Here is a 56307-nt window from a genome sequence, read left to right on the forward strand (position 1 = left end):
GCTGGCGTCCCCAGGGGGATTCGAACCCCCGTACTCACCGTGAAAGGGTGATGTCCTAGGCCTCTAGACGATGGGGACTGCGAACAACCAATTCTGCAACGTGGTGGAGGTAAGCGGGATCGAACCGCTGACCTCTTGCATGCCATGCAAGCGCTCTCCCAGCTGAGCTATACCCCCCGGGCGCAGAAATAATAAAAGCCGCTTGCGCGACTTTTGTTTTCACTACTTGTATCTATCCAGCATAAAGCCAAACATCAAACAAATCAGTACAAACAACGTCAACTACAACATCTACAACTTATTACAACCTTGGCGTCCCCAGGGGGATTCGAACCCCCGTACTCACCGTGAAAGGGTGATGTCCTAGGCCTCTAGACGATGGGGACTGCGAACAACCAATTCTGCAACGTGGTGGAGGTAAGCGGGATCGAACCGCTGACCTCTTGCATGCCATGCAAGCGCTCTCCCAGCTGAGCTATACCCCCGTTTGCTGCAGAAACAAGAGTATAGCAAAGAAGACGCGCTATGCAAATACCCTTTTGCAACTTTGCTCAGGATTCAATTCAAAATCAGAGAAATTTCGCCAGGCGCGCCACAATCGCCTCGCGGCCGAAGATCTGCAACACGGCGTCGATGGCCGGGGTTTGCAGCTGGCCGGTGACGATCAAACGCAGCGGCATGGCCATCTGCGGCATCTTCAGCGTGTTGGCGGCCAATACTTCCTTGATCATCGCGGCCAGCGCTTCCTTGCTCCACTCCACCGTGGCGCAACGCTCGGCGAACTGCGCCAGCGCCGGCTTGACGGCGTCGGTCAGGTGCTGGGCCATCAGCGCGGCGTCCGGCTGCGGCGCGCGGTAGAACAGCATGGCGGCGTCGGCCAGTTCGTTGACGGTGTTGACCCGCTCCTTCATCAGCGCCAGCACGGCCGGCAACGCGGGCGCGCCTTCGAACACGGCGCCGGCGGCCAGCATGCGCGGCTGGGCCAGCACGGCCAGGCGTTCGTTGTCGGCCTGCTTGATATAGTGGTTGTTGAGCCAGTTCAGTTTTTCGATGTTGAACTGCGCCGCCGAGTTGGACAGGTGGGTGCCGTCGAACCAGGCGCACACCTGCTCCATCGAGAACACTTCGTCGTCGCCGTGGCTCCAGCCCAGGCGCGCCAGGTAGTTCAGGATCGCTTCCGGCAGATAGCCTTGCGCCGGGTAGTCCATGACGTTGACCGCGTCCTTGCGCTTGGACATCTTCTGGCCGTCGGCGCCCAAGATCATCGGCAGGTGGCCGTACAGCGGCAGCGGCGCGCCGATGGCGCGCAGGATGTTGATCTGGCGCGGCGTGTTGTTGACATGGTCGTCGCCGCGCAGCACGTGGCTGATTTCCATGTCCCAGTCGTCGACCGCCACGCAGAAGTTATAGGTCGGCGTGCCGTCCGGACGGGCGATGACCAGGTCGTCCAATTCCTTGTTGCCGATGGTGATGGTGCCTTTGACGAAATCGTCCCAGCTCACTTCGCCGTCCAGCGGGTTCTTGAAGCGTACCACCGGCTTGCGGTCGGCCGGGATGGCCGGCAGGGTCTTGCCGGCCTCCGGACGCCAGGTGCCGTCGTAGCGCGGCTTTTCGCCGGCTTCGCGCATGCGCTCGCGCATCGCCTCGACCTCTTCCTGCGACGAGTAGCAATGGTAGGCGCTACCCGCCTCCAGCATCTGCGCCAGAACTTCGCGGTAGCGATCCATGCGCTGCATCTGGTAGAACGGGCCTTCGTCGTGGCTCAGGCCCAGCCATTCCATGCCTTCGATGATGGCTTGCACCGCTTCCGGGGTCGAACGCTCCAGGTCGGTGTCTTCGATGCGCAGCACGAAGGTGCCGCCGAAGTGACGGGCGTAGGCCCAGGAATACAGCGCCGTGCGGGCGCCGCCCAGGTGGAGGTAGCCGGTCGGGCTCGGTGCGAAACGGGTGCGGACTGGCTTGGCTGGTGCAATAGTCATCGAAGTAGGAGTGCTTATATGTAAAAGAAGCTATTTTACCGCGTCGGCGAAGGTGCGGCGATAGCGCTCTTCCGCATCGGACCGGGTGTTGATCTCAAACAGCAGCCCGCCCGGCGCCTCGCAGAAGAAGCGCGAGCCGCGCTCGTGATGGAAGACCTCGGTTTTCATCGTCACGCCCTCCCCCTTGAACCGGGCGTGCAAGGCGCGCACCTCGCCGGCGCTCGGCAGCTCGAAGCCAAGGTGGAAGTTGTGCGGCCAGACGGTGGTGCGGTCGCCGCAGTCTTCGATGACGATGTCGAAGCCGTCGCGCTTGAGGATGCTGATCGGGCCGGCCAGTTCGACCCGGCAGCCCAGCTGGCGCTCGAAGAAGGCGACGCTGGCGGCGACGTCGTTGGAAGGGAAACTCAGGTGATTCAGGCGCATGACGGACTCCGGTTGCGTGGGTTGGTAGAGACCACAGAATACGGAGTGCGCCAGGCGCCGGCTATTCGCTACAAGACATGCTGCCGGCAGCGAAAAGCCGATGTAAAAACAAGCACTTGCGACTTAGATCACGCAACGCGCCACGGCGCTATTCGCTTTCCGATCAAACTGACGCCAGCGACGTGAACAGCATCACCTGCGTAATCACCATGGCCAACGCCATCAGGTAGGCCACCACCAGCACCAGCCAGCGCGCGATCGTCGCCCACGGGGCGCCGCCGTAGACGTTATGCATCGCCCGGGCCAGATACAGGAACAGCACCAGCAATAGCGTCCTGGTCGCCCACAGCCAGGGCGTCATGTGCACCAGCGCCATGATGAAGAAGCCGAACGCATTGACGTGCAGCGCGAACAACAAGTACTCCCCATAGCGCCGGCCCGACGGCAGGTACAGCAGCTTGAGCAGCAAGGCAAACACCGGCACCATGAAGAAGATCACGTACGGCATGCGGGCGAAGAAGCCATGCGTCATGCGCTCGGCCTTTTGCTGGGCCGGCAAGGCATAGTAGCGGTCCAGCGATTGCTGGTAGGTCGGGAGTACGGTGCGCAGGGCGGACAGCGCGATGGACGGACGCTCGCTGCTGGGCAGCGACAGCCCGAAAGTGACGCGATTGCCCTCGGGCGACACTTCCACGCCGAAGTTGTAATAACCCAGCAGAAATTCGTAGCTGGTCACATTGGCCGGCCCCGCGGGAGGATGACTGAGGTCTTTCCGGCTGACATTCGCGCTGACCGTCGGCTTCTTCACCGTCTTCGCTGCCGCCTCATTCCCGCCTACCGAGAAACCGCTGAACTGCAACAGCGCAAACAGGATCACGCTCAAGGTCAGGAACAGCCGCAGCGGCTGCATGTAGTTGACGCGCTTGCCCGCCATATAGGCCTTGGTCAACGCTCCCGGACGCAGCAACAGCAAGCCCATCGTGCGCCACAGCTTGCCTTCGATGGCGACATAGTGGCCGATGAACTCGGCGACGAATTCGCCCATGCTGGGCGGATGCAATACGGATTCCTGGCCACACTGCGGGCAGAACTTGACACCCAGGCGGGCCTGGCAGCCTGGGCAGAATTCGGGGACGGTGTGATGGGCGGACAGTGCGGGAACCGCGTGCAGAGGGGACGACGTCAAGGCTGGCTCTCGGGCAAAGAAAACCCGCATGCTAACCCAAAGTGTTGCGTTTTTGAGTATCTTTTTTTGGAAAACTGCGTGCGGTGTGGGCCGCACGCAACCATGCGGCTTACTTGACGGTGATCTTGATGTCCTTGCTCATGCCCGGGCCGTAGGACTGGTGCAGGCCGTTGGCGAACTGCATCGACAGCACATAGGTGCCGGGCGCCAGCTTGACTTCGGTTTCGGTCTGGCCCTTGCCGAAGTGGATGTGGGTTTCGTCGGCCGGCACCACTTCGCCCGCCTTGACCGGCGCGGCGTTGATCAGCAGGTGGTGGTGGCCGGTGTTGGCCGTCATGTCGCCGGCCGGCTTGACGTCCATGCCGCTGACGGCGAACTTGACCTTCACCGGACTGGTGACGGTGGCGCCATCGGCCGGCTCGACGAACGAGACCGCTTGCTGGGCGAAGGCGCTGGCGCTCAGGGCCAGGAAGGCTGCGGCGGCTACAAGGTTTTTCATCATAAAGTGATCTCCGGTTTAGTCGTTTTTAATAACAATGCTGGGGAACTTGCTGGTCATATCCTTGGCCTTCTCCGAGACCTGTACTGCAATCTTGCGGGCGATGTCCTTGTAGATCGCGGCCACCTGGCCGTCCGGCTCGGCCACCACGGTCGGCTTGCCGGAATCGGCCTGCTCGCGGATGGACAGGGTCAGCGGCAAGGCGCCGAGGAACTCGACATTGAAATCCTTGCACATCTTGGCGCCGCCGCCGGCGCCGAAGATTTCTTCCGCATGGCCGCAGTTGGAGCAGATGTGGGTGCTCATGTTCTCGACGATGCCGAGGATGGGAATGCCGACCTTCTCGAACATCTTCAGGCCCTTGCGCGCGTCCAGCAGCGCGATGTCCTGCGGCGTGGTGACGATGACGGCGCCGGTGACCGGCACTTTCTGCGACAAGGTCAGCTGGATGTCGCCGGTGCCCGGCGGCATGTCGACGATCAGGTAGTCGAGGTCGCGCCAGTTGGTCTGCTCCAGCAGCTGCTGCAGCGCCTGGGTGACCATCGGGCCGCGCCACACCATCGGCTCGTCCTGGTCGATCAGGAAACCGATCGACGACACTTGCACGCCGTAGTTCTCCAGCGGCTCCATGGTCTTGCCATCCCTGGTTTCCGGACGGCCGGACACGCCCAGCATCATCGGCTGCGACGGGCCGTAGATGTCGGCGTCCAGCAGGCCGACCGAGGCGCCCTCGGCGGCCAGCGCCAGCGCCAGGTTGACGGCGGTGGTCGATTTGCCGACGCCGCCCTTGCCGGAAGCCACGGCGATGATGTTCTTCACGTTGGGCATCAGCTTGAGGCCGCGCTGCACCGTGTGCGAAATCACCTTGCTGTGCACGTTGACGCTGACGTTGCCGGCGCCCGGCAGCGCGCGCAGGGCGGCGCCGACGCTGGCGCGGATGGCGTCGAACTGGCTCTTGGCCGGATAACCCAGCTCGATATCGAGGGAGATATCGCCGCCCTCGACCTTCAAATTCTTCACGGCCTTGCCGGACACATAGTCTTTCGTTGTATTTGGGTCAACGATTTGGGACAGCGCGGCTTTGACGTCTTCTACTGTGATGCTCATGTAACTCTCTCCGTAAAATGTGCCCTCATTCTAGCGCATAGCGACAGAAAACCCCTCAGACGTGTGCAGTTGCGGCTTCCACTGTTAAAATGTTCTTTTTCCACCCACAAAGTGCATCAACCATGACCCGCAAGCTGTTCGTCACCACTGCCCTGCCCTACGCTAACGCCGCTTTCCATATTGGCCACATGATGGAATACATCCAGGCCGACATCTGGGTCCGGTTCCAGCGAATGCAGCGCGACGGCGACGCCCAGCGCGTGGTGCACTTTGTCGGCGCCGACGACACCCACGGCACGCCGATCATGATCGCCGCCGAAAAGGAAGGCATCACGCCGCAGGAATTCGTGGCCAAGATCGCGGCCGGCCGCGCCCAGTACCTGGACGGTTTTCATATCGCTTTTGACAACTGGTACTCGACCGATTCGCCGGAAAACGTCGAGCTGTCGCAGGGCATCTACCGCAAGCTGCGCGACAACGGCCTGATCCAGACCAAGATCGTGCCGCGCTTCTACGACCCGGTCAAAGGCATGTTCCTGGCGGACCGCAACATCAAGGGCGAGTGCCCGACCTGCCACGCCAAGGACCAGTACGGCGACAACTGCGAAGTGTGCGGCGCGGCCTACCAGCCGACCGAACTGATCAACCCGTTCTCGGTGTTCACCAACGCCACGCCCATCCTCAAGGATTCGGAGCAGTACTTCTTCAAGCTGTCCGACCCGCGCTGCTACCAGTTCCTCAAGGACTGGCTGAACACGCCCGGCCGCCTGCAGCCGGAAATGGTCAACAAGGTCAGCGAATGGCTGGGCGAAGCCGGCGAAAAGCTGGCCGACTGGGATATCTCGCGCGACGCGCCATATTTCGGCATCCCGATTCCCGACGCGCCGGGCAAGTTCTTCTACGTGTGGCTGGACGCGCCGGTCGGCTACCTGGCCAGCCTGAAGAACTACTGCGAGAAAAAGGGCATCGATTTCAACGCGCTGCTGAACGATCCGGGCACCGAGCAGATCCACTTCATCGGCAAGGACATCGTCTCCTTCCACCTGCTGTTCTGGCCGGCCATGCTGAACTTCGCCGATCACCCGGTGATCGACAAGCTCAAGGTCAACGTGCACGGCCACCTGACCGTCAACAATGAAAAAATGTCCAAGTCGCGCGGTACCGGCATCTCGCCGCTGCGCTACCTGAACCTGGGCATGAACCCGGAATGGCTGCGCTACTACATCGCCTTCAAGCTGAACTCCAAGGTCGAAGACCTGGACTTCACCGGCGACGACTTCGTGGCCCGCGTCAACAGCGACTTGATCGGCAAATACGTCAACATCGCCTCGCGCTGCGCCGGCTTCATCGCCAAGAAATTCGACGGCAAGCTGGCGTCGTCGCTGTCCGCGGGCGCGCAGGGCTGGATCAAGCGCGCGCTGATCACCGCCGACGGCGTCGAGCGCCAGGCCAGCATCGCCGCCAATTTCGAGGCGCGCGAGTTCGGCAAGGCGCTGCGCGAGATCATGGAGATCGCCGACATCACCAACCAGTACGTCGACGAGAACAAGCCGTGGATCCTGGCCAAGGACGAGGCCAAACTGGCCGAGTTGCACGACGTCTGCACCACCGCGCTGATCCTGTTCCGCCAGCTGACCATCCTGCTGTCGCCGGTGCTGCCGGGCGTGGCCGCCAATGTGTCCAAGTTCCTCAACGACGAGCAGCTGCTGTGGGCCGATACCGACGTCGCCAGCGGCGTGGTGTCGAGCGCGATGCTGGGCCGCACCATCGGCGCCTACGCGCATCTGATGACGCGCGTCGACGCCAAGATGATCGAAGACCTGTTCGACGCGCCGGCGCAGCAGGCCGCCGCGGCAGCCGCTCCGGCGGTCGCCGCCAAGCCGGCCAAACAGGCCGCCGCCGTGCCGGCCGCGCCGGCGCTGCCGATGCCGGAAGGCGTGGAAGAACTGGCGCCGCAGATCGGCATCGACGACTTCGTCAAGATCGACCTGCGCGTGGCCAGGATCGTCAACTGCGAACACGTCGACGGTTCGGACAAGCTGCTGCGCCTGACCCTGGATGTGGGCGAAGGCCGTTTGCGCAACGTCTTCTCCGGCATCAAGTCCATGTACCAGCCGGAAGAGCTGGTCGGCAAGCTGACCGTGATGGTCGCCAACCTGGCGCCGCGCAAGATGAAGTTCGGCGTGTCCGAAGGCATGGTGCTGGCCGGTTCGGCCAAGGACGAGAAAGCCAATCCAGGCATCTACATCCTCAACCCATGGCCGGGCGCTGAGCCAGGCATGCGTATCCGCTAAGGGCCGGACTATGAACATCGTGGTTCGGGAAGCAAGGAATGACGATGCCAGGCTGATTGCCGACCTCACGCGCGCCGCGTGGGCCGGCAAGGTCAGCGTCACTTCCAGCGGCCACCGCGAAACCGCCGTCCTCGTCGCAGAAAACCTGCGCGAGGGCGGCGGTTTTGTCTTGTTGGTCGATGAACAGCCGGTGGGTTCGGTGCGCTGGCTGCCGCTCGATGCGGAGCCGGACGTGTGGGAGATCTGCCGCATGGGTGTGCTGCCGCAGTACCGGGGTGGCAATCTGTCGCAGCATCTGCTGGAGGCGGTGATCCATCACGGCCTGGCGAGCGGCGTGGAGGAAGTGCGGCTGGCCGTGCGCAGCGACCAGCCCAAGCTGATCGACTTCTACACCGCCTTCGAATTCGAATTGGCTGAGGAGCTTGAATATTCGCACGCCAATCCGATGGAGCCGCCGCCGCTGGTGATGCGGCGCTCGCTCAAGTACTAATCGGCTACGCTGTGGCGTGCTGGATGTGCTTGAGCAGGGTTTTGATATCGGCTTCCACCTCCGGCGACACCTGGGTGAACATGCAGCCGACATGGAGCTGTTCGCCCAGCAGGAAGGAACGGACGGCGCGCGTGACCCGGATTTCCATTTCCGCGACGACGACCGATTCCGACTCCGATTCCGTTTCCAGTTCCAGCCGCACCTCCACCACCTTGCGGCCCTTGAGCAAACCCTTGGTCGCGTTCTTGGTGCCGCGCAGGCCCATACCGCCCAGCGCGAAATCGTAGATGGGCAACTCAAACATCTTGCCGTTCGCCTCGAACGCGGCCATGAACGTGACACCGAGCGGCGTCTCCACCCGCTCCGACGCGCGCCGGTTCAGCACCGCGCAGGTTTCCGGGAATGTCATCGGGATCAGCTGCGGCTGGCCGGGTAGCGAGTTCCAGTCCGGATCGGTCAGGCGAAATTGAATCTTCGCGTTGCTCATGACGGTGACAAAGGTGACTTTGCCAGGGCGGAGGGTTGAGCCTTCGTTTAATTCCATCACGAAATGCGGCTGCTCGGGATCGACAGACAGTATGCGCCCAAGCACCGGCTCGCGCACGCCGCTGGTGTACATCGAGATCGCTTCGCCACTCGCGGCAAGGGAAGTCAATGCATCGCCGATATCGTCCTCGGTCGTCATGTCATAGGTATTGGCGGCGGCGGGGATAGCGCCTATCGCGTCTTGTGGCCGTGGCGGTCCTTTGCGGATCGTGACGGCAGTGTGTTCAGTGAGTAGCATATCGCCACCTATATGTCGACGTTATTTGGGTCTTTTTATAACTTCATCATAGTTTGTGATTTGCTCCATGGCAACCTATTTTTTATAATTTGAAATATAGGAGTGGGAACAACCCACTCCCGCCACCTATTTTTACTTATAAATACCACAACCGATCACGACGTCCTCCACGCGCTCGACGTAGGTGCGCTTGCCGTCGACGGTGCCGGTGCTGGGATTGGGCCATTTGTAGTCGACCCAGCCCTTGCCTTCCTTGCCCATGCCCACCGCCAGGATGTCCTTGATCAGGAACTTGCCATCCGCATCCTTCATCTCCAGCACGTTCTTGCCGACCAGCTTGACGTTGGCGCCGTTGGCCAGTTCCACGCCGTCGCCGTTGGCGCCGAAGGCGAAGATGTATAGATCCTTCTGGATGAACTGCCCCTTGGGATTATTGAACTCCGCTAAGGCCTTCTCCTTGCCGTTCTTCTTCAGGAACTCGCTGGCTTTCTTGACCATCGCCACCGCCTCATCGGCCGTGCCCTTCTCCGCCGCGCTCGCGCCCAGCGCCGCAAACATCATCAGCCCAGCAAACATACCCGCGTATAGTTTTTTCATGACCGTTCCTTAGAAAATGTGACGAATGCCGAGATTGAGGCCGCGATTGCCGCTACCGCCTTCGATCGCGCTGCCGACCGTGTAGCCCGCGCCGTTCTTATTGCGGATGTAAGCATACACCCCGTACAGGTCCGTACGTTTGGACAGGTAGTGGCGATAACCGGCCGCCAGCTGCTGCGCATCCTGGTTGAAGCTGGTCTTGTCGTCCTTGCGGATATAGGAGGCCAGCCACGTGCCCATCCCCTGCGGCACCGTCACGCCCAGCAGCACCACGCTGCTGTCGATCGACGGCGTCGGCGCCACGGCGTAGCCGAACGGGTTGTTCAGATTGCGCGGCAAGGCGCTGTTCAAACCCTTGTCGACGCCATAGGCGAAATGCGCCTTGGCCAGGCCGAAGTCGTACAGCGCGGTCAGCACGGTGTTCTTGGCGCTGCGGGTGTTCTTCAACGTGGCGGTGTCGTTGTTGCGGTTGTGATGCGCCAGGCGCACCACCAGCGGGCCGCTGGTGTAGGCGAGCGCGCCGCCGAACTGGCGCTGCGCCGTGCTGTCGCCCGCCACCTCGCCGACGCCGTAGACCAGTTCCGCATTGAAGCCGTTGAGCATCGGCGACGCGTACTTGACCGCGTTGTCCATGCGGCTGGCGCTATTGCCGGTGGAGGCCATCAGGTTCTTGGTGTCGCCCGCCGTGCCGGAGCCGAAGGGATCGACCGCCGCCACCGCCAGGTACTGCGGCGTGTACTGGCGGCCCAGGGTCAGCGTGCCGGCGGTCTTGCTCTGCAAGCCGACGTAGGCCTGGCGGCCGAACAGCAAACCGCCCTGCCCCATCGCGCCGGTGTCGGCCTGGAAGCCGTTCTCCAGCAGGAAGACGGCGGACAGGCCGCCGCCCAGGTCCTCGCTGCCCTTGAAGCCCAGGCGCGAGCCCGACTCGACGCCGCTGGTCAGCTTGGTGCTGGAAGCGGCCGCGCCTACGCCGCCGCTTTCGCGCACCACCGCCACGTCGACGATGCCGTACACCGTCACATTCGATTGGGCCGCAGCCGTACCAGCCAATGCGCTCAGCGCCAGCGCTAGCATTGTTTTATTCATTTTATCCCCAGTTGTACAGGCTCTGAAATGAGCGGCGGAATATCGAGCCCTGGCTATCCCGCCGGCTTGCCTATTTTGCGCCGAAGCCGCCGCCTCCGGGCGTTTCGATGGCGAAAACGTCGCCTGCTTGCATCACTGCGGTGTGCGTGGCGCCGAACTCCTCGATCGTGCCGTCGCCGCGCTCGACCCAGTTGCGGCCCAGCGCCCCAGGCATCGCGCCTTCCAGTCCGAACGGCGCGATGCGGCGGTGCCCGGCCAGGATGTTGGCCGTCATCGATTCCAGGAAGCGGATGCGGCGCAAAGCGCCGTCGCCGCCCCGCTGCGCGCCCTCGCCGCCGCTGCCGCGCCGGATCGCGTGGGTTTCGACCAGCACCGGGAAGCGCCACTCCAGCACTTCCGGATCGGTCATGCGCGAGTTGGTCATGTGGGTCTGCACGGCGGCCGTGCCGTCGAAGCCCGGCCCCGCGCCGGACCCGCCGGCGATGGTTTCGTAGTACTGGTGCTCGGCGTTCCCGAAGGTGAAGTTGTTCATCGTGCCCTGCGAGGCCGACATCACGCCCAGCGCGCCATACAGCGCATCGGTGACGTACTGCGACACCTCCACGTTCCCCGCCACCACCGCCGCCGGATAGCGCGGGTTGAGCATCGAGCCTTCCGGGATGATCAGCTTGAGCGGCTTGAGCACGCCCTCGTTCATCGGGATGTCGCTGTCGATCAGCGTGCGGAACACATACAGCACGGCCGCCTTGCAGACCGACAGCGGCGCGTTGAAGTTGGTCGGCCGCTGTTCGCTGGTGCCGGTGAAGTCCACCGTGGCGCTGCGGCTGGCGTGGTCGATGGTCAGCTTCACCTTCAGCATCGCGCCGTCGTCCATCTCGTAGGCGAAGCTGGCGTCGCGCAGGCCGCCGATGGCCTTGCGCACCGCCGCCTCGGCGTTGTCCTGCACGTGCTGCATGTAGGCCAGCACCACGTCCTCGCCGTAGCAGGCGGTGGCCTTCAGCAGTTCGTTGGCGCCTGTCTCGCAGGCGCCCAGCTGGGCGATCAGGTCGGCGATGTTCTGGTCGATGTTGCGACTCGGCCAAGGGCCGGCGCCGAACAGTTCGCGCACCAGCGGCTCCAGGAACACGCCCTTGTCGACGATCTTGATGTTATCGAGCAGGACGCCCTCTTCCAGGATGCTGGTGCTGTTCGGTGGCATCGAGCCGGGCGTGATGCCGCCGACGTCGCCGTGGTGGCCGCGCGCGGCGACGTAGAACAACGGCTGGTCGCCGTCGCCGTACACCGGGCAGACGATGGTGATGTCCGGCAGGTGGGTGCCGCCGTTGTAAGGCACGTTGAGCACATAGGCGTCGCCCGGCGCCATCGCCGCCGCATGCTGGCGGATCACGCACAGCACGCTGTCGCTCATCGAACCCAGATGGACCGGGATGTGCGGCGCGTTAGCGATCAGGTTGCCCTCGCGGTCGAAGATGGCGCAGGAGAAGTCCAGCCGCTCCTTCATGTTGACCGAGTAGGCGGTGTTCTCCAGCGTGGTGCCCATCTGCTTGGCGATCGCCATGAACAGGTTGTTGAAGATCTCCAGGTGGATCGGGTGCACGTCGGTGGTCATCTTGTGGGCGCTGCCGGCGGCCACGCCGCGTTCCAGCAGCAGCGAGTGGTCGGGCAGGACGCGCGCGCTCCAGCCGGCGTCCACCACGGTGGTGGCGATCTCCTCGCGGATCAGCGCCGGACCGGCGACGCGGCTACCCACCGGCAGCTCGGCGCGCACGTGCAGCGCGATCGGCACGGTCTGGCCGTCGACGTAGCTGTAGACGCGGCCCGGCGAATCCGCGCCGCCGCCGGCCGGCACTTCGATGACGAAGTCGGCGCCGTCGCCCGCGCCGATCGCCTCGGCCGATACCGATTCGATCACCAGCGGCTGGCCTTCCATGACGAAGCCGAAACGGCCGCGATACAGTGCCGCAAAGGCCTCGCTCATCTCGGCCGTGCTGGCCAGCGGGATGACGAAGGCGGAATCGCTGTCCTGGTACTTCAGGCGGGCGCACAGTTCGACCCGGATATCTTCCTGCGCGACCTGCTGCTCCAGCAGTTCGGTGGCGGCGTCGCGCGCCAGCGCCACCAGTTGCGGACCCAGTTCGGCCAGCGTGGCGTCGCTGAGCGGCTGCTCGACCGCGCCTTCGCGCATGGCGCGGATGTCGGCCAGGCCCATGCCGAAGGCCGACAGTACGCCGGCGAACGGATGGATGACGATCTTGGTCATGCCCAGCACGTCGGCCACGCGGCAGGCATGCTGGCCGCCGGCGCCGCCGAAGCAGCACATGGCGTAGCGGCTGACGTCATAGCCGCGCTCCACCGAGATCGACTTGATCGCCTGCGCCATATTGTCGACCGCCACCGCCAGGAAGCCGTCGGCCACGGCGGACGGCGACAGCCGGGTACCGGTTTCGCGGGCGATCTTCTCGGACAGTTCGCCGAAGGCGCGCACCACCACGTCGCGGTCGAGCGGCTGGTCGCCGTTCGGGCCGAACACGCGCGGAAAGTGCTCCGGCTGGATACGGCCCAGCATCACGTTGCAGTCGGTGACGGTCAGCGGGCCGCCTTTGCGGTAGCTGGCCGGCCCCGGATTGGCGCCGGCCGATTCCGGCCCGACCTTGAAGCGGCCGTGCTCGAAGCTGCAGATCGAGCCGCCGCCCGCCGCCACGGTATGGATGTGCATCATCGGCGCGCGCACCCGCACGCCGGCCACCACGGTCTCGAACACGCGCTCGTAGGCGCCGTCGTAGTGGGCGACGTCGGTCGAGGTGCCGCCCATGTCGAAGCCGATCACCTGTTTCAGGCCGATCGCCTCGCAGCTCTTGACCGCGCCGACGATGCCGCCGGCGGGCCCGGACAGGATCGCATCCTTGCCCTGGAAGCGGCCGGCGTCGGTCAGACCGCCGTTGGACTGCATGAACATGATGCGCACATCGCCCGTGTCGGCCGACACCCGCGACACGTAGTCGCGCAGCACCGGCGACAGATAGGCGTCCACCACCGTGGTGTCGCCACGGCCGACGATCTTCATCAACGGGCTGACCTGGTGGCTGACGGAGATCTGCGTGAAACCGACCTCCTCGGCCAGCACCCGCAGCCGCTGCTCGTGCTGCGGATAGCGGTAAGCGTGCATCAACACGATGGCGATGGCGTCGATGCCCTTGGCGCGCATCGCGATGAACTGGCCGCGCAACACCTCTTCGTCCGGCGCTTGCAGCACTTCGCCGCGCGCGCCGATGCGCTCGTCGATCTCGATCACTTCCTCGTAGATCAAGTCCGGCAGCTCGATGCGCATGGCGAAGATGTCCGGCCGGTCCTGGTAGCCGATGCGCAACTGGTCGGCGAAGCCGCGCGTGATCGCCAGCGCGGTGCGCGCGCCCTTGCGCTCCAACAGCGCGTTGGTGGCGACGGTGGTGCCCATCTTGATCACTTCGATCTGATCGGCCGGCAGCGGATCGCCGGTCTTCAGTCCGAGCAGGTCGCGCATGCCTTGCGTGACGGCGTCGTCGTAGCGTTCCGGATATTCGGACAGCAGCTTGTGCGTGACCAGCTTGCCGTCCGGCCGGCGCGCGACGATGTCGGTGAAGGTGCCGCCGCGGTCGACCCAGAACTGCCAGCGAAGTTGTTGAGCGGGGATGTCGTTTTTCATGGTATTACCTCTACTGTCTGAATCAGGATTCAAGTTGTTTGCCGGCGGTTTCCGGCAGCGTCAGGGCGGCCAGGATCATCACGCCGTAGGCGGTGCCGGCGAACACGCCGATCGCCTCGCCCAGCGCCATCGACTGGCTGCTCAGGCCTATCATCAGCGGGAACAGCGAGCCGATGGCGCGGCCCATGTTGTAGCTGAAGCCCTGGCCCGAGCCGCGGATCGAGGTCGGGAACAACTCGGTCAGGAAGGCGCCCATGCCGCTGAACACGCCGGACACGCAGAAGCCCAGCGGGAAGCCGAGGAACAGCATCACGCCGTCGGTCACCGGCAAGCGGGTGTAGGCCAGGGCGATGCACAGCGAGCCGGTGGCGAACAGGATGAAGTTTTTCTTGCGGCCCAGGTAGTCGGTCAGGAAGGCGCTGACGATGTAGCCCACATACGAGCCGACGATCACCATCGCCAGGTAGCCGCCGGTGCCCAGCACCGTCAGGTGGCGCTCGGTCTTGAGGAAGGTCGGCAGCCAGGTGGTGATGGCGTAGTAGCCGCCCTGGGCGCCGGTGGTCAACAGCACGGCGCGCAGCGTGGTGCTCAGCATCTTGGGCGCGAAGATCTGGGCGAACGAGGCGCGGTCCTCCGGCGCCACCTTCTTCTGCTGCTCCACGAATACTTCCGGCTCGTCGACGAAGCGGCGGATGAAGATCACGAACAGCGCCGGCAGTATCCCCAGCAGGAACAGCGAGCGCCATGCCCACTCAGGCGGCAGCAGCGAGAACATCAGCGCATACAGCAGCGCCGACACGCCCCAGCCGATCGCCCATCCCGCCTGCACCATGCCGACCGCCTTGCCGCGGTCCTTGGCGCGTATCACCTCGCCGATCAGGATGGCGCCGGCGGTCCACTCGCCGCCCATGCCGAAGCCCATCAGGCCGCGCGCCAGCAACAGCTGGTTGAAGTTCTGCGCCAGGCCGCACAACACGGTGAAGAAGGCGAACCACAGGATGGTCAGTTGCAGCGTCTTGACGCGGCCGATGCGGTCCGACAGGATGCCGGCGATCCAGCCGCCGGCGGCGGAGGTCAGCAAGGTGACAGTGCCGATCAAGCCGGCGTCGCCCTTGGACAGGCCCCAGGTGGCGATCAGCGTCGGGATCACGAAGCTGAGGAACTGCGTGTCCATCGCGTCGAGCGCATAGCCGATCTTGCAGCTCCAGAAGGTGCGGCGCTCCTTGCCGGTCAAGGCGTGGAACCAGGAGAAGAATCCCTCCGGCTGGGTGGTTGATAGTGCTCTGGTATTCATGGTGGTCCCCTTTATTAGGCGTAGCACTCCCCTGCGGACGCGCTGTGCGGGTCCGTCGTGGGCGCTACTTTGGTTTTAAATCAGAACGCGGCTAACGATGCATTGAGTATGTCGGTCACCAGCATGTAGCCCGGCTGGTGGCTGATCGCCAGCGGCAGGCGCGCGTGGCGGATGGCTTCCTGCGGCGTGACGCCGCATGCCCAGAAGACCGGTATTTCGTCCGGCATGATCTCGACCGGATCGCCGTATTCGGGCCGCGCGATGTCGGCGATGCCGATCAGCGACGGGTCGCCCAGATGCACCGGCGCGCCGTGCACCGCTGGATAGCGACTGGTGATCTGGATCGCGCGGATGGCGTCGGCGGCCTTCATCGGCCGCATCGACACCACCATCTCGCCGCCGAACGGGCCGGCGCTCTGGTTGCGGATATTGGTGCGGTACATGGCGACGTTGCGGCGCTGCTCGATGTGGCGCAGCTTGATGCCGGCCTCGATCAGCATCTGCTCGAACGAGAAGGAGCAGCCGATCGCGAACACCACCAGGTCGTCGCGCCAGACGTCGTGCAGCGAGTGGGTTTGCGACGCCAGCTGGCCGCCGCGATAGACGTTGTAGCCGGGGATGTCGCTGCGCAGGTCCATGTCGGCGCCCAGGCGCGGCAGGTTCCATTGGCCAGGCTCGCCCACCGCCAGCAACGGGCAGGCGCGCGGATTGCGCTGGCAGAAACGCAGGAACTCGTCGGCATGCGCCTGCGGCAGGATCACCAGGTTGGCCTGGGCGTAGGCGCCGCAGTAGCCGGCGGTCGGCAGGCGGAATTCGCCGCTGCGTACTTTGTGACGTAATTCGAGTGGGGTCATGGCGCTGGTCTCGTTCATCAAATCGTGAATAACTTGCATGAGTTAAGAATAAACTTGAATAACCCTACACGCCATCTAGTTATTTTTGCTGTTGTTGTATAGTTTTTCTTACCACTCTGCGCTATCTTGGTGCGTCGGGTTAAGGTATTCTTGTTCTCCATGAACACCCGCTTCCTCGAGACCTTCGTCACCCTCGCCCAATTGCGCAGCTTCCGCGCCACCGCAAAGGCGATGCACGCCACGCCGGCCGCCATCTCGCTGCGCATCAAGACGCTGGAGGAGGAGCTGCAAACGGAATTGATCGACCGCGCCAGCAAGGAGTTCCGCCTCACCGCCAACGCCGAATACCTGCTGGCCCACGCCAAGGCGGTGGTCGACGCCACCCGCCGGCTGATGGCGGCGGCGCAGAAGGACAGCGCGATCCGCGGCCGCCTGCGCGTGGGCGTGATCGAATCGGTGGTGCACAGCTGGCTGGCGCAGTACATCCGCGAGTTGAACACCATGTACCCGGAGCTGGAGGTCGACCTGACGGTCGACATGAGCAATGTGCTGGAGCGGCGCCTGCGCGCGCGCGAGCTCGATCTGGTGATCCAGGTCGAGGGCGTCGAGAGCAGCGACATCGTCTCCGAGGCGCTGGCCGTGTATCCGCTGCACTGGATCGCCCGCAAGGGCCTGATCGACACCCGCAAGGAAGGCCTGAACCAGCGCCTGCTGGCCCTGCCCATCCTGACCTTCGGGCGCGGCACGGCGCCGCAACGCATGATCGAGGAGATCGTCAGCAAGATGGCCAACCTGGCGATGGTGCCGCTGGAGCAGACCCGCATCACCTGTTCGCCGTCGGTGGCGGCCATCGTCCAGCTGGTAAAGGATGGCTACGGCGTGGCCGCCATTCCCAGCCTGTTCGTGGTCGACTCGCTCAAGAACGGCGAGTTCATCGAACTGCCGGTGCAGCCGGAGCCGCCGGCCATCATCGTCTCGATGTGCTTCCACTCGAATGCCGAGATGCTGGTGCACGCGGCCGCCAACGCCGCCCGCCAGGCTTGCGCCGGCTACTGCGCGCAGATCGATCCCCGCTACATCAAGTCGCTGGGCTGATTCTTTTTCTCGCTGATTGCACAACAGTAAAAATACTGGGGTGCGCGTGCGCGCGCGGTTTTGAACTACTATTTTCCTGCAGCCGGCGCACCCACCAACGACAACGGAGACATATCATGGCTATCAACATCAAGCGATTGATGCGGCACGCGTTCGTCTGTACCTTCCTGCTGGCGGCGGCCTGCCTGGCGCAAGCGGCGACGGCCGGACCCGGCGCCTGGAGCACGCAGCAGACCTGGGCCGCCGACACCGTCAACGGCGGCAATCTCACCGGCTATTTCTACTGGCCCGCCACCCAACCCACGCTGGGCGGCAAGCGCGCGCTGGTGCTGGTGCTGCACGGCTGCCTGCAAACGGCCGGCGGCGACGTGATCAACAGCGCCGGCGACGGTGGCTTCAACTGGAAGCCGATGGCCGATCAATACGGCGCCGTGATCCTGGCGCCCAACGCCACCGGCAATGTCTACGGCAACCACTGTTGGGACTACGCCAACACCACCCACAACCGCAACGCCGCCGGCCACGACGCCATCCTGCTCGACCTGGTGAGCCGCTTCGTCAACGATCCGCAGTACGCCATCGATCCCAAGCAGGTGTATGTGACGGGCCTGTCGTCGGGCGGCGGCGAGACCATGGTGCTGGGCTGCCTGGCGCCGGACGTCTTCGCCGGCGTCGGCATCAACGCCGGGCCGCCGCCGGGCACCACCACCTTGCAGATCGGCGCGGTGCCTCCCGGTTACACCGCCACCACGGCCGGCAACCAGTGCAAGGCGATGGCGGGCGCCAACGCCGCCGCCTTCGCCACCCAGATCGCCGGCGCCATCTGGGGCACTTTCGATTTCACGGTGGCGCAGGGCTACGGCCCGATCGACACGGCCGGCATCCGCCTGGCCTACGGCGGCAGCTACAGCAAGGGCGGCGCGGTCGCGCTGGCCGGCGGCGGCAGCAACGTACCCTACACCGACAGCAACGGCAAGCTGCGCACGCACGAGATCACGGTGACCAAGATGGGCCACGCGTGGCCGGCCGGTAGCGGCGGCCAGAACGCCAATTATGTCGATGGCACCAGGGTCAACTACCCGGCCTTCGTCATGGATTTCTGGTTCAAGAATAATCTGCGCGCTTCGGCCGCGCCGGGGCCGGTGATGACTTCCTGCGGCACAACGGTGGTCAGCGGCAGCGGCGTCACCATCAGCGGCGCGGCCACGGCCAGCGGCGGCGTGGCCAGCTATGCGGTGCAGCTGAACGGTCCGACCGCGATCAACGATGCGGCCGCCGGCAGCGGCGCCAGCTTCAGCAAGAGCTACAACGTCGCCAGCGGCTACTACACCGGCAGCGTCAGCGCCACCGACACGCTGGGCCAGGCCTCGACCGGCTGCCCGCTGGCGCAATTCCTGGTCGGCAGCGCGCCGGTGCTGCCGCCGCCGACCGGCTTGAGCGCGGGCACGCCGACCGCCAGCGCCGTGGCGCTGGCCTGGAACGCCGTCAACGGCGCCACCGGCTACAACGTCTATCGCAACGGCGCCAAGCTGACCGGGTCGCCACTCAGCGTCACCAGCTACACCGCCGGCGGGCTGGCGGCCAGCACCAGCTACAGCTTCGCGGTGTCGGCGGTCGGCGCGTCGGGCGAGAGTGCGCTGTCGACGGCGATCAACGTCACCACCGCGTCGGCGTGGAGCTGCACCGCCGTCAGCGCCAGCAACTACGCCCATGTGCACGCAGGCCGAGCGCATGACAGCGGCGGCTACGCGCTGGCCAACGGCTCCAACCAGAACATGGGGCTGGACAACCTGTTCTTCACCACCGTGCTGGCGCAGACGGCGGCCGGCTATTACGTGATCGGCGCCTGCCCCTGAGGTGTTACAACGCCAGCACGACGGCTGCGCTGCCGGCGGCGGGGATGGTGGAACACATCAGCACCTGCCCCGCCGCGACCTCGGCGCCGCAGGTGCGCGTGTATTCGACGGTGCCGGAGACCAGGCCGGCCGCGCACGCGCCGCACTGGCCCGAACGGCAGCTCGATTCGGCCGGCACGCCCTTGGCTTCGGCCAGTTCCAGCAGGCTGCCGGCGCTGCCGTCCCATAGCGCCGACATGCCCGACTGCGCAAACTGCACCGGCACCGGCACGACTGGTGGGCCGGCAGGCTTGGCCGCGTCGCGTCGCACGCTGGCCGGACCGAAGGCCTCGAAGCGTATGCGCGCGTCGGCGATGTTCAGGCTACGCAGGCCGTCGTACATCTGCTGCATGAACGCGGCAGGTCCGCACAGGTAGAAATCGTAGTCATCGAACGGCAGTTGGGACTTCAACCAATCCAGCTCGATGCGGCCGGCGCTGGCCTGCCAGTTGACGATGTCGCTGGACTCCGCCTCGCCGCCGCTGTAGCGTACGTGGACGTTGAGGTTGCGATGGCCCGCCGCCAGCGTTTGCAGATGCTCGGCAAACGCATGCTCGTCGCTGCTGCGCGCGCCGTGGAAAAAGTGGATGGGATGGCGGTGCCGCGTGCGGCTGCCGTTCACCAGCAAGCCGTTCAGCATGGCGATCATCGGCGTGATGCCGATGCCGGCCGACAGCAGTACCGCCGGCCGCCGCGTGCCCTGCTCGAAGGTGAAATCGCCGCCTGGTCCCAACAGCTCGATGCGCGCGCCCGGCGCCAGATGGTCGTGCAGCCAACCGGATACTGCGCCGTCGCGTTTGACGCTGATGCGGTAGCCGCGGCCGTTCGGCGCGTCGGACAGGGTGTAGCTGCGGATGCGCGGCGCGCCGTCCACCGATACGCGCAGCGAGATGAACTGGCCCGGCACATGCGCGGCCACGCCCATGCCGTCGGCCGGCTCCAGATGGAACGATTGCACCGTGGCGCTCTCCCGCACCACCTCGGTGACGATGTAGGGTCGCCACGCGCTGGTCAGCGCGGCAGCCTGCAGCACGCGGTCCGCCTCCTCCCAGACGCCGGTGCGCGCCACCTGCGCGGCCGGCTTGGGCGCGCTCCAGCGGAACGGCAGCGCGCCCACATTGCGCACCACTTCGCGCACGTGGAAGCGCAGCAGCTGCTCGGCGCCGGCAAAGGCCCGCAGTTGCGCGCCTTCCCAGATGATCTCCGCCTCCACCGCCACATGCAGCATGTCGCCGCGCTCGAAGTCGATGAACAGCAAACCCGCGCGCGGATAGCCGAGCAGATTGCCCATCGTATTGAAGAAGAAGTTGCCGACGAACTCGGGCGACGTCAGCGTGCGCTCGTCGTCCACCCGCACGAAGCCGGGCCGGCCGCCGCGATGCGAGACATCGACGCCCCGCCCCGTCTCGGTCTCCAGGTTGGCGCTGGCGATGAAGAAGGTGTCGGCGCGGGCGATCAGCTCGCGATCCTGCGCGCTCAGCACGCCGGCCCGCAGCACCTGCGGCACCGGCGCGGCCGGCACCGGCGTCTGCACCCGGTCCTGGATGTATTGCGGGCAGTTGCCGAAGCTCTGCGTCACCGCCACCCGCACGCCGCCCTCGTCGATCGCCGCGATCACGCCGTTGACGCGGTTGCGCCGCCGCGTGGTCGGCACCAGTCCCAGCCCGCCGAGGTGGGCGCCCTCGCGCAACTGGCCTTGCAGCGGATCGCCGGCCAGCATGCCGCCGGCGATGTGCAGCGTGCGCGCATCCGGCGTCGAGACGAATCCCGCATCGTTGACCAGCATGGTGGCCCACGGCTGCCCCGCGCCGTCCAGCGCGCCGATGAAGAACAGCGGCAGCTCGCCGAAGAACTGGCGATGCTGGTCCGGCATGTAGTCGCGCACACCGGCCGCGCCGGCGCCGGCCATCTGCTCGCGCACGCCGACCCGCTGCTGGATCGCCAGTTCGCCCGCATGGAATGGTGTGGCGCTCATGATGGCCTCCGTTCAGTAGGTTTCGGGGGCCAGGCCGCATGCCGTGGCGACCATCGGCACAAAGCCGGGCAAGGCGCGGACGTTGGCCAGCCAGGCGCGGATGTTCGGATACGGCTTGAGCGACACGCCGCCTTCCGGTGCATGCTCGATATAGCTGAAGGCGGCGACGTCGGCGATGCTGGGCTGGTCGCCCAGCGCGTAGCGGCGGCCGGCCAGTTCCACCTCCAGCGCGTCGAACAGGCGCAGCGCGATGCCCTTGGCGCGCTCATGATCGAACGGCATGCCGAACGCCACCACCAGCCGCGCCACGCACGGGCCGTAGGCAATCTTGCCCGAGGCGTTGGACAGCCAGCGCTGCACCGTGGCCGCCGCCAGCGGTTCGCGCGGCAGCCAGCGGCCGCTGTCGTCGTATTTCGAGGCCAGGTAGACCAGGATCGCGGTCGAATCGGCCAAGGTCACGTCGCCGTCTTCCAGTACCGGTATTTCGCCGAAGGGGCTGCGCGCCAGATGCTCGGGCGTGCGGTTCTCGCCGGCCCGCATGTCGAGCTGGACGAATTCGTACGGCAAGGTCAACAGGCTGAGCAACAAGCGCACGCGGTGGGTGTGGCCGGAAAGGGGGGAACCGTATAATTTCATGATCAATCTCCTGCGAGGATGGATGGTCTGGCCAGTATATTGAGTGGCATTCGTGCTGATAAGCTGGACAAAACCGGACACTAAGTTCACCCTAGGTGGACAATCACTTTGCGCACACCCCATGGCCGACTTAAGCACCGTCAATCTGAACCGCCTGATCACCTTCGTCGCCGTGGTGGACGCCGGCTCGCTGACGGCCGCCGCCGAGCGCCTGGGGCTGGCCAAGTCCATGGTCAGCAAGCACATGCAGTTGCTGGAGGCCGAGGTCGGCGTCGGCCTGCTGCTGCGCTCCACCCGCAAGCTGTCGCTGACCGAGGCCGGGCGCGATTTCTACGACGCCAGCCGCCAGCTGTTGCAGCAGGCCGAGCTGGCCATCGAGCAGGCCCGCAGCGGCCGCGCCGTCCCGCAGGGCACGCTGCGGGTGGCCGCGCCGATCGACTACGGGGTGATGGTGGTGGCGCCGGTGCTGTCGCAACTGCGGCTGCGCTATCCGGCGCTGAAGGTGGAACTGGTGTGCGGCGACAGCCTGATCGACCTGATCGCCGAAGGCATCGACGTCACGGTGCGGCTGGGCAAGCTGGCCGATTCGGGCTATATGGCGGCGCGGGTCGGCCGCATGGTGCGGCTGCTGGTGGCCAGCCCGGAGTTCGTGGCGCGGCACGGCATGCCGGAGCATCCGCAGGCGCTGGCCCAGTTGCCCTACATTTCGCTGACGGTGCTGACGCAGCCGAACAGCTTCACGCTGGGGGACGGCAGCGGCCAGCAGAGCGAAGTCCGGATGCGCAACATCGTGTTCTCGACCAACACCGCCCCCGCCTGCCGCGCCGCCGCGCTGGCCGGCGACGGCGTGCTGCGCGCCACCTGGTTTTCGGTGCGGGAGGACCTGGCGGCCGGCCGGCTGGTGCGGCTGCTGCCGGAATGGTCGCTGCCGGAGGGCGACATCCACGCCGTGTTCCCGGCCACGCCGCACCTGCCGCAAAAGGTGCGCGTGTTCATCGACGCGCTCAAGCTGGCGGCCGGCGACTAGCGAGCCAGCGACGGCAACGTGTCAGCAACGCCATCGCCGCCACCGCCGCGAACCCGAACCAGAGCCAGGTCGCGATCAGCGACGGCGGTTTGCGTTCGCCGGGCGCGGCGCCATCCTTGAACGCCGCCGGCAGCACACGCGGCGCCACCGGCACGATCTTCCAGTCCGCGCGGTTGGCCGGGGCCCGTTGCTGGTATTCGCGCAGCGACAATACGGGATCGTGGCCAAAGGCGCGCGACGACGGGAACTGCGGTATCCGCACGAACAGCAGCGCCTCCAGGTCTTGGCCCAGCTGCGCCTCCAGTATGCCGCCGGCCGTCCCGCCCGGCGCCGCCAGGCGTTTGAGCAGGTCGTCGGCGATGGTGTTGAAGGCGACGAAGGGCAGCAGCTCGGTGCGCTCGGTCTTCAGATAGTCGTAGGCGCTCTGGCCGCTGGCCAGGCTGACTTCCTTCAAGGCCATGTACGGCAGGGCCAGCGCCGCCTTCAGCGGGCTTTCGCCGCCCAGACGCGGAATGTTCCAGCCCAGCGTGCGCAGGGTCTCGACGTTGATGCCGGCGCAATTGGTGCTGGCGTGGCGGTAATGGAAATCCTGCCGGTAGAAGTGGTTGAACACGCGGCCGATCGCCTCCTGGTACAAGGCCGGCGCGCGCTGGTCCTTCAGTACCGCCACCAGCATGTAGGACGGCCGGTACCAGGCCTGGCCGCTGTTGAGGTCGCCCATATAGGCGTCCATCGGCAGGATAGCGGCGACGACGCCTTTTTCGCTGACCGAGGCCAGGCTGTAGAAATTGTTCACCAGCCAGTTGTCCCATTCGCCGGCGGCGCCGAAGCGGCCGGTGGCGACGGCGAAATGGCCGCCGTAGGATTCGTCGTCGTCGCCCTGCGCGCCGTTGAGCATGAAGGCCAGCACCGGCTTGCCCGCCAGCGGCAAGGGCGCGCGGCCGCCGTCGCGGCGCCACAAGGTGCGGCTGGCGTAGGCGGCGGTGGCGCCGCCGTGCTGGGCGCGGACCAGGCTTTCGACGGTCTCGCCGTTGGCCAGCGGCTGGCTGGGCGCCGCCGCGCCGAGCGCGTAACGCTTGGGCCACAGCGTGCGCATCACGAAGCGCTCCTCGGTCAGCGCGCCGCGCGCCTTGACTTCAGCGCCGGCGAAAAACGCCAGGCTGCTGCGGTCCACATACGAGCGGTTGGACGACAGCCTGGGCGTGAACTCAACGGTCAGGGGCGCGCCGCCGTCGGCGCGTGTCAGCCGGGCATCCGGCTCCAGCCGGCCCTCGGCCACATGGGGCGAACCCAGCCACAGCAGCGGCGGCGCCTGGTCGCGCGCGCGCCCGCCGCCTGCGGCCAGCCAGGCCTTGACGTCGTCCTGGGCCCGCAACCGGGGCGCATAGCCGGCTCCATCGGCCTTGGCCACGGCGATCATGTCGTCGCTGAAGTACCACAGCGCCTGCTCGGGCGCGGCGCAGTCCCGGCAGCGCCCGGTCGCCAGCCGGAATCGCTCGCTGGGATACAGGCCCAGCAGGCCGGGCGCGAGCGCGTCCCGCAGGCTGGCATCGACGGCTTGCGCCGTTTGCCACGGCAGGGTGGCGCCGATCAGCGCCGCTGCGGCCAGGAAGCCGCTGGGGTTGAATGGACTGGGCCGCATGGTGTCGCTCCGCTGGGTGATGGCGAAGCTGCAGTGTACGGCGGCCGCTCGCGCGCCTTGTTACGTTCCGTCAATATTTCTTGCGCTAGCGCCGCGCCGACACCACGATGCCGCCGACGATCAGCGCAAACGCCGCCACGTGGTAGCCGTGCGGCGCCTCGCCCAGGAAGGCGGCCGACAGCACGGCGGTGAACAAGGGCGTCAGGTTGACGAAGAAGGCGCCGATCGACGGTCCCGCCGCCTGCACCCCCTCGCCCCAGCAGCGGAACGCGATCACGCCCGGGCCGAGCGCCACATAGGCCAGCGCCGCCGCCAGGGTCCAGCTCCATTGCACCGGCATCGCGCCCAGCGCCTGCTCGCCCAGCGCGAAGCCGCCCGACCACAGCACGCCGAACGCCACCTGCGCCAGCAGGAAGCCGGCCCAGTCGGCGCGCAAAGCGGCCGGCTCGCGGGCACGCGTCAGCAGCCAGCTGTACAGCGACCAGGCGATGGTGGCCAGTATCATGAACAGGTCGCCCGCCACCAGCCGCAGCGCCAGCAGATGATCCCATTCGCCGCGCGCCAGCACCAGCAGCACGCCGGCGATCGACAGCACGGCGCCGGCCACCTGGCGCCGCCCGACCGGCACGCCGAAGAACAGCCAGCCGGTCAGCATCATCCACACCGGCATGCCGGAGGCCACCAGGGTGACGTTGATCGGGGTCGAGGTTTGCAGCGCCATGTATTGCAAGGTGTTGTACAGGCCGATGCCGAGCAGTCCCAGCAGCGCATACTGTTTCCAGTAGCGCCACATGCCCGCCGCCCGTCCGAACACCGGCCCGGCCAGCGGCAGCAGGATGGCGGCCGCCAGCGCCCAGCGCAGGAAATTGAGCAGCACCGGCGGCAGTTGGTCGTGCACCAGCCGGCCGACGATGGAGTTGCCGGCCCACAGCAGCGGCGGCAGGGTCAGCAGGAATACGGTGCGGGGCGTCAGGCGCTGGGTCATCGATGGCGGACAATGGTTGAGAAATGGATTGCTGCTGTGCCATCGCACTGCTAGCATGGCGCCTTGCTGATTTGCCAAGGCATGCAATCATACCGGGGAACGCGATGCGACGCATAGTGATGGGTATTTTGATACTGTATGTATCTTTTTTCGGAGCGGCACGCGCCGCAAGCTACGAGGTTGAGATGCGGCAGGTTGTCTACCGTGACCTGGTGGCCCATCTCTACCTGCCCAAGTCGCCTACCAAAGTACCGGTGGTGGTGGCGATCGGCGGTTCGGAGGGCGGGCTGGGCACCGGCGACGCCAACGGCCAGATGATGGCGCCGCACGGCATCGCCGTGCTGGGCCTGGCCTATTTCAACGCGGCGGGGCTGCCGGCCACGCTGGACCAGATCCCGCTGGAATACTTCATCAACGCCCTGGACTTCCTGCAGACCCAGCCCGAAGTGGACACCACGCGTATCGGCTTCGTCGGCGGCTCGCGCGGCGCCGAGGCGGCCTTGCTGGTGGCGTCCATGGATAGCCGCGTCAAGTCGGTGGTGGCGACCACGCCCAGCTCGGTGGCATGGTTCGGTCGCACCCTGCCCAAGTCGGCCTGGACGTGGCAGGGCAAGGATATTCCGGCCATCAGTCCCGCGCAGGACCAGGCCCTGCCCCAGGTCGGCCGCTTCCTGGCGGCGCTGGACCAGCGGCAAGCCGCGCGGCAGGCGCGCATCGCGGTGGAAAGGATCAACGGCCCTATCCTGCTGATCTCGGCGCGAAACGACCAGATTTGGCCGTCTTTCCAGATGTCCAACACCATCGCGGCATATTTAAAGGAGCAACACTTCCCGCATGCGGTGACGCACGACAGCTACCCGACCGGCCACGGTTTCAGCCAGGAGTTGGCGCCGCGCATCAAGCAAAGCATCATCGACCACTTTTTGCACACCCTGTAGCCCGGGCGGACGCCGCGGCCAACGATAGAATTACCGCCGGCCGCCGCGGCGCGGTAAAATACGCCCTGCTGATCCACCCACTTAAAAAATATGAAACTCTCCAAACAACATTCGATGTACGAATCCGAGCACACCCTGTTCATCAAGGCGCTGAAGGAAAAGAATCCGGGCATGGAAGCTGGCCAGCAACAAGGCCGCGCCTTGCTGTGGGATCGTCCGCCGGTGTCGCTGGATGAGCAGGAGCGCCAGCTGAAATCGGCCATCAAGCAACAAGCCTACGTTTACCAGAACAAAGTCTAAGCACCGGGGCGGCAAGGATGTTGCCAGACGATACGGTTGAAGTCCAGCCGACTGTGGCCGAGCACGGCATCGCCGAGGCGGCGGCCGAGGCGGTCGCCGTGACCACCGAAGTGGCCGCCCTCGCCCGCCTGTACGGCGAGCCGCTGCTCAAGATGCCCAACGACCTGTACATCCCGCCCGACGCGCTGGAAATCTTCCTCGACGCCTTCGAAGGCCCGCTGGACTTGCTGCTCTACCTGATCCGCAAGCAAAACTTCAACATCCTCGACATCCCGATGGCGCAGCTGACGCTGCAATACCTGAAATATGTCGACCAGATCCGCCTGTCCAACCTGGAGCTGGCCGCCGAGTACCTGCTGATGGCGGCCATGCTGATCGAGATCAAGTCGCGCATGCTGCTGCCGCAGCGCCCGTCCGAGCTCGACATCGAGAGCGACGACCCGCGCGCCGAGCTGGTGCGCCGCCTGCTGGAATACGAGCAGATCAAGCTGGCCGCCTACGACCTGAACACGATCCCGCAGCTGGACCGCGATTTCGTCCGCACCCAGATCTTCATCGAGCAAAGCCTGGTGCCGGCCTGGCCGGAGGTCGAGGCGATCGACCTGCAGCAAGCCTGGCTGGACGTGATGAAGCGCGCCAAGCTGACCCAGCACCACAAGATCAGCCGCGAGGAACTGTCGGTGCGCGAGCACATGACCGGCATCCTGCGGCGCCTGCAATCGAGCCGCTTCGTCGAGTTCGCCGACCTGTTCGACATCGCCGGCGGCGTGCCGGTGGTGGTGGTGAACTTCGTCGCGCTGCTGGAGCTGGCCAAGGAAACGCTGATCGAAATTACCCAGGCCGAGCCGTTCGCGCCCATCTACGTGCGGCTGGCGTACTCGCCCGCCTGAGCCCCCACCCGCACCCACCCCATTCCCATTACGCCCAGAGCGACCACGTCATGAAAATCGTCACCTCCATAGAAGAACTGCGCGACCAACTCAGCGGCCAACTGCGCACCGCTTTCGTCCCGACCATGGGCAACCTGCACGAAGGCCACCTGTCGCTGATGCGCCTGGCGCGCAAGCACGGCGACCCGGTGGTGGCGTCGATCTTCGTCAACCGCCTGCAGTTCGGCCCGAACGAGGACTTCGACAAATACCCGCGCACCTTCCAGGCCGACGTCGAGAAGCTGGAGAAGGAAGGCGTGTACGTGCTGTTCGCGCCGACCGAGAAAGACCTGTACCCGGAGCCGCAGGAATTCCGCGTGCGCCCGCCCGACGACCTGGGCAACACGCTGGAGGGCGAGTTCCGTCCCGGCTTCTTCACCGGCGTCACCACCGTGGTGCTCAAGCTGTTCTCCTGCGTGCAGCCGCGCGTGGCGGTGTTCGGCAAAAAGGATTACCAGCAGCTGATGATCGTGCGTAACATGAGCCGCCAGTTCGCGCTGCCGACCGAGATCATTGCCGCCGAAACCTACCGCGCCGACGACGGCCTGGCGCTGTCGTCGCGCAATATGTACCTGTCGCCGGCCGAGCGCGCCGAAGCGCCTGCCCTGTACCGGAGCCTGAACTCGGTCGCGGCCGAAGTGCGCGCCGGCCACCTGGACGTGTTCCAGCTGGAGCACAAGGCGATGGACGACCTGGCCCAGCGCGGCTGGCAGCCGGACTACATCTCGATCCGCAAGCGCATCGACCTGCAACCGCCGAGCGCCGGCGACCTGGCGCAAGGCGCGCCGCTGGTGGTGCTGGCGGCGGCCAAGCTGGGTTCGACCCGTTTGATCGACAATCTGGAAATTTAAGGTTGGGGTTGAGGCGGCGCCACGGGCGCCGCCGGCACCACGCTGACGCCCTGCGGCGGCAGCTGGATGATCATGACCGGCGCCGCGGCGGCGGCCGGCTGCGCCTTGGGAATCGCGTTGTTCAGCACGAAGCTCATCACTGTGACGACGATCGTGATCCCCGCGGCCAGCACACCCACCATCCATTTGACCATCTGCGAGGTCGCCCGCTCGAAGGCGCTTTCGATCCTCGCTTCCAGCGCCGCGCGCATCTCCACCATCATCGCGATGATGGCTTCGAGCTTGGCGTCGGTGGCGTCGAAACGGGCGTTGACAGCGTCGAAGCGGGCGTCGACAGCGCCGAACTTGGCATCGACAGCGCCGAACTTGGTGTCCGATTTGCTATCGGCAGCAGCCAGCCTGGCGTCGTAGCTCTCCACCTTGGCGTCGATATAGTCTTTGTCGGAATTCGAGTTCATACGGCGATAATCCGCCCGCCATCGCACCCTGTCAACGCCCGCGCGGACCCCGCTTGCGACCGCTCAGGCGGCGACGTTCTGCGCCCAGGCCAGCGCCGACAGGTGGGCCTTGTTGACCTCTTCCGGGCCCAGCTTGAGGGAAGCGGCCAGCGAGGCCACCAGGTCGGAATTGAGTTCGCAGGCCTCGGCCAGCGCCAGGTACGGGCCGTACTTGCCGCTGCGCGTCAGCAGCGCGGCGACCACGTCGTCGGACAGCTGGATGTTGGCCAGCACTTCCTCCATGGCGATCCCCAGCAGCCGGTCCAGCAGCGAGAACATGCCCGCCACGAAGACGTTTTCCGCCTCGCTCTTGCCCAGCGCCGCCAGCGCCAGCAGCTCGGCCAGGCGGCCGCGCACCACCGCCGTCTCCAGCAGCACCGGCGAATAGCCCGAGGTGCTGGCCGTGGCCAGCAGCAAGGTCAGCCAGCGGTACAGCGGCGTGTAGCCCAGCAGGGTCAGCGCCTGCTTGAGCGACTGGATCTCGCGCCCGGCGCCGAAGCCGGCCGAATTGATGAAGCGCAGCAGCTTGTACGACAGCGTGGCGTCGCGCTTGAGCACCGCCTCCAGCTGCGGCAGGTCGGCGTTCTGGCGCACCATCTGCATCAGCTGCATGATGATGGTCTGGGCAGGGTTCATGCCCTTGCTGTCGCTGCTGGGGCGCGGCGTCAGGTGCAGCTTGCCGACGAAGGCGTTCAGGCCGAGCGCGGCGCAGGCGTCGAAATCGGCCCAGTTGCTGACCGGGCGCGCCACCATCGCCACCGTCGACTGCTTGAGCGCCGCGTAGGCGCGCGCCTGGCTGCCGACGTCGGCGCCGGAAAAGCGCACTTCCACATACGAGGCGATGCTCGGCAGGCGGGCGCCGATGCGGGCCAGGTCGGCGTCGCGCAGCAGGATGCCGACGCCGCCGGCGCGCAAGCCTTGCACGGCGGCCAGGGTGTCGGGCTGGGCCAGTTCGGAGGTTTTGATCGAGAGCACCGTGCGTTCCGGCGGCAGCTGGTGCAGCGCGTCGGTCGACAGCATGGCCGGCACCGCTTCGAGGAACAGGGTCTTGTCGCGCAGCAGCCAGTTGTCGTCGTCGTCGACCATCTGGGCGGCGACGAAGGCCAGCAGCAATTCGAGCTCGGCCGGCGTGGGCGGCGCCCCCCCCTGCCTCTGCCGCTGCCAGCAGATCTCATACCCAACCACACGCTGCTTGGGATCGAGCAGCGGCTCACGGACGAGGAAATTGGTTTGATGCATGATGCTCGTATCGGAGTAGGCCCGCGGCGAACGGGCCGGTACAGATCAGAAGCCCAGACTATCCAGCAAGTCGTCCACCTGCTCCTGGTCAGCCACCACGTTCTCGCGGGTCGGATCGATCTGCGGTCCGTTCAGCAAGCCGTTGTCGATTTCCTTCTTCATCTGGTCGGGCGCAAAGTCGATCAGCATCTGCACCAGCTGCTTTTCGAGGTTCTGCGCGATCGATGTGACCTTTTTGATCACCTGTCCGGTCAGGTCCTGGAAGTCCTGCGCCATCATGATGTCCATCAGATGCGCCTTGGTCTGCGAGGTCCCGGCCGATGCGCCGTCCAGCGCGGCGACGGTTTGCTGCGCCAGCGCGCGCCACTGCTGGTCCGAGGCGCCGGCCGCCAGCAGGCCGCTCCACGAGGCGCTCAATTGCCTGGCGTCGCCGGCGATCTGGTCCTGCAAGGGACTGGCGGCGTCGGTGGCGTTCAACACTTTCTGCGCCGCGTCTTCGCTCAGGCGCGCCACGTAGTCCAGCCGGTCGCGCGCGTCCGGGATGTCCGACGCCGCTTTCTCGATCAATTTGTCCAGGCCCAGGCCGCGCAGGCTTTCATGCAGGGCGCGCGTCATGTGACCGATGCGCGACAAAAACTCTTCGTTCGGCTCCACCGCAGCCGCGATGGCGCCGCTTTGTTGCTCAACCATCATCAAGCTCCGAGCTTCTCGAAGATCTTGTTCAGCTTTTCATCCAGCGTGGCGGCGGTGAACGGCTTGACCACGTAGCCGTTGGCGCCGGCCTGGGCCGCCGCGATGATGTTTTCCTTCTTGGCTTCGGCGGTCACCATCAGCACCGGCAGCTTGGCCAGCGCGGGGTCGGCACGGATGTTCTGCAACATCGTCAGACCGTCCATATTCGGCATGTTCCAGTCGGACACGACGAAGTCGAAGGTTTCGGCGCGCAGTTTCGCCAGCGCCATCACGCCGTCTTCCGCCTCGTCGACATTGGCATAACCCAGTTCCTTTAACAGATTCCGGACAATGCGGCGCATCGTCGAAAAATCGTCAACGACTAAAAATTTCATCTTTGGATCAGCCATGAATTACTCCGTTGTTTCTCTACGCGGTGGTTGTTAATAAGTTCTACGTGCCAGCAAGTTGTAGGATAGCATTTTCGTTGCTTTAAGGCGAACAAAGTAGCAGTAAAACGTCACACTTGACGATTTAAAGCTTTTTACACCCGCAATGCGCGCATGCCGTGGGCCGCCAGATAGCCCAGCACCATGCCCGGCAACGCCTGCAAGGCCCCGACTTCGTGGGCGGCGCCGATGGCGATCGCCTCGCGCGGCATGCCGAACACCACGCAGCTGGCCTCGTCCTGGGCGAAATTATACGCCCCCGCCCCCTTCATCTCCAGCATGCCGGCCGCGCCGTCCTTGCCCATGCCGGTCAGGATCACGCCGACCGCGTTCTTGCCGGCGCACTGGGCGGCCGAACGGAACAGCACGTCGACCGAGGGCCGGTGGCGGTTGACCGGCTCGGCCTGGTCGATCCTGGTCATGTAGTTGGCGCCGCTGCGGGTCAGGTACAGGTGCGAGTGGCCGGGCGCGATGTAGGCGTGGCCGGGCAGCACCCGCTCGTTGCCGGCCGCTTCCTGCACCGAGATCTTGCACAGCGAGTCGAGCCGCTTGGCGAACGAACGGGTGAAGCCTTCCGGCATGTGCTGGGTGATCAGGATGCCGGGACAGTCGGACGGCATCTGCATCAGGAATTCGCGGATCGCCTCGGTGCCGCCGGTGGAGGCGCCGATGATGATCAGTTTTTCCGACGAGGTCAGCGGATTGCGCAGCTGCGGCAGCTGGGTTTGCCCGCCCTGGCCGTCGGCGCCCGGCTGCGGCAGCGTGCGGGCCCGCACGCGCGCCTTGGAGGCGGCGCGGATCTTGTCGGTGATCAGCTCGGTGTACTCGCGCATGCCGGCCTGGATCGAGATCTTCGGCTTGGTGACGAAGTCGACCGCGCCCAGCTCCAGCGCGCGCATGGTGATCTCGGAGCCGCGCTCGGTCAGCGAGGACACCATCACCACCGGCATCGGCCGCAGCCGCATCAGTTTTTCCAGGAAGTCGAGGCCGTCCATCTTCGGCATCTCGACGTCCAGGGTCAGCACGTCGGGGTTGGTTTGCTTGATCAGCTCGCGCGCGACCAGCGGATCGGGGGCCGCGCCCACCACTTCCATGTCGGGCTGGCTGTTGATGATCTCGCTCATGACGCTGCGGATCAGCGCCGAGTCGTCGACGATCAGGACTTTGGTCTTCATAAAATGCTACTTTCCGGGCAAAAGGCCCTGACTACGGGCTCAGAATAGTTTAAAACAGGTCGATCTCGCCGCCCACCGGCGCCTTCTTCAGGCGGCTGGCGTATTCGATCTCGCGCTTGGCCAGGGTGTCGTTGTGGGTCTGCATCAGCTTCTTGACCAGCACCTTGCCGCTGCGCGGGAAGAAATACACCTTGCGCGGGTGGATGTCGTTCAAGTCTTCGGCCACCACGCGGATTTTCTCGACCTTGAGGAAGTTCAGCACGAAGGCGGCGTTGCGTTCGCCGACGTTGATGGCGGTGAAGCCTTTCAACACCGCGCCGCCGCCGAACACCTTGGCCTCCATGTTCTCGCGCTTGGCGCCGGCCTTGAGCAGGTCGTTGATCAGGATTTCCATCGCGTAGGTGCCGTAGCGGGCCGAGGCCGACACCGGGCTGTTGGTGTCGCTGCCGCCGTCGGGCAGCATGAAGTGGTTCATGCCGCCCAGGCCGGTGACGCGGTCGCGGATGCAGGCCGACACGCAGGAACCGAGCACGGTCACGATCAACATGTCCTTGTTGGTGAAGTAATACTCGCCCGGCAAGATCTTGGCGGCTTCACAGTCGAACGTTCTATCGAAATATACGTTCGTGGCAAATTGTTCGAGGTCCATGTTTTACTCTCATGTGCGTTGCGATGCTTTGAGGGCAGCGCCACGGTGTTGTTCGTCCAGCTCATACACCGTCTTGCCGCGTAGTTTGAGCGACTCCGACACGTAGAGGAAATTCTCCGAATGGCCCGCGAACAGCAGGGCGTCCGGTTTCATCAGCGGGACAAAGCGGGACAGTATTTTACGCTGGGTGGCTTTGTCGAAGTAAATCATGACGTTGCGGCAAAAGATCACGTCGAACTGGCCGCTCAGCGGCCAGCTGTCGGCCAGCAGGTTGAGCGGTTTGAAGGTGATCATATTGCGCAGCTCGGGCCGCACCCGGGCCATGCCCTCGCGGTCGCCCTTGCCCTTCAGGAAAAAGCGGCGCGAGCGCTCGGGCGACATCTTGTCCAGCCGGTCCATCGTGTAGACGCCGTTGGCCGCCGTGGCCAGCACATTGGTGTCGATGTCGGTGGCGATGATGTGGCAGTTGGGCGTGAGCGTGTTGAACGCTTCGCACACGGTCATGGCGATCGAGTACGGTTCTTCGCCGGTCGAGCTGGCCGAGCACCAGATGGTGATCGGTTCGCGCTTGTGCTTGATGTGTTCGGCCAGCAGCGGAAAATGGTGCGCCTCGCGGAAGAACGAGGTCAGGTTGGTGGTCAGCGCGTTGGTGAACGACTCCCATTCCTCGCCCAGGCGGCCGGCTTCCAGATCGTCCAGGTACTTGCCGAACGAGCCGATGCCGGTGGCGCGCAAACGCCGCGCCAGGCGGCTGTACACCATCTCTTGCTTGCTGTCGGCCAGCGAGATGCCGGCCCGTTTGTAGATCAGGCCGCGGACGCGCTCGAAGTCCTTGGGGTTGAAATCAAACTCTTTGACGGTGTCTTTGGTTTGCGGCATATGTTAAACCTCTTATCTGTCACTACTAACCATGCCGGCGACGGCGCCGCCGGCGCCGTCTTGCTGCGGACTACTTAAAACTCTTCCCACTCGTCGCCGGCGGCCGGCGCGGCGCTGGCCAGCTTCTTGGGCGCGGCCGGCTTGGCGGCGGCCACCGCCGGGCGCGCGGCCGGACGGTGGCTCACCAGCGGCGCCGAACGGGGCGCCGGCGCGGCCGCGCGGGCGGCCGGACGGCGCACCTCGTCCTGGTTCAGCTTGAAGATGCTGACCGCCTGCGCCAGCATCTCGGCCTGTTCCTGCATGCTCTCGGCGGCCGCGGCCGCCTGCTCGACCAGCGCGGCGTTCTGCTGGGTCATCTCGTCCATCTGGGTGATGGCCTGGTTGACTTCCTCGATGCCGTTGCTCTGCTCCTGGGTGGCGGCGGTGATCTCGCCCATGATGTCGGCCACCTGGCGGATCGACGTGACGATCAGGTCCATGGTCTGGCCGGCCTCGTCGACCAGCTTGCTGCCGGCGTCGACCTTGTTGACCGAGTCGCCGATCAGTTCCTTGATTTCCTTGGCGGCGCCGGCCGAGCGCTGCGCCAGGTTGCGCACCTCGGAGGCGACCACCGCGAAGCCGCGCCCCTGCTCGCCCGCGCGCGCCGCTTCGACCGCCGCGTTCAGCGCCAGGATGTTGGTCTGGAACGCGATGCCGTCGATGACGCCGATGATGTCGACGATCTTGCTGGAGCTGGCCTTGATCGAGCCCATGGTCTCGACCACCTGCGACACCACGGTGCCGCCCTTTTCCGCCACCGACGAGGCGGTCACGGCCAGCTGGTTGGCCTGGCGGGCGTTGTCGGCGTTCTGCTTGACGGTGGAGGTCAGTTCCTCCATCGACGAGGCGGTCTCCTCCAGCGAGCTGGCCTGCGACTCGGTGCGGGCCGACAGGTCGGCGTTGCCGGAGGCGATTTCCTGCGAGGCGGTCGAGATCAGCTCGGTGCCGTTGCGGACGTCGCCGACGGTCTTGGCCAGGCTGTCGTTCATGTCCTTGAGCGCCTGCAGCAGCTCGCTGGTCTCGTCCTTGCCTTCGACCACCACCTGCGAGGTCAGCTCGCCGGCCGCCACTTTCTGCGCCACTTCGACCGCGCCCGACAGCGGCACCGTGATCGAGCGGGTGATCACCAGCGCGCACACCACGCCCAGCGCCACGGCGGCCGCGCCCAGCACGAACAGCATCAGCATCAGGCTGCGGTCGGCCGTGACCGAGCCGGCCATCACATCCCTGGCGTTGGCCTGCTGCATGTCGACCAGCTTGTTGATCAGGGTCAGGGTCTGCTGGTTGAGCGGGTCGATGCGGCCGGAAATGACCTTGGCCGCGCCTTCGCTGTTAAACGCCAGCACCTGGCCGATGGCTTCCTTGAACGCCTTGTCGACGTCGACGTCCAGCGCGGCGATGTCGGCCAGCGCCTTCTTCTCGGCGTCGTTCAGGCCGAGCGCCTTGAGGTCGGCCAGCGCCTTGTCGTAGCGGGCCCGCTGGTCCTTGACCTTCTGCTCTTCCTTCTGCATCAGGCTGACGTCCGATTGCAGGCCGATATTGCGCATCGCGATGCCGGTCTCGAGCATCGAACTCTTCATCGCGCCGGCCTGCAGGTTCTTGGCGTTCGACAGCTCGAGGCCGATGGTCAGCTTGCTCTTGTTGCTGTAGTTGAGGTAGTTGGTCATCAGGACCATCGCCACCAGGATCGCCAGGATGCTGCCGAAGCCGATGCGCAGTCGTGCGCCAATTTTGAAGTCGCGTAAATTCATGTTGTTTTCTCCCCTATGCTGTCTGTTCTATCGTCCGCCGGGAACTGCCTGCGGACCCCGTTATTGTGTAGGTGGTCAGGCGCGCACTCTGTTGGGCGCTGCGTGCTGCGGTTGCGGCGTGGCTTAGGCCGCGATTTGTTCCATCAAGCCCATCTCGGCGCTCGACATCAGTTTGTCGATGTTCACCAGGATCAGCATACGCTCATCAATGGTGCCCAGTCCAATCATGTAGTCGGAACTGAAGGCGGTGCCCATTTCCGGCGCCGGCTTGACCTGCTCGGGCGTGAGCGTGGTCACGTCCGACACCGAGTCGACCACCATGCCGACGATGCGCCCGCCGATGTTGAGGATGATGACCACGGTGAACTGGTCGTACACCGGTTCGCCCAGGTTGAACTTGATGCGCATGTCGACCACCGGGATGATGATGCCGCGCAGGTTGATCACGCCCTTGATGAAGGCGGGGGCGTTGGCGATCCGGGTCACCGTTTCGTAACCGCGGATTTCCTGCACCTTGAGGATGTCGATGCCGTATTCCTCCGAACCGAGCGTGAACGCCAGGTATTCGTGGCCGGCGATCTCGTTGGCCCCGGTGGTTAGTACGTCTGCCATGATGGTTTCCTTGGTGGGATTAGCTAAAAATCTGTTCGTCAGCGAGCTGGCGGGATGAGCGTATCAGGGCGGCGACGTCGAGGATCAGCGACACGCCGCCGTCGCCCAGGATGGTGGCGCCGGAGATGCCGGCCACCTTGCGGTAATTCGATTCGAGGTTCTTGACCACCACCTGCTGCTGGCCGACCAGGTCGTCGATGAACAGGCCGGCCTTGCGGCCGTCGGTCTCGATGATGACCACGATGCCCTGGCAGGGGTCGGTGAAGCGCGGGGCGATGCCGAACATCTGGTACAGCGGCACCAGCGGCAGGTATTCGCCGCGCACCTTGATGACCCGGCCCTTGCCGGAGATTTCCTTGACGTCTTCCGGCGCCGGCTGCAGCGATTCGATGACAAAACCCAGCGGCAGGATGTAGACCTCCTCGCCGACCCGGATCGACATGCCGTCCAGGATCGCCAGCGTCAGCGGCAGCGAGATCGAGATGGTGGTGCCGAAGCCCTTGGCCGAGCGGATGTCGACCACCCCGCCCATCGCGGTGATGTTGCGCTTGACCACGTCCATGCCGACCCCGCGGCCGGAGACGTCGGTGACCTGCTCGGCGGTCGAGAAGCCGGGCGCGAAGATCAGCTGCCAGACCTCGGCGTCGCTCATGTTCTCGTGCAGCGGCAGGCCGCTCTGCTCGGCCTTGGCGAGGATCTTCTCCCGGTTCAGGCCGCCGCCGTCGTCCGACACCTCGATGATGATGTTGCCGCCCTGGTGGGAGGCCGACAGGAACAGCCGGCCGGCGTCGCTCTTGCCGCCGGCGCGGCGCACCTCGGGCATCTCGATGCCGTGGTCGATCGAGTTGCGCACCAGGTGGGTCAGCGGATCGACGATGCGCTCGATCAGGCCCTTGTCCAGTTCGGTCGCGGCGCCGTTGGTGATGAAGTCGACCTTCTTGCCCAGCTTGGCCGCCAGGTCGCGCACCATGCGCGGGAAGCGCGAGAACACGAAGTCCATCGGCATCATGCGGATCGACATCACCGCTTCCTGCAGGTCGCGGGTGTTGCGGGTCAGCTGGCTGACGCTGTTTAACAGGCGCTCGTGCACCATCGGGTCGAGCGTGTCGACGCGCTGCTCGATCATCGCCTGCGTGATGACCAGCTCGCCCACCAGGTTGATCAGCTGGTCGACCTTCTCGATCGACACGCGGATCGACGACGATTCGGCGCCGGGGCCGGCGCCGCCCTTCTCTTCCTTCCTGGCCGCTTTCTTTTCCTCTTCGACGGCGGCCTGCTGCACCGCCGGCGCCTCGACGACGATGCCGGCGGCGGCGCGGATCTGCTCGACCGGCTGGAAGAAGCCATAGCCCTGGGCCTCCTCGCTGCCGGCCTGGGCGGCGGCGCGGATCTCGTCGAGCGGCTGGAAGAAGCCGTAGCCTGCGCCGGTGCCGCCGGCGGCGGCCGGATGCAGCTCGGCCTCGTCGAAGAAGCCGTAGCCGAGGTCCTGCTCGACCTTGGAGCGCTCGGCGTTCTCCAGTTTGGCCTGCCTGGCGTCCAGCGCCGGCAGTTCGGTCACCACCATGTCGTCCGGGTTCAGCACGAAGGAGCAGATGGCGATGACGTCGTCCAGGCTCTCGTGGGTGGTGACCAGCATCGCGTTGCGCTCCTGGTCGAGCGGCGTGATCGACACATGGCCCATCAGGCCCAGCTCGGCGCCGAGGGCGGTCACTTCGCGGTGCACCATCACCGGCAGTTCGAGCCGGTAGCGGCGTCCGCCGCTGTGGTCGACCACCTTGGCCTCGGCCGCGTGGAACGACGGCGCCACGGCGGCCATGGCCGCCAGCGGCACGTCCTGCGCCAGCGACTGCAGCATCATGCGCACGTCGCCGACCGCGTCCTGGTCGACCGTGCTGCCGTGGCGGTGGCCGTCGAGCTGCATCTTGAGGATGTCCTTGGCCGCCAGGAAGGCGTCCACATGCTCCGAGGTCAGCGCCATCTCGCCCTTGCGGACGCGGTCCAGCAGGGTCTCGAGGATGTGGGTCACTTCGGTCATGTCGGTCACGCCGAACGTGGAGGCGCCGCCCTTGACGGAATGGGCGGTGCGGAAGATCGCATTGAGGTCTTCGGCGTCCGGCTGCGCGACATCGACCGCCAGCAGCAGGCGCTCCATTTCAGCCAGCAGCTCCTCGGCCTCATCGAAAAAGACCTGGAAGAACTGGCTTATATCGATGGTCATGGGGATACTCCGTAAGTTTCGCTCAGCTTCATTGCATGCGCCTTATCAGCCGATGACCTTCTTCACTACCTCGATCAGCCGCTGCGGATCGAAAGGCTTGACCAGCCAGCCATTGGCGCCGGCGGCGCGGCCCTTGGCTTTCATCTCGTCGGACGATTCGGTGGTCAGCATCAGGATAGGCGTCTTCTGGTAGGTCGGCAGTTCGCGCAGCAGCTTGATCAGCTGCAAGCCGTCCATGCGCGGCATGTTCTGGTCGGTCAGCACCAGGTCGACGCTTTGCAGCTTGGCTTTTTCCAGGCCGTCCTGGCCGTCCACCGCTTCCACCACCAGGTAGCCGGCGGCCTTCAGGCTGAAGGCCACCATCTGGCGCAGGGAACTGGAATCATCAACTGCAAGTATTGTCTTGGCCATCTTTGCTCTCACTCATTAAATGCGGGACACGGCCCCGTTGGTATCAATCGGCAGGTTGCGGCGCTCAGAATAATTCGATGTCGCCGCTCTCCAGGTGTTGTTGGCTGACGGCCTTGCGCAGCACGCTGCGCAGCTCCAGGCTCTGGATCGCCAGCGCCATGCTGACCTTGCCCAGCAGCGCGACGATTTCCTCGTTGTCGCTCTCGGGCAGCATCTCGGCGCCGTGCGCCCCCAGGGTGCCGAGGAATTCGCGCAGGCCGGTGACCCGTTTCAGGGTGCGGTCGAGCAGCTGGCTGGTCATGTCCTGGAATTGCAGGCTGGTGATGGCGGCGTTGACATAGCCGCCCACCTGGCCCTGCAAGGCTTCCAGCTGGCTGCGCTGCTCGGGCGTGGCGGTGCCGCCCTCCAGCAACAGCTGGATGGTGGCTTGCTCGGCCTCGACCGCCTGATGGATGGCCATGAAGTTGAAGGACAGCTTTTCAATCGCCTCCTCCAGCAGCAGGCCGGTCTGGATCAGATCGGTCTCGACTTCGGTCAGATGCTTGCGTCCGTGGTCCGACACGCCGGACAGCAGGCGTTTTACATGTGAGCCCAGGATTTTTTTTCTCGTCATAACAGTCTCGTTGTTCCGCGCTTGTCTTTCACCTACTGCTACCCTTGCCTATTTGCGCACCGGCGGTCCGGCCGGCGCCGGCGCGGCGGCCGCCGCGCCAGTCGCTTGCGACTGGCCTTCCTCGGCGCCCACCTCCAGCTGGCGGGCGCCGTCGCGCATCACGTTTTCCTCGGTGCGCTTGTTCATCACGATGATGCTGATGCGGCGGTTGATCGGGTTGAACGGGTCGGCCTTGTCCAGGTGGGCGGCCGAGGCCAGCCCCACCACCCGCAGCACCTTGCTGTCGCCCATGCCGCCGGCGATCAGCTCGCGCCGCGAGGCGTTGGCGCGGTCGGCCGACAGTTCCCAGTTGCTGTAGCCGGCGTCGCTCAGATAGGGCGTCGAGTCGGTGTGGCCGGACAGGCCGATGCGGTTGGGCACCTCGTTCAGCACGAAACCGATTTCGTGCAGGATCTCGCGCGTGTACGGTTGCAGCTCGGCCTTGGCCAGCGCGAACATCGGGCGGTTCTGCTCGTCGACGATCTGGATCCGCAAGCCTTCGCTGGTGATGTCGAGCAACAGCTGCTCCTTGTATTTTTTCAGCAGCGGGTTGGCCTCGATCTTGGCTTCGATCTTTTCCTTGAGCGCCTTCAGGCGCTGGTTTTCCTCGGCCTCCAGCGCGGCCTTGGCGGCGGTCAGGTTGAAGGTCTTCTTGATCACCGGATCGTCGCTGGCCTTGACCTGGCCGTCGCGCCGGGTCAGGTCCTTGCCGCCGCCGGGGATCACCGACGAGCTGTCGCCGCTGCCCGAGCCGCCCTGCAGCGCCACCTTGAGCGGGGTCTTGAAGTATTCGGAGATGCCGTTGAGGTCGCCCTTGGTGGTCGAGCCGAGCAGCCACATCAGCAAGAAGAAGGCCATCATCGCCGTCACGAAGTCGGCGTACGCGATCTTCCAGGCGCCGCCATGGTGGCCGCCGCCGCTCTTCTTGATGCGCTTGACGATAATCGGCCGCAAGCCCTCTTCAGCCATGGCGATTCCTTATGGTTGCTGCGGCGCCGCCTGTCATGCGCGCGCTCACTTGGCCTTCGATTTCTTGATATGGTCTTCCAGCTCGGCAAAGCTGGGGCGTTCGGTCGAGTACAAGACCTTGCGGCCGAACTCCACCGCCAGCGCCGGCGCATAGCCGTTCAGGCTGGCGAGCAGGGTGACCTTGACGCACTGGTACATCTTGGTCGACTCGTCGAGCTTTTGTTCCAGCAGGCTGGCCAGCGGACCGACGAAGCCGTAGGCCAGCAGGATGCCGAGGAAGGTGCCGACCAGCGCGTGCGCGATCAGGATGCCCAGCTCGGCCGGCGGCAAGCCCACCGATTCCATCGTATGCACCACCCCCATCACCGCCGCGACGATGCCGAACGCCGGCATGCCGTCGCCCAGCTTGGCCAGCGCATGGGCCGGCACCGCGTGTTCGTGGTGGTGGGTCTCGATCTCGTTGTCCATCAGGTTCTCGATCTGGAACGCATCCATATTGCCCGACACCATCAGGCGCAGATAATCGGTCATGAACTCGACGATGTGATGGTCTTCCAGCACGCTGGGATACTTGCTGAACAGCGGGCTCTGGTCCGGGCTGTCGATATCGCCTTCGATCGACATCAAGCCTTCCTTGCGCACCTTGGACAGCACGTCGAACAGCAGCGACATCAGCTCCATGTACAAGTCCTTGGTGTAGCGCGAACCCTTGAACAGGGTCGGGATCGCGGCCAGCGTGGCCTTGATCGCCTTGGCGTTGTTGCCGACCAGGAAGGCGCCCAGCGCGCCGCCGCCGATCATCACCAGTTCCAGCGGCTGCAGCAGCGCGGCCAGATGCCCGCCATTCATGGCGAAGCCGCCGAACACGCCGACGCAGACCACCACATATCCAATTATGACTAACAAAGTGCCCTGACTCCCCGGTATGAAATCGGCCGGCATCGACCCTAACAATCGCCCGATTTCAATAAATTTACATGTAGAACTACAATAGCGTGACTAGGGGGGAGCGGGCAAGTGATTAACGCTAAATGATGCTTAAAAGTACCATATGTAGAGTGCATCCTCAGCCTCTGTGGCGCGGATGGTCCGGTCGGGCGCACGGGCGTCGATAGCGAATTCGTAGCTGGCCAGCATGGCGCCGGGTCGCATCTCGGCCGCCGCCTTGCGCCACAGGCCGGCCATCGCGGCCGGCGACAGATAGGCGAACACCAGGTCGTAGCGGCCGAAGTCGAGGCCTTCGTAGTCGCCCAGCGTAAAGCGGGCGCGGCTGCCGCTGGCGGCGGCGCGCAGCCGGCTCGCCAGCCACGGCAGCGGCGCCAGCTCGATGCCGCTGCACTCGGCGTCCGGCCGCTGGCGCGCCAGGTACAGCACCAGCCCACCCAGGCCGCTGCCGATGTCGATCACGCGCAGCGGCGCGCCGTCCGCCGCCGGCGGCGGCAGGACTTGACGTACCGCATCCCAGACCGCCGGGCCGGACGGGTAGTACGGCACTTGCGTACGAAAAGTCGACCAATACCAGCCCAGCAACACCAGGAACACCGCCAGGAACAGCCACGACGGCAGCTGCAATGCCTGCGCGGCCAGCAGCGCGGACGGGAACAGCAGCTGGATCGCGCGCCACCACACGGCCAGGCCCAGCTTCCAGGTCAGGCCGGCCGCCAGCAAGCCCTGCACCGCGACCACGCTCCAATAGTCGACCGGTAAACCACAACTGGCCATCACATAAATGATGGCCAGCGTCAGCGGCGCGGCGCCGCATTGGATCAGCAGCGCCCGCACCGCGGGCGCGCGGACGATGCGCGTCAGGTAGGGCTCGGGGCCGGGCCGGCTCACGCGGCCAGGGCGTCGGCGTCGCGCGCCTTCTTGGTCTTGCCGGCGCGCGAAGGCATGTGGCACAGGCCGCAGACATAGCTGCCGTTCAAGTCCATGCAGTTGACCACGAACTTGCCCTGGCACTTGCCGCACGGGGCCAGCTCCAGCATCCTGCCGCTGAAGAAGCGCACCAGGGTCCAGGCGCGCGTCAGCGACAGCAGCGGCTCCGCGCCCGCTTCCGGCGGCATTTGCTCCAGGTACAGCTTGTAGGCCTTCATGACCGCCTCGATGCCGGTGGCGCCGGCGTGTTCGGTCAGGAACTTATGGATATTGATGAACAGCGAGGAATGGATGTTCGGCTGCCAGGTCAGGAACCAGTCGGTGGAGAACGGCAGCATGCCCTTCGGCGGCGACACGCCCTTCAACTCCTTGTACAGCTTGAGCAGGCGCTCGCGCGACAGCGACACTTCCGATTCGAGCAGCTGCAGGCGCGCGCCCAGCTGGATCAGTTCGATGGCCAGCTGGATTTCCTGGGCTTCCGTCACTACGCTCTTCTTGGACATGATACGGCTCCGGCTGGGTGGTCAGGCGATTTCTTCGACGGCCTGGCCGGCCATCAGGATGGCGGCGTGCGACTGGGCCAGCACGCGGTCTTTATTGTAGTTGGTCAGCATCGACAGGATGGCGCCGTCGTCGAAGCGGAAGCGGGCCAGCATCATGTTGCCGCCCGCCAGTTTCAGGATTTGCGCGTTGCTCATGCCTTCGATCAGGTCGGCGATGTCGGCGGCGATGCCAAGGCGGAAGATCGCGGTGACTTTGTCGGCGCGTATCATCTGCTGGGCCAACATCAGGTAGCTCAGGTTGGCGTCGCGAATTTCAGCCATCATATCGTTAGCGGTCATTTCCATCTCCTAGTCCGTTATCTGCACTGCGGAACACATTTGCGTTTCCAGTGAGATACATTCTGCGGGAGCAACAAAAATACGAGTAGAGGATGTACTCCGTATTTTCCGTCCGGAAATAGCGGACACGACCCGTCGGTGTTTGTCTGACAAACACTCGCGGATCGCTCATCCACGCCCTTGCGGCGCGGGCTTCTTAAGGTCCAAGATCTTCAAAAAAGTCCTGTCATGAAACGAAAAATAGTGCAGTTCAGCGACTCTTTTTTGCTACATCTAACCCGGTTACGGCAGCAATTCCAGGAACTTTAGGGTTCCGGTGAAAATAATTTGAATTATTTTCGCCTTCATCTTGCTACCTGACGGCGCTTTTCCGCTCATCATGAAACTGGTAACGGCAGCGTTTTGGGGAACTTTAGGGTTTTTTTGAAAAAAATCGAAAATAATTGAAAAAAAGTCGCCAAGCCAGCATCCATGCGGGTTTGCGGCGGGAGAGCAGACCGTGCAAGGGGTCCTGCCCGGGGTTTTTCAGGTTACACTGGCAACTTATTGAAGCTTAAAGCATTCCACCACCCCGCAAGAAAGTTACATAATGACAACTCGCAACGACTGCCTGGGCCGCGACGCGCACGATCCGCTCGCCGCCCTGCGCGACCAGTTCGACCTGCCCGCCAATGTGATTTATCTGGACGGCAACTCTTTGGGCGCCCGCCCCAAGGCCGCGCTGGCCCGCGCCCAGCAGGTGATCGCCCAGGAATGGGGCCATGATCTGATCCGCAGCTGGAACAGCGCCGGCTGGTTCGACCTGCCCAAGCGCCTCGGCAACCGCCTGGCCCCGCTGATCGGCGGCGCCGACGGCGAAGTGGTGGTCACCGACACCACCTCGGTCAACCTGTTCAAGGCGCTGGCCGCCGCGCTGCACATGCAGGCCAGCGACCCGGCCCCGGCCCGGCATGGACGCCGGGTGATCGTCACCGAACGCTCCAACTTCCCCACCGACATCTATATGGCCCAGGGCCTGAGCGGCTGGCTGGAACGCGGCTACACCGTCAAGCTGGTCGACAGCGTGGACGAACTGCCGGCCGCCATCGGCGCCGACACCGCCGTCGTCATGCTCACCCACGTCAACTACCGCACCGGCTACCAGCACGACATGCGCGCCACCAGCGCCCTGGCGCACGCCGCCGGCGCGCTGGTGGTCTGGGATCTGGCGCACTCGGCCGGCGCGCTGCCGGTCGACCTCAACGCCGACGGCGCCGACCTGGCCGTGGGCTGCACTTATAAGTACCTGAACGGCGGCCCCGGCTCGCCGGCCTTCATCTGGGTGCCGCGCCGGCACCAGGCGCGCTTCCGCCAGCCGCTGTCGGGCTGGTGGGGCCACGCCGCGCCGTTCGCCATGGCGCCCGACTTCGCCCCCACCGACGGCATCGGCCGCGCGCTGTGCGGCACCCAGCCGGTGGTCTCGCTGGCGATGGTCGAATGCGGCCTGGACGTGTTCGGCCAGACCACGATGGCGGCCGTCCGCGCCAAGTCGCTGGCCCTGACCGACCTGTTCATCGAACTGGTCGAGCGGCGCTGCGCCGACCATCCGCTGGGCCTGGTCACGCCGCGCGAACATGCCCGCCGCGGCAGCCAGGTCAGCTTCACCCATCCGCACGGCTATGCGGTGATGGCGGCGCTGATCGCGCGCGGCGTCATCGGCGACTACCGCGAACCGGCCATCATGCGCTTCGGCTTCACGCCGCTGTATACCAGCTTTGCCGATGTCTGGGACGCGGTGGAAATCCTGCGCGACATCCTGGACCGCAAGGACTACAACGTCGACGCCAAGCGCGATGCAGTCACCTGAACGCGCTACCTGATAACGAGATAAATAATATGAGCGATACCAAAGACACCGCCAGCGGCTGCCCGATGCACGCCGCCACGCCCGCCGGCGCCGATCCCCAATGGCACGGCGCGCAAATGGACTTCAGCAACAAGATGAGCTACGGCGACTATCTGGGCCTGGAGCAGATCCTCACCGCCCAGCACCCGCTGTCGCCCAACCACAACGAGATGCTGTTCATCGTCCAGCACCAGACCAGCGAACTGTGGATGAAGCTGATGCTGCACGAAATGCACGCGGTGCGCGCCCACCTGCAGGCGGACGACCTGGCACCGGCCTTCAAGATGCTGGCCCGCGTGGCCCGCATCATGGACCAGCTGGTGCACGCGTGGGACGTGCTGGCGACCATGACGCCGCCCGAATACACGGCCATCCGCCCTTACCTGGGCGCGTCGTCGGGCTTCCAGTCCTACCAGTACCGCGAGATCGAATTCATCCTCGGCAACAAGAACGCCGCGCTGCTCAACGTCCACACCACCGCGCCGGACGCCTTTGCCGTGCTGGACCAGGCGCTGCGCGAACCGTCGGTGTACGACGAAGCGATCAAGCTGCTGGCCCGCAACGGCCTGCCGGTTTCCGCCGAGCGCCTCAACGCCGACTGGACCCTGCCGACCGCCGCCGACGAGTCCGTCCAGAACGCCTGGCTGGAGGTCTACCGCGATCCGTCCCGCCATTGGGCGCTGTACGAACTGGCCGAGAAGCTGGTCGACCTGGAGACCGCGTTCCGCTTCTGGCGCTTCCGCCACGTCACCACGGTCGAGCGCATCATCGGCTTCAAGACCGGCACCGGCGGCACGGCCGGCGTCAGCTACCTGCGCAAGATGCTGGACGTGGTGCTGTTCCCCGAACTGTTCGCCCTGCGCACCGCCCTTTAAGATTGCCGCGGGAATACACACCATGGGTGTACCCCCGCTCTCCTTCTAGCAAACCTGCTGAATTTTTTACTGAATCCTACTGAGTTGAACTTCCTTGGGCTGCTACTGTCTAACTCAGTAGATCCAAGCAAAACTCAGTAGATTTCAGCAAGGAGAACAGCATGGTTGCTACAATGAGTGTGAACGTCTCCCCATCCACCCTATTCGCACTGATGGAGCGGCTGCGCGAGACCGGAGCAAGCATCGATCCGGCCGATGCCGTAGATGCCGCGATCCGCCAGTGGCTCGCGACACCGGGCCACGCACCAGACGCCGCACCGCGCGGCTACCAATGGAAAACGCTGTTCCTGCCTGAGGGCACATGGCTGCGCATGGCCTACCGCGGCGACCATGAATACGCCATCGTCGAAGGCGACCACCTCATGTACAAAGGCCGCGCCATCTCGCCCAACCAATTCGCCAGCGGCTACGCCGACAGCGTGCGCAACGCATGGCAAGACATCTCCATCCGCATGCCCGGCGAAAAGCACTGGAAATTGGCCGGCGTGCGCCGCCGCGAACTGGCGCGCGCAGCAGCAGCAGCAGCAGCAGCAGCAGCAGCAGCAGCGCCTGCGCCCGCCGCCGCCAACGCTCCCGCCGCCCCACCAGCCCCACTCGTCGCCAGCGCGCCGTGCGTAGCGCCGCCCCCGCCCCGCAACACTGACCCCGGCCAAGGCTGGACGGAGCCCGAGCGCAGAAAATTCCGCTTCCGACTTGAAGACGTCGCATTCGATTGAAGACGATTGTCCACGCTTGCGCAAACTGCCAGCGCCGGCAAGAATCGCCCGCCCCGCCGAGTTAAGATCAATACCATCTTACCCAGCAAGGAAAACGCATGGACTACGAAATACTGACCCTGGCCGGCCTGTGGAACTCCGGCCCCGCCCACTGGCAAACGCAATGGGAAGGCAAGCACCCGGGCTGGATCCGCGTGCCGCACCGCGACTGGGAAACGCCCGACCGCGACGACTGGGTGGCCGACCTCGAAGTCGCCATCGCCCAGTGCAAGCGCCCGCCGGTGCTGGCCGCGCACAGCCTGAGCTGCTCGCTGGTGGGCCGCTGGGCCGCCTCCGGCTCGCGGCTGAAGATCGCCGGCGCCTTCCTGGTCGCCCCCAGTGACACCGACGCCCCCGGCTATCCCGACTGCACCACCGGCTTCCAGCCCATGCTGCTGGAGCGCCTGCCCTTCCCCAGCCTGGTGATCGCCAGCAGCGACGACCAGTACGTCAGCCCGCAGCGCGCCCGCCAGTTCGCGCAAGCCTGGGGCAGCGACTACGTCGAGATCGGCAACGCCGGCCACATCAACGGCGACGCCGGCTACGGCCGCTGGCCCGAAGGCGAACAAATGCTGCTGAACTTCTGCGCAGGTCTCCCCCTCTAACCATTGCATCACGCACCATGGAGGGAACAAAAATGAACCAGCGTATCCGCAACTGCGCGGCGGCCGCAGGCCTGCTGCTCACAGCCTTGACGGCCAGTGCCGCCGGCTACACGGCCATCCTCACCGGCCCGAAGGAAGCACCGCCCAACAGCTCCACCGGCATGGGCGCGGCGTTCGTCAAGTTCGACGCCACCAGCCACATTCTTGAAGTGAGCGTCGCCTTCGGCGGCCTGCTCGGCCCCACCACCGCCTCGCACATCCACTGCTGCACCGCCACGCCGGGCGCCGGCACCGCCGGCATCGCCACCGAAACGCCGACCCTGGACGGCTTCCCGCTGGGCGTGACCAGCGGCGCCTATGCCAACACCTACGACACCTCGCTGATGGCCAGCTGGAACCCCAGCTTCATCAGCAGCCACGGCGGCACCACGGCCGGCGCCGAATCGGCGTTCGCCGCCGGCCTGGCCAGCGGCGAGGCCTATCTCAACATCCACAGCAGCCTCTACCCCGGCGGCGAAATACGCGGCTTCCTGACGGGCACGGCCCCGCCGGTGCCCGAACCGGCCATGTTCGGCATGCTGGGCCTGGGCGTGCCGGTCGCGCTGCTGATGGCGCGGCGCCGCCGCCAGCGCTGACTAGCGCGTCGCGCCGACCAGCGGCAACTCGATATAGCTGTCGTGGTAGACCCGCTGGGTCGCTTTCTTGTAGTCGGACGGCTGGGCGTAGAAGATATTCGGCACAAAGGTCTGCGGGTTGCGGTCATACAGCGGGAACCAGCTGGACTGCACCTGCACCATGATGCGGTGGCCCGGCAGGAACACGTGGTTGGCGGTCGGCATGGCGAAGGTATAGGGCAAGGCCGTGTTGGCGGCGATCGGCCTGGCCGTCGCCAGGCTCTCGCGGTAGCGGCCACGGAAGATATCGGCCGACACCATCAACTGGTAGCCGCCCATCTCCGGTTGCGCCGCCACCTGGTCCGGATAGACGTCGATCAGCTTGACGACCCAGTCGGCATCGCTGCCGCTGGTCGAGGCCAGCAGGTGCGCCACCGGTTCGCCGCTGATCTTCACCGGCGCCGTCAGCACGTCGCTCGTGTAGCTCAGCACATCGGTGCGGCCGGACGCCTCGCGCTGGTCGTCCACCAGCCAGCGCGGCCAGCTCTGGCCCTTGGCCTCGTCATAACCATACGGCGCGATCGGCCGCGCGCGGAACGGCACCGGCTTGCCCGGATCGGACACATATTCATCGAACGCGCTGCGTTGCGCCGGCGCGGAGGCCGGCCGCGACGCCTCGTTGGTCAAGTTCAGCCGGGCATTGGCCGCCAGCTTCAACGTGGCCGGCGCGATCGCGCAGCCGCTGACGCAACCACTAGGCCAGCTGTTGAGCGAACGCCATTTATTGGTGCCGGTCTCGAACGCCGACACCGGCGCGATCTGCGCCGCCGGCGCGTCGTCCTTCAGATTGCGGTCCAGGAAAGGCCGCAATATCTCTTGCCGGAAGTGCAGCGCCGTGTCGCTGTTGAAGCGCAGCGCGCCCAGCCGGCTGCCGTCGCCGATGGCGCCGCCGTGATTCCACGGCCCCAGCACCAGGAACACCTTGTTGTCCTTGTCCTGCGGCTTGATCGCCTTGTACACCGCGATGGCGCCATAGATATCCTCGGCGTCCCACAGGCTGTGCACCAGCAAGGTCGGCACCGTCACCGGCTGGCGCGCCAGGATCTGGTCCATCGCCTGCGCGCTCCAGAACGCGTCATAGCTCGGATGGGCGACGATCTTGCGCCAGAAGCCGCTCTGCTCCAGGCCACGCCGGCGCGCCAGCGCACCCGCCGAACCGGCGCGCAGGAAGGTATCGTAGTCGTCGAAATGGCTGCTGTACCACTTGGCCTCGTTGCGCCGCGTGACCACCTGCTCCAGCACATACGACAGGTTGATCTGCCGGAACCCGCCGTGGTGGAACCAGTCGTCGCCGCGCCAGCCGTCCACCATCGGGTTCATCGGCACCGCCACCTTCAGCGCCGGATGCGGGTTGACCAGCGCCATCAGCGGCAGGAAACCGTCGTAGGAAATGCCGATGATGCCGACCTTGCCATTGGTCTCGGGAATATTCTTGACCAGCCACTCGATGGTGTCCCAGGTGTCGGTGGCGTGGTCGACCGGGGTCGGATTGAGCGCGCTGCCGCTCAGCGGCCGGTTCATCACGTAATCGCCCTCGGAGCCGTATTTGCCGCGCACATCCTGCACCACGCGGATGTAGCCGCCCGCGGCGATGACGTCGGCCGCATTGTCATAGCCCTGCAGCATGGACTCCATCTGCGAGCTCTCGTTGTGGCTGGTCAGCTCGGCCGCGCTGTAGGGCGTGCGCGTCAGCAGGATGGGGGCGTTGCGCGCCTTGCGCGGCACGATGACCACGGTATTGAGCCTGACACCGTCGCGCATCGGCACCATCACACTGCGCTTGACGTAGTCCAGCCCGTCGATCGGCGCCTTGAACTCGTCAGGCGTCTCGCTGGGCAGGGCGGGATACAAGGGTGCGGCCGCGACGCCCGGCGTCGATGCCGGCAGCTGGGCCGGAACGGCGGGAGCGGATACGACAAGGGCGCCAGTCAGCGCCCAAAGGATCTTTTTCATGTACATCCCGGAAGTGTGCCAGTGAAAACCTAAAATAGCACAACTTCCGGGACCGGTCCTACCAACTTGCCTTACTTGCTGGCCCCGTTCAGCAGCATCTCGTTCAGGCGCTTGACGAAGGTGGCCGGATCGCTCAGCGAACCGCCCTCGGCCAGCAAGGCCTGGTCGAACAGGATGTTGGCCCAGTCGCCGAACGAACTGCCAGCTTCTTCATACTTCAGGCGCCTCACCAGCGGGTGGTTGGGGTTGATCTCCAGGATGGGCTTGGACTCCGGCGCGCTCTGGCCGGCCGCCTTCAGCATGCGCAGCAGGTTGCCCGACAGCTCATGCTCGTCCGCCACCAGGCAGGCCGGCGAATCGGTCAGGCGGAACGTCACGCGCACGTCCTTGGCCTTGTCCGACAAGGCTTCCTTCATCTTGCCGACCAAATCCTTGTACGAAGTCTCGGTCTCTTCGTGTTCCTTCTTCTCGGCTTCGTCTTCCAGCGCGCCCAGATCCAGGCCGCCCTTGGCCACCGACACCAGCTCCTTGCCTTCGAACTCGGTCAGGAAGGACAGCATCCATTCGTCCACGCGGTCGGTCAGCAGCAGCACTTCCACGCCCTTCTTGCGGAAGATCTCCAGGTGCGGCGAGTTCTTGGCGGCGACGTAGTTATCGGCCGTGACGTAGTAGATCTTGTCCTGGCCTTCCTTCTGGCGCGCCACGTACTGCTCCAGCGAGACGTTCTGCTCGTCGTTGTCGTTGGCGGTCGAGGCGAAGCGCAGCAGCTTGGCCAGGCGGTCCTTGTTGGTCGCGTCCTCGCCGATGCCCTCTTTCAGCACCTGGCCGAATTCCTTCCAGAAGGTGACGTACTTGTCCTTCTTCTCCTGCTCGTCGGCGTTCGCCAGTTCTTCCAGCATGCCGATCACGCGCTTGGTCGAGCCGTCGCGGATCACCTTCACATCGCGCGACTCCTGCAGGATCTCGCGCGACACGTTCAGCGGCAGGTCGGCCGAATCGATCACGCCTTTCACCATGCGCAGGTAGGCCGGCATCAGCTGCTCGGCGTCGTCCATGATGAACACGCGCTTGACGTACAGCTTGATGCCGCCGCGCTTGTTGCGGTCCCACAGGTCGAACGGCGCCTTGGCCGGGATGTACAGCAGCTGCGTGTACTCGCTGCGGCCTTCGACGCGGTTGTGCGTATGCGTCAGCGGCGCCTGGAAGTCGTGCGACACGTGCTTGTAGAACTCTTCGTACTGCTCCGGCGTGATGTCCGACTTGTTGCGGGCCCACAGCGCGCTGGCCTGGTTGATGGTTTCCAGTTCGTCCTTGACGACGGTTTCCTTCTTCTCCTCGTCCCACTCTTCTTTCGCCATCACGATAGGCAGCGAGATATGGTCGGAGTACTTGCGGATGATGGACTTGATCTTCCACGACGACAGCAGCTCGTCCTCGCCTTCGCGCAGGTGCAGGATGATGTCGGTGCCGCGGCCGGTCTTCTCGATCTGCTCGATCGAGTAATCGCCCTCGCCGGCCGATTCCCAGCGCACGCCTTCGGCGGCGTCGGCGCCGGCGCGGCGGGTTTCAACGGTGATCTTGTCGGCGACGATGAAGCCCGAGTAGAAGCCCACGCCGAACTGGCCGATCAGGGCCGCGTCCTGCTGCTGGTCGCCCGACAGCTTGCCGAAGAATTCCTTGGTGCCCGACTTGGCGATGGTGCCCAGGTGCGAGATCGCCTCGTCCCGGCTCATGCCGATGCCGTTGTCGGAAATGGTGATGGTGCGCGCGGCCTTGTCGAACGATACCTTGATCTTCAGTTCATGGTCGTTGCCGTACAGGGCGTCGTTGTTGATCGCCTCGAAGCGCAGCTTGTCGGACGCGTCGGACGCGTTCGAGATCAGCTCGCGCAGGAAAATCTCTTTGTTCGAGTACAGCGAGTGTATCATCAGCTGCAACAGCTGTTTCACTTCGGCCTGAAAACCCAGGGTTTGCTTGTCTTGATCTGCCATCTTGAGAGCCTCAATAGTCTTGTGGTGAATGTGATTAAAAACGCAAAGGTTTGACGAAAGTGGGGATTATAGGAGAGTTTTCAAGAGCGGCCCAATTCTCTTTCGAGGAAGCGCCACACGGCCGGCTCCTGCATCGCCGCCACGTTCAGCCGCATGCGGGTCGACGGCAGCTGCTTGGGTGAGAACAGGCTGCCCGGCGCCAGCAGCAGGTTGTGCGCCATCGCCTTTTCGGTCAGCACATTGGTGTCGCAGCCGGCGTCGGCCCACACGAACATCCCGGCCGGCGACGCCACATCCACCTTCAGCCCGACCCGCTCCATCTGGCGGATGGTCTTGGCGCGGATCCCGTCCAGCCGCGCGCGCACCCGGTCCGTATGCTTGCGGAACAGGCCCTCCGACAGCACCTTGTACACCACCCGCTCGCCGATGTCGCTGGTGGTGAGCATGGTCAGCATCTTGCGGTCGGCCAGGCGCTCGGCCCGTTCCGGCGACGCCGCGATATAGCCCACCCGCAGATTGGCCGCCATCGTCTTGGAAAAGCCGCCCAGGTAGATCACCCTGTGCAGCTGGTCCAGCGCCGCCAGCCGCGTGGCCGGCTGCACCGCGCTGCCCGGATGCAGGTCGCAATAGATGTCGTCCTCGACGATGAGAAAATCGTGCTCCTCCGCCAGCCGCAGCACCTGGAAGGCCTTGGCCGCCGACAGCGAGGTCGAACTCGGGTTGTGCAGCACCGAATTGATGATGTACAGCTTGGGCTGGTGCAGCGCCGCCAGCTCCGCCAGCTGCGCGATGTCCGGGCCGTCGGCCAGGCGCGGAATGCCGACCACCTTGGCGCCCAGCGCCGCGAACGAGCCGAACATCAGGAACCAGGCCGGATCGTCGACGAAGATGGTGTCGCCCGGCCGCGTGAACTCGCGCGCCACCAGGTCCAGCGCCTGCGTCACGCCGGCGGTGGTGACGATCTGCTCCGGCGCGGCGGCGATCTCCAGCTCGGCGAACTTCAGCTGCAACTGCTGGCGCAGCGGCAAAAAGCCCTGCGGCACGCCGTAGCTGACCAGCAGGTTGGGATGCTGCCGGCTGACCGCGCGCAGCGCATTGGCGATGGCCGCGCCGTCCAGCCAGTCGGGCGGCAGCACGCCGGTGCCCGGCATTTGCCCGTACGGCATCTGGCGGAACATGTTCCGCACCAGCCAGACCACGTCGATCGGCTTGGCGCCGATGTGCTGGCGCTCGCGTTCGCGCTCCGCCTCCGCCGCGCGCCGCCGGCCGCCCGGCCGCCGCTGCGCCAGGTTCAGCTCCATCGCCGCCGGCTCGCGCACGAAGAAGCCGGCGCCGCGGCGCGACTCCAGGTAGCCCGACGCCACCAGCTTGTCGTACGACGCCACCACCGTGAACGCCGACACCGCGTGCGCCGCCGCGAACGCGCGGATCGACGGCATGCGGGCGCCGCCGCGCAGCAGGCGGTCGTCGATGCGCGCCGTCACCGAGCGCACGATCTGGTCGATCAGCGTCTCGCCCGACTCGCGCGACAGCAGTCCCAGCACCATCCCGGATGACGGCGTCTTCTCCGCCTTGCCCGCCGCCGCCCGTCCGCCACGTCCGGCCGGCGCAGCCGGATTGGCCGCGGCGCGGGCGTCGGCCGCCGCCAGCGCATCGGCCACCGCCTCCGCCGCAGCCGACGCGGCGGCGCCCAAAAGTGAAGTGCGCGCGCGTGTATTGGTCATTTTACCGTCACAGTATGAGAAATTATGTGCACAAGTGTACTGGCACTGTACTGGTTTTGTCACGTAGCATACATCCATACCGCTTATAACCATATTGATAACGCCACGGAGACCCGCATGACCCACAGCGCCCCGCCGCCCGCCGCCGCCATCATCGCCACCCGCCCGGGGCTGAGCGACGAAACCACCGGCATGTTGCTCGGCCTGGTCGCGGTCGCCATCTTCAGCCTGACCCTGCCGTTCACCCGGCTGGCGGTCGGCGGCGGCGGCCCGGCGGGCGCCGGCCTCAGTGCGGGCCTGTCCCCCACCTTCGTCGCCCTCGGCCGCGCGCTGGTGGCCGCGGTGCTGGCCGGCGGCTGGCTGGCCTGGAAGCGCGCGCCGCTGCCGCCGCGCTCCGCCCTGCTGCCGCTGGCGATGGTGGCCGTCGGCTGCATCATCGGCTTCCCGTGGCTGACCTCGATCGCCATGCGCAGCCTGCCGGCCGCCCACGGCGCCGTGCTGGTCGGCATCCTGCCGCTGGCCACCGCCGTCTTCGGCGCCCTGCTGGCCGGCGAAAAGCCGTCGGCCGGCTTCTGGATCATGGCCAGCATAGGCTCGGCGCTGGTGGTCGGCTTTGCGCTGGGCCAGAGCGGCGGCAGCCTGCAGCTGGCCGACCTGGCGATCTTCCTGGCCGTGCTGCTGGCCGCCATGGGCTACGCCGCCGGCGGCCGCCTGTCGCAAACGCTGGGCGGCCAGCAGACCATCTGCTGGGCGTTGCTGCTGTCGGCGCCGCTGCTGCTGCCGCTGGTGGGCTGGCTGTGCTGGCGGGAAGGCCCGCAACTGGCCGCCGCCGGCGCCGCCGCCTGGACCGGCTTCGCCTACGTCTCGGTGTTCTCGATGTTCATCGGCTTCTTCTTCTGGTACCGCGGCATGGCGCTGGGCGGCGTGGCCCGGGTCGGCCAGGTGCAGCTGGTCCAGCCCTTCCTGACGCTGCTCGGCGCGGCCATGGTTTTGGGCGAGGCGCTGGAATGGCCCACTATCGTTTTTGCAATTGCCGTCATCGCCGTGGTGGGTGCCGGCCGCAAAATGCAGGTAAAACGGGGCTAAAACCGTAGACTATCTTGATTTTGCCGCGTTTGCGGGCACGCCCTGCCGCTGACGTACAATATCGGTCTTGGCTATGCAGCAGCACCCCGAACACCCCTTACTTTTTGGATAATCACATGTCTGTCTACGAAAAACTGAAAGCGCTCGAGATCACCCTGGCCGCACCCGCCACCCCGGCCGCCGCCTACGTCATGTACGCCCAAACCGGCAACCTGGTGTTCCTGTCGGGTCATATCGCCCGGCGCGCCGACGGCAGCGTGTGGGCCGGCCAGCTGGGCAAGAATATCGAGACCGCCGAAGGCAAGGCCGCCGCGCGCGCCATCGCCGTCGACCTGATGGGCACGCTGCAAGCGGCCGTCGGCGGCGACCTGACCCGCGTCAAGCGCATCGTCAAGGTCATGAGCCTGGTGAACTCCACGGCCGACTACACCGAACAACACCTGGTCACCAACGGCGCCTCCGAGCTGCTGGGCGAAGTCTTCGGCGAAGCCGGCAAGCACGCCCGCTCGGCCTTTGGTGTCGCACAAATCCCGCTTGGCGCCTGCGTCGAAATCGAACTGATCGCGGAAGTCGCGTAAGCGGGCGGCCTCTTATCCGAGGTCGTTCCTTTTATAAGAGCACGCCACAAGCGGGCTTGTTGAATAGCCGGCAGCGCCGGCATCCTCTAGTGAGACATGTATGAAAATCGAAAACCCCAATCCGATCCAGTGGCGCTTCTCCGAACGCGCCGACCAGCTGCAATCGTCGTTCATCCGCGAGATCCTGAAGATCACCCAGCAGCCGGAGATCATCTCCTTCGCCGGCGGCCTGCCGTCGCCGCTGACCTTCCCGATCGACGAAATGAAAACCGCCTTCGACAAGGTGTTGAGCGAAAACGGCAAGGTCGCGCTGCAATACGGCCCGACCGACGGCTACCTGCCGCTGCGCCAGTGGATCGCCGACTCGCTGTCGACCAACGGCGCGAAAATCGTGCCGGAACAGGTGCTGATGACCTCCGGCTCCCAGCAAGCGCTGGACCTGCTGGGCAAAGTGCTGATCGACGAAGGCAGCCGCGTGCTGGTCGAAACGCCGTCCTACCTGGGCGCGCTGCAGGCGTTCTCGGTCTACCGTCCTGAATTCAAATCGGTCGCCACCGACGAACACGGCCTGGTGCCGTCGTCGCTGGACGCCGTCGCCCAGGGCGCGCGCCTGCTGTACGCGCTGCCGAACTTCCAGAACCCGA

Annotated in this window: 52 protein-coding genes and 4 tRNA genes (1 of these 56 cut by a window edge); 17 read left to right on the forward strand and 39 right to left on the reverse strand. The window is 65.3% G+C overall.

Features of this window, described 5'->3' with window-relative positions:
- Positions 1–2: 2 nt before the first annotated feature.
- From AC1RMD_RS03580 to apbC, 9 genes are all read right to left on the reverse strand, one after another.
- Positions 3–78, reverse strand: a tRNA-Glu gene (locus tag AC1RMD_RS03580).
- Between the two features lie 23 nt (positions 79–101).
- Positions 102–177, reverse strand: a tRNA-Ala gene (locus AC1RMD_RS03585).
- 133 nt (positions 178–310) lie between these two features.
- Positions 311–386, reverse strand: a tRNA-Glu gene (locus AC1RMD_RS03590).
- 23 nt (positions 387–409) lie between these two features.
- Positions 410–485, reverse strand: a tRNA-Ala gene (locus AC1RMD_RS03595).
- A gap of 84 nt (positions 486–569) precedes the next feature.
- On the reverse strand, positions 570–1979 hold the full coding sequence (gene gltX / locus AC1RMD_RS03600; RefSeq protein WP_492923725.1) for a glutamate--tRNA ligase: 1410 nt from the start codon (positions 1977–1979) through the stop codon (positions 570–572).
- Positions 1980–2009: 30 nt separating this feature from the next.
- Positions 2010–2402, reverse strand: coding sequence for a VOC family protein (locus AC1RMD_RS03605; RefSeq protein WP_492923727.1), 393 nt, complete (start codon positions 2400–2402; stop codon positions 2010–2012).
- A 163-nt stretch (positions 2403–2565) separates the two neighbouring features.
- Complete coding sequence (locus AC1RMD_RS03610; RefSeq protein WP_492923729.1) at positions 2566–3588, reverse strand: DUF3667 domain-containing protein; 1023 nt, start codon at positions 3586–3588, stop codon at positions 2566–2568.
- 109 nt (positions 3589–3697) lie between these two features.
- Positions 3698–4090: a DUF4399 domain-containing protein gene (locus tag AC1RMD_RS03615; RefSeq protein ID WP_492923731.1), complete on the reverse strand. Its 393-nt coding sequence runs from the start codon at positions 4088–4090 to the stop codon at positions 3698–3700.
- Positions 4091–4105: 15 nt separating this feature from the next.
- Complete coding sequence (gene apbC, locus AC1RMD_RS03620) at positions 4106–5194, reverse strand: iron-sulfur cluster carrier protein ApbC (RefSeq protein WP_492923733.1); 1089 nt, start codon at positions 5192–5194, stop codon at positions 4106–4108.
- Positions 5195–5316: 122 nt separating this feature from the next.
- On the opposite strand from apbC, the gene metG reads away from it, so the two are divergent.
- Entirely contained in the window at positions 5317–7488 is a 2172-nt protein-coding gene (gene metG / locus AC1RMD_RS03625) for a methionine--tRNA ligase (protein ID WP_492923735.1), read from the forward strand.
- A 10-nt stretch (positions 7489–7498) separates the two neighbouring features.
- Complete coding sequence (locus tag AC1RMD_RS03630) at positions 7499–7978, forward strand: GNAT family N-acetyltransferase (RefSeq protein WP_492923737.1); 480 nt, start codon at positions 7499–7501, stop codon at positions 7976–7978.
- A gap of 4 nt (positions 7979–7982) precedes the next feature.
- On the opposite strand, the gene AC1RMD_RS03635 is transcribed toward AC1RMD_RS03630, so the two are convergent.
- From AC1RMD_RS03635 to AC1RMD_RS03660, 6 genes are all read right to left on the reverse strand, one after another.
- Positions 7983–8762, reverse strand: a complete 780-nt coding sequence (locus AC1RMD_RS03635; protein WP_492923739.1) for a flagellar regulator YcgR PilZN domain-containing protein — start codon at positions 8760–8762, stop codon at positions 7983–7985.
- Between the two features lie 132 nt (positions 8763–8894).
- Positions 8895–9359 (reverse strand): cache domain-containing protein, encoded by a 465-nt coding sequence (locus AC1RMD_RS03640; protein ID WP_492923741.1) that lies wholly within the window; start codon positions 9357–9359, stop codon positions 8895–8897.
- A 9-nt stretch (positions 9360–9368) separates the two neighbouring features.
- Complete coding sequence (locus tag AC1RMD_RS03645) at positions 9369–10445, reverse strand: porin (RefSeq protein WP_492923743.1); 1077 nt, start codon at positions 10443–10445, stop codon at positions 9369–9371.
- Positions 10446–10515: 70 nt separating this feature from the next.
- Positions 10516–14127 (reverse strand): hydantoinase B/oxoprolinase family protein, encoded by a 3612-nt coding sequence (locus tag AC1RMD_RS03650; RefSeq protein WP_492923745.1) that lies wholly within the window; start codon positions 14125–14127, stop codon positions 10516–10518.
- 22 nt (positions 14128–14149) lie between these two features.
- On the reverse strand, positions 14150–15421 hold the full coding sequence (locus AC1RMD_RS03655; RefSeq protein ID WP_332854800.1) for an MFS transporter: 1272 nt from the start codon (positions 15419–15421) through the stop codon (positions 14150–14152).
- 80 nt (positions 15422–15501) lie between these two features.
- A complete protein-coding gene (locus tag AC1RMD_RS03660; RefSeq protein ID WP_492923748.1) occupies positions 15502–16293 on the reverse strand; it encodes a putative hydro-lyase in 792 nt (263 codons plus the stop codon).
- A 141-nt stretch (positions 16294–16434) separates the two neighbouring features.
- Here AC1RMD_RS03660 and AC1RMD_RS03665 point away from each other — a divergent pair, with 141 nt between their 5' ends.
- Positions 16435–17370 (forward strand): LysR family transcriptional regulator, encoded by a 936-nt coding sequence (locus AC1RMD_RS03665; protein ID WP_492923750.1) that lies wholly within the window; start codon positions 16435–16437, stop codon positions 17368–17370.
- Positions 17371–17510: 140 nt separating this feature from the next.
- Positions 17511–19226 (forward strand): extracellular catalytic domain type 1 short-chain-length polyhydroxyalkanoate depolymerase, encoded by a 1716-nt coding sequence (locus AC1RMD_RS03670; RefSeq protein WP_492924679.1) that lies wholly within the window; start codon positions 17511–17513, stop codon positions 19224–19226.
- Between the two features lie 4 nt (positions 19227–19230).
- Here AC1RMD_RS03670 and AC1RMD_RS03675 read toward each other — a convergent pair whose 3' ends face one another.
- Positions 19231–21240 carry a 2Fe-2S iron-sulfur cluster-binding protein gene (locus AC1RMD_RS03675; protein ID WP_492923752.1) on the reverse strand — a complete coding sequence of 670 codons (2010 nt, stop codon included), beginning with the start codon at positions 21238–21240 and terminating at the stop codon, positions 19231–19233.
- A gap of 12 nt (positions 21241–21252) precedes the next feature.
- Positions 21253–21876: a glutathione S-transferase family protein gene (locus tag AC1RMD_RS03680; protein ID WP_492923754.1), complete on the reverse strand. Its 624-nt coding sequence runs from the start codon at positions 21874–21876 to the stop codon at positions 21253–21255.
- A gap of 121 nt (positions 21877–21997) precedes the next feature.
- Between AC1RMD_RS03680 and AC1RMD_RS03685 the strand changes: the two genes are divergently transcribed.
- A complete protein-coding gene (locus tag AC1RMD_RS03685) occupies positions 21998–22903 on the forward strand; it encodes a LysR family transcriptional regulator (RefSeq protein ID WP_492923756.1) in 906 nt (301 codons plus the stop codon).
- Here the strand turns inward: AC1RMD_RS03685 and AC1RMD_RS03690 are convergent.
- On the reverse strand, positions 22881–24545 hold the full coding sequence (locus AC1RMD_RS03690) for a hypothetical protein (RefSeq protein ID WP_492923758.1): 1665 nt from the start codon (positions 24543–24545) through the stop codon (positions 22881–22883). The two genes, AC1RMD_RS03685 and AC1RMD_RS03690, sit on opposite strands and share 23 nt — an antisense overlap.
- An 85-nt stretch (positions 24546–24630) precedes the next feature.
- A complete protein-coding gene (locus tag AC1RMD_RS03695; protein ID WP_492924681.1) occupies positions 24631–25530 on the reverse strand; it encodes a DMT family transporter in 900 nt (299 codons plus the stop codon).
- A gap of 185 nt (positions 25531–25715) precedes the next feature.
- Here AC1RMD_RS03695 and AC1RMD_RS03700 point away from each other — a divergent pair, with 185 nt between their 5' ends.
- From AC1RMD_RS03700 to panC, 4 genes are all read left to right on the forward strand, one after another.
- A complete protein-coding gene (locus AC1RMD_RS03700) occupies positions 25716–26468 on the forward strand; it encodes an acyl-CoA thioester hydrolase/BAAT C-terminal domain-containing protein (protein ID WP_492923760.1) in 753 nt (250 codons plus the stop codon).
- A gap of 90 nt (positions 26469–26558) precedes the next feature.
- Complete coding sequence (locus AC1RMD_RS03705) at positions 26559–26768, forward strand: DUF3460 family protein (protein WP_008450053.1); 210 nt, start codon at positions 26559–26561, stop codon at positions 26766–26768.
- A 17-nt stretch (positions 26769–26785) separates the two neighbouring features.
- Positions 26786–27658, forward strand: a complete 873-nt coding sequence (locus AC1RMD_RS03710) for a segregation and condensation protein A (protein ID WP_492923762.1) — start codon at positions 26786–26788, stop codon at positions 27656–27658.
- Positions 27659–27708: 50 nt separating this feature from the next.
- Positions 27709–28548 carry a pantoate--beta-alanine ligase gene (panC, locus tag AC1RMD_RS03715; RefSeq protein WP_492923764.1) on the forward strand — a complete coding sequence of 280 codons (840 nt, stop codon included), beginning with the start codon at positions 27709–27711 and terminating at the stop codon, positions 28546–28548.
- Here the strand turns inward: panC and AC1RMD_RS03720 are convergent.
- The 17 genes from AC1RMD_RS03720 to flhD form a co-directional block, all read right to left on the reverse strand.
- Entirely contained in the window at positions 28545–29006 is a 462-nt protein-coding gene (locus AC1RMD_RS03720; RefSeq protein WP_492923766.1) for a hypothetical protein, read from the reverse strand. The genes panC and AC1RMD_RS03720 overlap by 4 nt on opposite strands.
- 63 nt (positions 29007–29069) lie before the next feature.
- The gene (locus AC1RMD_RS03725; RefSeq protein WP_492923768.1) at positions 29070–30284 is read right to left on the reverse strand and encodes an EAL and HDOD domain-containing protein; all 1215 of its coding nucleotides are present in this window, start codon (positions 30282–30284) and stop codon (positions 29070–29072) included.
- 45 nt (positions 30285–30329) lie between these two features.
- Complete coding sequence (gene cheZ / locus AC1RMD_RS03730; protein ID WP_492923770.1) at positions 30330–30977, reverse strand: protein phosphatase CheZ; 648 nt, start codon at positions 30975–30977, stop codon at positions 30330–30332.
- Positions 30977–31366, reverse strand: a complete 390-nt coding sequence (gene cheY / locus AC1RMD_RS03735; protein ID WP_026334356.1) for a chemotaxis response regulator CheY — start codon at positions 31364–31366, stop codon at positions 30977–30979. Before cheY ends, cheZ begins: the two co-directional genes overlap by 1 nt.
- A gap of 134 nt (positions 31367–31500) precedes the next feature.
- On the reverse strand, positions 31501–32580 hold the full coding sequence (locus tag AC1RMD_RS03740) for a protein-glutamate methylesterase/protein-glutamine glutaminase (RefSeq protein ID WP_492923772.1): 1080 nt from the start codon (positions 32578–32580) through the stop codon (positions 31501–31503).
- Between the two features lie 49 nt (positions 32581–32629).
- The gene (cheD, locus tag AC1RMD_RS03745; RefSeq protein ID WP_020702289.1) at positions 32630–33229 is read right to left on the reverse strand and encodes a chemoreceptor glutamine deamidase CheD; all 600 of its coding nucleotides are present in this window, start codon (positions 33227–33229) and stop codon (positions 32630–32632) included.
- 9 nt (positions 33230–33238) lie between these two features.
- On the reverse strand, positions 33239–34108 hold the full coding sequence (locus AC1RMD_RS03750; protein WP_492923774.1) for a CheR family methyltransferase: 870 nt from the start codon (positions 34106–34108) through the stop codon (positions 33239–33241).
- 74 nt (positions 34109–34182) lie between these two features.
- Positions 34183–35898 carry a methyl-accepting chemotaxis protein gene (locus tag AC1RMD_RS03755; protein WP_492923776.1) on the reverse strand — a complete coding sequence of 572 codons (1716 nt, stop codon included), beginning with the start codon at positions 35896–35898 and terminating at the stop codon, positions 34183–34185.
- A gap of 123 nt (positions 35899–36021) precedes the next feature.
- Positions 36022–36510 carry a chemotaxis protein CheW gene (locus tag AC1RMD_RS03760; protein ID WP_020702286.1) on the reverse strand — a complete coding sequence of 163 codons (489 nt, stop codon included), beginning with the start codon at positions 36508–36510 and terminating at the stop codon, positions 36022–36024.
- A gap of 19 nt (positions 36511–36529) precedes the next feature.
- Complete coding sequence (cheA, locus tag AC1RMD_RS03765; RefSeq protein ID WP_492923778.1) at positions 36530–38728, reverse strand: chemotaxis protein CheA; 2199 nt, start codon at positions 38726–38728, stop codon at positions 36530–36532.
- A gap of 45 nt (positions 38729–38773) precedes the next feature.
- Positions 38774–39139, reverse strand: a complete 366-nt coding sequence (locus AC1RMD_RS03770; RefSeq protein ID WP_026334355.1) for a response regulator — start codon at positions 39137–39139, stop codon at positions 38774–38776.
- 64 nt (positions 39140–39203) lie between these two features.
- Positions 39204–39752, reverse strand: coding sequence for a chemotaxis protein (locus AC1RMD_RS03775; RefSeq protein ID WP_116988165.1), 549 nt, complete (start codon positions 39750–39752; stop codon positions 39204–39206).
- Positions 39753–39800: 48 nt separating this feature from the next.
- On the reverse strand, positions 39801–40760 hold the full coding sequence (motB, locus tag AC1RMD_RS03780) for a flagellar motor protein MotB (RefSeq protein ID WP_492923780.1): 960 nt from the start codon (positions 40758–40760) through the stop codon (positions 39801–39803).
- 45 nt (positions 40761–40805) lie between these two features.
- Entirely contained in the window at positions 40806–41666 is an 861-nt protein-coding gene (gene motA, locus AC1RMD_RS03785; RefSeq protein ID WP_492923782.1) for a flagellar motor stator protein MotA, read from the reverse strand.
- 132 nt (positions 41667–41798) lie between these two features.
- On the reverse strand, positions 41799–42596 hold the full coding sequence (locus AC1RMD_RS03790; RefSeq protein WP_492923784.1) for a class I SAM-dependent methyltransferase: 798 nt from the start codon (positions 42594–42596) through the stop codon (positions 41799–41801).
- A complete protein-coding gene (gene flhC, locus AC1RMD_RS03795; RefSeq protein WP_492923786.1) occupies positions 42593–43138 on the reverse strand; it encodes a flagellar transcriptional regulator FlhC in 546 nt (181 codons plus the stop codon). Before flhC ends, AC1RMD_RS03790 begins: the two co-directional genes overlap by 4 nt.
- 21 nt (positions 43139–43159) lie before the next feature.
- Positions 43160–43477, reverse strand: coding sequence for a flagellar transcriptional regulator FlhD (flhD, locus tag AC1RMD_RS03800; protein ID WP_492923788.1), 318 nt, complete (start codon positions 43475–43477; stop codon positions 43160–43162).
- A 589-nt stretch (positions 43478–44066) separates the two neighbouring features.
- On the opposite strand from flhD, the gene kynU reads away from it, so the two are divergent.
- The 5 genes from kynU to AC1RMD_RS03825 all read left to right on the forward strand — a co-directional run bounded on the left by kynU (position 44067) and on the right by AC1RMD_RS03825 (position 48292).
- Positions 44067–45323, forward strand: a complete 1257-nt coding sequence (gene kynU / locus AC1RMD_RS03805; protein ID WP_492923790.1) for a kynureninase — start codon at positions 44067–44069, stop codon at positions 45321–45323.
- A gap of 29 nt (positions 45324–45352) precedes the next feature.
- Positions 45353–46237: a tryptophan 2,3-dioxygenase gene (gene kynA, locus AC1RMD_RS03810; protein WP_492923792.1), complete on the forward strand. Its 885-nt coding sequence runs from the start codon at positions 45353–45355 to the stop codon at positions 46235–46237.
- A gap of 161 nt (positions 46238–46398) precedes the next feature.
- Complete coding sequence (locus AC1RMD_RS03815; protein ID WP_492923794.1) at positions 46399–47013, forward strand: hypothetical protein; 615 nt, start codon at positions 46399–46401, stop codon at positions 47011–47013.
- Between the two features lie 98 nt (positions 47014–47111).
- Entirely contained in the window at positions 47112–47657 is a 546-nt protein-coding gene (locus AC1RMD_RS03820; protein ID WP_492923796.1) for an RBBP9/YdeN family alpha/beta hydrolase, read from the forward strand.
- 32 nt (positions 47658–47689) lie between these two features.
- Complete coding sequence (locus AC1RMD_RS03825; RefSeq protein WP_492923798.1) at positions 47690–48292, forward strand: CHRD domain-containing protein; 603 nt, start codon at positions 47690–47692, stop codon at positions 48290–48292.
- Here AC1RMD_RS03825 and AC1RMD_RS03830 read toward each other — a convergent pair whose 3' ends face one another.
- The 3 genes from AC1RMD_RS03830 to AC1RMD_RS03840 form a co-directional block, all read right to left on the reverse strand.
- Entirely contained in the window at positions 48293–50284 is a 1992-nt protein-coding gene (locus tag AC1RMD_RS03830; RefSeq protein ID WP_492923800.1) for a CocE/NonD family hydrolase, read from the reverse strand.
- 71 nt (positions 50285–50355) lie between these two features.
- The gene (gene htpG / locus AC1RMD_RS03835) at positions 50356–52275 is read right to left on the reverse strand and encodes a molecular chaperone HtpG (protein ID WP_492923802.1); all 1920 of its coding nucleotides are present in this window, start codon (positions 52273–52275) and stop codon (positions 50356–50358) included.
- Positions 52276–52355: 80 nt separating this feature from the next.
- Positions 52356–53999 (reverse strand): aminotransferase-like domain-containing protein, encoded by a 1644-nt coding sequence (locus AC1RMD_RS03840; protein ID WP_492923804.1) that lies wholly within the window; start codon positions 53997–53999, stop codon positions 52356–52358.
- Positions 54000–54116: 117 nt separating this feature from the next.
- On the opposite strand from AC1RMD_RS03840, the gene AC1RMD_RS03845 reads away from it, so the two are divergent.
- From AC1RMD_RS03845 to AC1RMD_RS03855, 3 genes are all read left to right on the forward strand, one after another.
- Complete coding sequence (locus tag AC1RMD_RS03845) at positions 54117–55085, forward strand: DMT family transporter (protein ID WP_492923806.1); 969 nt, start codon at positions 54117–54119, stop codon at positions 55083–55085.
- Positions 55086–55201: 116 nt separating this feature from the next.
- Positions 55202–55663, forward strand: a complete 462-nt coding sequence (locus tag AC1RMD_RS03850; RefSeq protein ID WP_492923808.1) for a RidA family protein — start codon at positions 55202–55204, stop codon at positions 55661–55663.
- A gap of 100 nt (positions 55664–55763) precedes the next feature.
- Positions 55764–56307, forward strand: partial view of an aminotransferase-like domain-containing protein gene (locus AC1RMD_RS03855; protein ID WP_492923810.1) — the beginning only. 650 nt of this gene lie beyond the right edge of the window; only the first 544 of its 1194 coding nucleotides appear in the window; the start codon lies at positions 55764–55766; its stop codon lies beyond the right edge, outside the window.

The sequence above is a fragment of the Duganella sp. GW822-FHT06D06 genome (assembly GCF_058799615.1).

What these genes read in the sequence shown, in the direction of transcription:
- motB (WP_492923780.1), bottom strand. Translation starts at nt 40,760, where the DNA reads ATGGCTGAAGAGGGCTTGCGGCCGATTATCGTCAAGCGCATCAAGAAG.
- AC1RMD_RS03675 (WP_492923752.1), bottom strand. Translation starts at nt 21,240, where the DNA reads ATGAGCGCCACACCATTCCATGCGGGCGAACTGGCGATCCAGCAGCGG.
- AC1RMD_RS03830 (WP_492923800.1), bottom strand. Translation starts at nt 50,284, where the DNA reads ATGAAAAAGATCCTTTGGGCGCTGACTGGCGCCCTTGTCGTATCCGCT.
- flhC (WP_492923786.1), bottom strand. Translation starts at nt 43,138, where the DNA reads ATGTCCAAGAAGAGCGTAGTGACGGAAGCCCAGGAAATCCAGCTGGCC.
- gltX (WP_492923725.1), bottom strand. Translation starts at nt 1,979, where the DNA reads ATGACTATTGCACCAGCCAAGCCAGTCCGCACCCGTTTCGCACCGAGC.
- AC1RMD_RS03740 (WP_492923772.1), bottom strand. Translation starts at nt 32,580, where the DNA reads ATGAAGACCAAAGTCCTGATCGTCGACGACTCGGCGCTGATCCGCAGC.
- AC1RMD_RS03685 (WP_492923756.1), top strand. Translation starts at nt 21,998, where the DNA reads ATGGCCGACTTAAGCACCGTCAATCTGAACCGCCTGATCACCTTCGTC.
- AC1RMD_RS03655 (WP_332854800.1), bottom strand. Translation starts at nt 15,421, where the DNA reads ATGAATACCAGAGCACTATCAACCACCCAGCCGGAGGGATTCTTCTCC.
- cheY (WP_026334356.1), bottom strand. Translation starts at nt 31,366, where the DNA reads ATGGCTGATCCAAAGATGAAATTTTTAGTCGTTGACGATTTTTCGACG.
- AC1RMD_RS03710 (WP_492923762.1), top strand. Translation starts at nt 26,786, where the DNA reads ATGTTGCCAGACGATACGGTTGAAGTCCAGCCGACTGTGGCCGAGCAC.
- AC1RMD_RS03850 (WP_492923808.1), top strand. Translation starts at nt 55,202, where the DNA reads ATGTCTGTCTACGAAAAACTGAAAGCGCTCGAGATCACCCTGGCCGCA.
- AC1RMD_RS03760 (WP_020702286.1), bottom strand. Translation starts at nt 36,510, where the DNA reads ATGGCAGACGTACTAACCACCGGGGCCAACGAGATCGCCGGCCACGAA.
- cheZ (WP_492923770.1), bottom strand. Translation starts at nt 30,977, where the DNA reads ATGATGGTTGAGCAACAAAGCGGCGCCATCGCGGCTGCGGTGGAGCCG.
- AC1RMD_RS03670 (WP_492924679.1), top strand. Translation starts at nt 17,511, where the DNA reads ATGCGGCACGCGTTCGTCTGTACCTTCCTGCTGGCGGCGGCCTGCCTG.
- AC1RMD_RS03705 (WP_008450053.1), top strand. Translation starts at nt 26,559, where the DNA reads ATGAAACTCTCCAAACAACATTCGATGTACGAATCCGAGCACACCCTG.
- AC1RMD_RS03770 (WP_026334355.1), bottom strand. Translation starts at nt 39,139, where the DNA reads ATGGCCAAGACAATACTTGCAGTTGATGATTCCAGTTCCCTGCGCCAG.
- AC1RMD_RS03720 (WP_492923766.1), bottom strand. Translation starts at nt 29,006, where the DNA reads ATGAACTCGAATTCCGACAAAGACTATATCGACGCCAAGGTGGAGAGC.
- AC1RMD_RS03845 (WP_492923806.1), top strand. Translation starts at nt 54,117, where the DNA reads ATGACCCACAGCGCCCCGCCGCCCGCCGCCGCCATCATCGCCACCCGC.
- AC1RMD_RS03645 (WP_492923743.1), bottom strand. Translation starts at nt 10,445, where the DNA reads ATGAATAAAACAATGCTAGCGCTGGCGCTGAGCGCATTGGCTGGTACG.
- kynU (WP_492923790.1), top strand. Translation starts at nt 44,067, where the DNA reads ATGACAACTCGCAACGACTGCCTGGGCCGCGACGCGCACGATCCGCTC.
- AC1RMD_RS03665 (WP_492923750.1), top strand. Translation starts at nt 16,435, where the DNA reads ATGAACACCCGCTTCCTCGAGACCTTCGTCACCCTCGCCCAATTGCGC.
- metG (WP_492923735.1), top strand. Translation starts at nt 5,317, where the DNA reads ATGACCCGCAAGCTGTTCGTCACCACTGCCCTGCCCTACGCTAACGCC.
- AC1RMD_RS03615 (WP_492923731.1), bottom strand. Translation starts at nt 4,090, where the DNA reads ATGATGAAAAACCTTGTAGCCGCCGCAGCCTTCCTGGCCCTGAGCGCC.
- panC (WP_492923764.1), top strand. Translation starts at nt 27,709, where the DNA reads ATGAAAATCGTCACCTCCATAGAAGAACTGCGCGACCAACTCAGCGGC.
- AC1RMD_RS03825 (WP_492923798.1), top strand. Translation starts at nt 47,690, where the DNA reads ATGAACCAGCGTATCCGCAACTGCGCGGCGGCCGCAGGCCTGCTGCTC.
- AC1RMD_RS03630 (WP_492923737.1), top strand. Translation starts at nt 7,499, where the DNA reads ATGAACATCGTGGTTCGGGAAGCAAGGAATGACGATGCCAGGCTGATT.
- AC1RMD_RS03660 (WP_492923748.1), bottom strand. Translation starts at nt 16,293, where the DNA reads ATGAACGAGACCAGCGCCATGACCCCACTCGAATTACGTCACAAAGTA.
- AC1RMD_RS03650 (WP_492923745.1), bottom strand. Translation starts at nt 14,127, where the DNA reads ATGAAAAACGACATCCCCGCTCAACAACTTCGCTGGCAGTTCTGGGTC.
- AC1RMD_RS03815 (WP_492923794.1), top strand. Translation starts at nt 46,399, where the DNA reads ATGGTTGCTACAATGAGTGTGAACGTCTCCCCATCCACCCTATTCGCA.
- htpG (WP_492923802.1), bottom strand. Translation starts at nt 52,275, where the DNA reads ATGGCAGATCAAGACAAGCAAACCCTGGGTTTTCAGGCCGAAGTGAAA.
- AC1RMD_RS03750 (WP_492923774.1), bottom strand. Translation starts at nt 34,108, where the DNA reads ATGCCGCAAACCAAAGACACCGTCAAAGAGTTTGATTTCAACCCCAAG.
- AC1RMD_RS03755 (WP_492923776.1), bottom strand. Translation starts at nt 35,898, where the DNA reads ATGAATTTACGCGACTTCAAAATTGGCGCACGACTGCGCATCGGCTTC.
- AC1RMD_RS03690 (WP_492923758.1), bottom strand. Translation starts at nt 24,545, where the DNA reads ATGCGGCCCAGTCCATTCAACCCCAGCGGCTTCCTGGCCGCAGCGGCG.
- AC1RMD_RS03695 (WP_492924681.1), bottom strand. Translation starts at nt 25,530, where the DNA reads ATGACCCAGCGCCTGACGCCCCGCACCGTATTCCTGCTGACCCTGCCG.
- cheD (WP_020702289.1), bottom strand. Translation starts at nt 33,229, where the DNA reads ATGGACCTCGAACAATTTGCCACGAACGTATATTTCGATAGAACGTTC.
- AC1RMD_RS03840 (WP_492923804.1), bottom strand. Translation starts at nt 53,999, where the DNA reads ATGACCAATACACGCGCGCGCACTTCACTTTTGGGCGCCGCCGCGTCG.
- AC1RMD_RS03605 (WP_492923727.1), bottom strand. Translation starts at nt 2,402, where the DNA reads ATGCGCCTGAATCACCTGAGTTTCCCTTCCAACGACGTCGCCGCCAGC.
- cheA (WP_492923778.1), bottom strand. Translation starts at nt 38,728, where the DNA reads ATGACCATCGATATAAGCCAGTTCTTCCAGGTCTTTTTCGATGAGGCC.
- AC1RMD_RS03635 (WP_492923739.1), bottom strand. Translation starts at nt 8,762, where the DNA reads ATGCTACTCACTGAACACACTGCCGTCACGATCCGCAAAGGACCGCCA.
- AC1RMD_RS03640 (WP_492923741.1), bottom strand. Translation starts at nt 9,359, where the DNA reads ATGAAAAAACTATACGCGGGTATGTTTGCTGGGCTGATGATGTTTGCG.
- apbC (WP_492923733.1), bottom strand. Translation starts at nt 5,194, where the DNA reads ATGAGCATCACAGTAGAAGACGTCAAAGCCGCGCTGTCCCAAATCGTT.
- AC1RMD_RS03820 (WP_492923796.1), top strand. Translation starts at nt 47,112, where the DNA reads ATGGACTACGAAATACTGACCCTGGCCGGCCTGTGGAACTCCGGCCCC.
- AC1RMD_RS03775 (WP_116988165.1), bottom strand. Translation starts at nt 39,752, where the DNA reads ATGACGAGAAAAAAAATCCTGGGCTCACATGTAAAACGCCTGCTGTCC.
- AC1RMD_RS03725 (WP_492923768.1), bottom strand. Translation starts at nt 30,284, where the DNA reads ATGCATCAAACCAATTTCCTCGTCCGTGAGCCGCTGCTCGATCCCAAG.
- flhD (WP_492923788.1), bottom strand. Translation starts at nt 43,477, where the DNA reads ATGACCGCTAACGATATGATGGCTGAAATTCGCGACGCCAACCTGAGC.
- kynA (WP_492923792.1), top strand. Translation starts at nt 45,353, where the DNA reads ATGAGCGATACCAAAGACACCGCCAGCGGCTGCCCGATGCACGCCGCC.
- AC1RMD_RS03680 (WP_492923754.1), bottom strand. Translation starts at nt 21,876, where the DNA reads ATGAAATTATACGGTTCCCCCCTTTCCGGCCACACCCACCGCGTGCGC.
- AC1RMD_RS03700 (WP_492923760.1), top strand. Translation starts at nt 25,716, where the DNA reads ATGCGGCAGGTTGTCTACCGTGACCTGGTGGCCCATCTCTACCTGCCC.